The organism is Lentibacillus populi (assembly GCA_014642895.1).
GTDB classification, from domain to species: Bacteria; Bacillota; Bacilli; order Bacillales; family Amphibacillaceae; genus Lentibacillus_C; species Lentibacillus_C populi.
In genome coordinates this window covers 1-46,394 of sequence record BMJD01000034.1, presented here as the reverse complement: position 1 = coordinate 46,394, position 46,394 = coordinate 1, and the positions used below count along the sequence as shown (strand labels likewise).

52 protein-coding genes and 1 riboswitch are annotated in these 46,394 nt (G+C 39.6%); of the genes, 27 read left to right on the top strand and 25 right to left on the bottom strand.

Annotated elements, in window-relative coordinates; translation table 11 throughout:
• Positions 1 to 268: 268 nt before the first annotated feature.
• From IEX12_RS17030 to IEX12_RS16985, 10 genes are all read left to right on the top strand, one after another.
• Entirely contained in the window at positions 269 to 592 is a 324-nt protein-coding gene (locus IEX12_RS17030; RefSeq protein WP_102415368.1) for a hypothetical protein, read from the top strand.
• Between the two features lie 293 nt (positions 593 to 885).
• Entirely contained in the window at positions 886 to 1,128 is a 243-nt protein-coding gene (locus IEX12_RS17025) for a phage holin (RefSeq protein WP_088049957.1), read from the top strand.
• A 211-nt stretch (positions 1,129 to 1,339) separates the two neighbouring features.
• Positions 1,340 to 3,124 (top strand): M3 family oligoendopeptidase, encoded by a 1,785-nt coding sequence (locus IEX12_RS17020; RefSeq protein WP_088049958.1) that lies wholly within the window; start codon positions 1,340 to 1,342, stop codon positions 3,122 to 3,124.
• 75 nt (positions 3,125 to 3,199) lie between these two features.
• Positions 3,200 to 3,304, top strand: a riboswitch (TPP riboswitch).
• Positions 3,305 to 3,428: 124 nt separating this feature from the next.
• The gene (gene thiT, locus IEX12_RS17015; protein ID WP_088050974.1) at positions 3,429 to 4,001 is read left to right on the top strand and encodes an energy-coupled thiamine transporter ThiT; all 573 of its coding nucleotides are present in this window, start codon (positions 3,429 to 3,431) and stop codon (positions 3,999 to 4,001) included.
• A gap of 354 nt (positions 4,002 to 4,355) precedes the next feature.
• Positions 4,356 to 4,505: a hypothetical protein gene (locus IEX12_RS17010; protein WP_188725560.1), complete on the top strand. Its 150-nt coding sequence runs from the start codon at positions 4,356 to 4,358 to the stop codon at positions 4,503 to 4,505.
• A 152-nt stretch (positions 4,506 to 4,657) separates the two neighbouring features.
• Positions 4,658 to 6,079, top strand: coding sequence for a hypothetical protein (locus IEX12_RS17005; protein ID WP_088049959.1), 1,422 nt, complete (start codon positions 4,658 to 4,660; stop codon positions 6,077 to 6,079).
• A 326-nt stretch (positions 6,080 to 6,405) separates the two neighbouring features.
• Positions 6,406 to 8,151, top strand: coding sequence for a carbon starvation CstA family protein (locus tag IEX12_RS17000; RefSeq protein WP_088049960.1), 1,746 nt, complete (start codon positions 6,406 to 6,408; stop codon positions 8,149 to 8,151).
• 81 nt (positions 8,152 to 8,232) lie between these two features.
• Entirely contained in the window at positions 8,233 to 8,490 is a 258-nt protein-coding gene (locus IEX12_RS16995; RefSeq protein WP_088049961.1) for a cory-CC-star protein, read from the top strand.
• Positions 8,491 to 8,625: 135 nt separating this feature from the next.
• Positions 8,626 to 9,552, top strand: a complete 927-nt coding sequence (locus IEX12_RS16990) for an ArsA family ATPase (protein WP_088049962.1) — start codon at positions 8,626 to 8,628, stop codon at positions 9,550 to 9,552.
• 212 nt (positions 9,553 to 9,764) lie between these two features.
• Complete coding sequence (locus IEX12_RS16985; RefSeq protein WP_088049963.1) at positions 9,765 to 10,754, top strand: zinc-binding dehydrogenase; 990 nt, start codon at positions 9,765 to 9,767, stop codon at positions 10,752 to 10,754.
• 204 nt (positions 10,755 to 10,958) lie between these two features.
• On the opposite strand, the gene IEX12_RS16980 is transcribed toward IEX12_RS16985, so the two are convergent.
• The gene (locus tag IEX12_RS16980; RefSeq protein ID WP_088049964.1) at positions 10,959 to 11,474 is read right to left on the bottom strand and encodes a hypothetical protein; all 516 of its coding nucleotides are present in this window, start codon (positions 11,472 to 11,474) and stop codon (positions 10,959 to 10,961) included.
• 506 nt (positions 11,475 to 11,980) lie between these two features.
• On the opposite strand from IEX12_RS16980, the gene IEX12_RS16975 reads away from it, so the two are divergent.
• Both IEX12_RS16975 and IEX12_RS23520 read left to right on the top strand, forming a co-directional pair.
• Positions 11,981 to 12,541, top strand: a complete 561-nt coding sequence (locus IEX12_RS16975) for a CBO0543 family protein (RefSeq protein WP_155555396.1) — start codon at positions 11,981 to 11,983, stop codon at positions 12,539 to 12,541.
• Between the two features lie 108 nt (positions 12,542 to 12,649).
• A complete protein-coding gene (locus IEX12_RS23520) occupies positions 12,650 to 12,778 on the top strand; it encodes a hypothetical protein (protein WP_269058798.1) in 129 nt (42 codons plus the stop codon).
• A gap of 249 nt (positions 12,779 to 13,027) precedes the next feature.
• On the opposite strand, the gene sda is transcribed toward IEX12_RS23520, so the two are convergent.
• Both sda and IEX12_RS16965 read right to left on the bottom strand, forming a co-directional pair.
• Positions 13,028 to 13,183 (bottom strand): sporulation histidine kinase inhibitor Sda, encoded by a 156-nt coding sequence (gene sda, locus IEX12_RS16970; protein ID WP_088049965.1) that lies wholly within the window; start codon positions 13,181 to 13,183, stop codon positions 13,028 to 13,030.
• A 204-nt stretch (positions 13,184 to 13,387) separates the two neighbouring features.
• Positions 13,388 to 13,561 (bottom strand): hypothetical protein, encoded by a 174-nt coding sequence (locus IEX12_RS16965; protein WP_155555395.1) that lies wholly within the window; start codon positions 13,559 to 13,561, stop codon positions 13,388 to 13,390.
• A 253-nt stretch (positions 13,562 to 13,814) separates the two neighbouring features.
• On the opposite strand from IEX12_RS16965, the gene IEX12_RS16960 reads away from it, so the two are divergent.
• A complete protein-coding gene (locus IEX12_RS16960) occupies positions 13,815 to 14,819 on the top strand; it encodes a DUF3231 family protein (protein WP_102415359.1) in 1,005 nt (334 codons plus the stop codon).
• Positions 14,820 to 14,893: 74 nt separating this feature from the next.
• Here the strand turns inward: IEX12_RS16960 and IEX12_RS16955 are convergent, their stop codons facing one another.
• The 8 genes from IEX12_RS16955 to IEX12_RS16920 all read right to left on the bottom strand — a co-directional run bounded on the left by IEX12_RS16955 (position 14,894) and on the right by IEX12_RS16920 (position 20,645).
• Positions 14,894 to 16,123 (bottom strand): dicarboxylate/amino acid:cation symporter, encoded by a 1,230-nt coding sequence (locus IEX12_RS16955; protein WP_188725559.1) that lies wholly within the window; start codon positions 16,121 to 16,123, stop codon positions 14,894 to 14,896.
• 96 nt (positions 16,124 to 16,219) lie between these two features.
• Positions 16,220 to 17,077, bottom strand: coding sequence for a DUF421 domain-containing protein (locus IEX12_RS16950; protein ID WP_102415357.1), 858 nt, complete (start codon positions 17,075 to 17,077; stop codon positions 16,220 to 16,222).
• A 266-nt stretch (positions 17,078 to 17,343) separates the two neighbouring features.
• On the bottom strand, positions 17,344 to 17,547 hold the full coding sequence (locus IEX12_RS16945) for a DUF1657 domain-containing protein (protein ID WP_102415356.1): 204 nt from the start codon (positions 17,545 to 17,547) through the stop codon (positions 17,344 to 17,346).
• A 421-nt stretch (positions 17,548 to 17,968) separates the two neighbouring features.
• Positions 17,969 to 18,319, bottom strand: coding sequence for a stage V sporulation protein AE (spoVAE, locus tag IEX12_RS16940; RefSeq protein WP_088049971.1), 351 nt, complete (start codon positions 18,317 to 18,319; stop codon positions 17,969 to 17,971).
• A complete protein-coding gene (spoVAD, locus tag IEX12_RS16935; RefSeq protein WP_102415355.1) occupies positions 18,316 to 19,332 on the bottom strand; it encodes a stage V sporulation protein AD in 1,017 nt (338 codons plus the stop codon). The genes spoVAE and spoVAD overlap by 4 nt, the downstream gene beginning before the upstream one ends.
• A complete protein-coding gene (gene spoVAC, locus IEX12_RS16930) occupies positions 19,332 to 19,811 on the bottom strand; it encodes a stage V sporulation protein AC (protein ID WP_102415354.1) in 480 nt (159 codons plus the stop codon). The genes spoVAD and spoVAC overlap by 1 nt, the downstream gene beginning before the upstream one ends.
• A 53-nt stretch (positions 19,812 to 19,864) precedes the next feature.
• A complete protein-coding gene (locus IEX12_RS16925; RefSeq protein ID WP_102415353.1) occupies positions 19,865 to 20,335 on the bottom strand; it encodes a hypothetical protein in 471 nt (156 codons plus the stop codon).
• 106 nt (positions 20,336 to 20,441) lie between these two features.
• Positions 20,442 to 20,645 carry a DUF1657 domain-containing protein gene (locus tag IEX12_RS16920; protein WP_088049975.1) on the bottom strand — a complete coding sequence of 68 codons (204 nt, stop codon included), beginning with the start codon at positions 20,643 to 20,645 and terminating at the stop codon, positions 20,442 to 20,444.
• Positions 20,646 to 20,811: 166 nt separating this feature from the next.
• On the opposite strand from IEX12_RS16920, the gene IEX12_RS16915 reads away from it, so the two are divergent.
• A complete protein-coding gene (locus IEX12_RS16915) occupies positions 20,812 to 21,255 on the top strand; it encodes a hypothetical protein (RefSeq protein ID WP_102415352.1) in 444 nt (147 codons plus the stop codon).
• A gap of 126 nt (positions 21,256 to 21,381) precedes the next feature.
• Here the strand turns inward: IEX12_RS16915 and IEX12_RS16910 are convergent, their stop codons facing one another.
• Positions 21,382 to 22,101, bottom strand: a complete 720-nt coding sequence (locus tag IEX12_RS16910; protein ID WP_188725558.1) for a hypothetical protein — start codon at positions 22,099 to 22,101, stop codon at positions 21,382 to 21,384.
• A 295-nt stretch (positions 22,102 to 22,396) separates the two neighbouring features.
• On the opposite strand from IEX12_RS16910, the gene IEX12_RS16905 reads away from it, so the two are divergent.
• The 3 genes from IEX12_RS16905 to IEX12_RS16895 are packed head-to-tail and all read left to right on the top strand — an operon-like array spanning position 22,397 to position 25,136.
• Positions 22,397 to 23,659 carry a molybdopterin molybdotransferase MoeA gene (locus IEX12_RS16905; protein WP_088049979.1) on the top strand — a complete coding sequence of 421 codons (1,263 nt, stop codon included), beginning with the start codon at positions 22,397 to 22,399 and terminating at the stop codon, positions 23,657 to 23,659.
• A 14-nt stretch (positions 23,660 to 23,673) separates the two neighbouring features.
• On the top strand, positions 23,674 to 24,696 hold the full coding sequence (moaA, locus tag IEX12_RS16900; RefSeq protein WP_102415350.1) for a GTP 3',8-cyclase MoaA: 1,023 nt from the start codon (positions 23,674 to 23,676) through the stop codon (positions 24,694 to 24,696).
• 29 nt (positions 24,697 to 24,725) lie between these two features.
• Positions 24,726 to 25,136 (top strand): YwpF family protein, encoded by a 411-nt coding sequence (locus tag IEX12_RS16895; protein ID WP_088049981.1) that lies wholly within the window; start codon positions 24,726 to 24,728, stop codon positions 25,134 to 25,136.
• A gap of 47 nt (positions 25,137 to 25,183) precedes the next feature.
• Here IEX12_RS16895 and IEX12_RS16890 read toward each other — a convergent pair whose 3' ends face one another.
• Positions 25,184 to 25,810 (bottom strand): metal-dependent hydrolase, encoded by a 627-nt coding sequence (locus IEX12_RS16890; RefSeq protein WP_102415349.1) that lies wholly within the window; start codon positions 25,808 to 25,810, stop codon positions 25,184 to 25,186.
• Positions 25,811 to 26,073: 263 nt separating this feature from the next.
• Here IEX12_RS16890 and IEX12_RS16885 point away from each other — a divergent pair, with 263 nt between their 5' ends.
• Both IEX12_RS16885 and clpP read left to right on the top strand, forming a co-directional pair.
• Complete coding sequence (locus IEX12_RS16885; RefSeq protein WP_088049983.1) at positions 26,074 to 26,889, top strand: RNA polymerase sigma factor; 816 nt, start codon at positions 26,074 to 26,076, stop codon at positions 26,887 to 26,889.
• Positions 26,890 to 26,903: 14 nt separating this feature from the next.
• The gene (gene clpP, locus IEX12_RS16880; RefSeq protein ID WP_088049984.1) at positions 26,904 to 27,479 is read left to right on the top strand and encodes an ATP-dependent Clp endopeptidase proteolytic subunit ClpP; all 576 of its coding nucleotides are present in this window, start codon (positions 26,904 to 26,906) and stop codon (positions 27,477 to 27,479) included.
• Positions 27,480 to 27,530: 51 nt separating this feature from the next.
• On the opposite strand, the gene IEX12_RS16875 is transcribed toward clpP, so the two are convergent.
• The gene (locus IEX12_RS16875) at positions 27,531 to 29,264 is read right to left on the bottom strand and encodes an ABC transporter ATP-binding protein (protein WP_088049985.1); all 1,734 of its coding nucleotides are present in this window, start codon (positions 29,262 to 29,264) and stop codon (positions 27,531 to 27,533) included.
• Positions 29,265 to 29,517: 253 nt separating this feature from the next.
• Between IEX12_RS16875 and IEX12_RS16870 the strand changes: the two genes are divergently transcribed.
• Entirely contained in the window at positions 29,518 to 30,882 is a 1,365-nt protein-coding gene (locus IEX12_RS16870) for a TrkH family potassium uptake protein (protein ID WP_088049986.1), read from the top strand.
• Positions 30,883 to 31,033: 151 nt separating this feature from the next.
• Here IEX12_RS16870 and IEX12_RS16865 read toward each other — a convergent pair whose 3' ends face one another.
• The gene (locus IEX12_RS16865) at positions 31,034 to 32,011 is read right to left on the bottom strand and encodes a proline dehydrogenase family protein (RefSeq protein WP_188725557.1); all 978 of its coding nucleotides are present in this window, start codon (positions 32,009 to 32,011) and stop codon (positions 31,034 to 31,036) included.
• Positions 32,012 to 32,529: 518 nt separating this feature from the next.
• On the opposite strand from IEX12_RS16865, the gene rpoN reads away from it, so the two are divergent.
• On the top strand, positions 32,530 to 33,828 hold the full coding sequence (gene rpoN, locus IEX12_RS16860) for an RNA polymerase factor sigma-54 (protein WP_088049988.1): 1,299 nt from the start codon (positions 32,530 to 32,532) through the stop codon (positions 33,826 to 33,828).
• A gap of 63 nt (positions 33,829 to 33,891) precedes the next feature.
• Here the strand turns inward: rpoN and IEX12_RS16855 are convergent, their stop codons facing one another.
• Both IEX12_RS16855 and lepB read right to left on the bottom strand, forming a co-directional pair.
• Complete coding sequence (locus IEX12_RS16855) at positions 33,892 to 34,044, bottom strand: YjcZ family sporulation protein (protein ID WP_088049989.1); 153 nt, start codon at positions 34,042 to 34,044, stop codon at positions 33,892 to 33,894.
• A 544-nt stretch (positions 34,045 to 34,588) separates the two neighbouring features.
• A complete protein-coding gene (gene lepB / locus IEX12_RS16850; protein ID WP_088049990.1) occupies positions 34,589 to 35,113 on the bottom strand; it encodes a signal peptidase I in 525 nt (174 codons plus the stop codon).
• Between the two features lie 253 nt (positions 35,114 to 35,366).
• On the opposite strand from lepB, the gene IEX12_RS16845 reads away from it, so the two are divergent.
• Entirely contained in the window at positions 35,367 to 35,540 is a 174-nt protein-coding gene (locus tag IEX12_RS16845; protein WP_088049991.1) for an aspartyl-phosphate phosphatase Spo0E family protein, read from the top strand.
• Positions 35,541 to 35,598: 58 nt separating this feature from the next.
• On the opposite strand, the gene IEX12_RS16840 is transcribed toward IEX12_RS16845, so the two are convergent.
• On the bottom strand, positions 35,599 to 36,759 hold the full coding sequence (locus IEX12_RS16840) for an aminotransferase A (RefSeq protein ID WP_088049992.1): 1,161 nt from the start codon (positions 36,757 to 36,759) through the stop codon (positions 35,599 to 35,601).
• A 109-nt stretch (positions 36,760 to 36,868) separates the two neighbouring features.
• Here IEX12_RS16840 and IEX12_RS16835 point away from each other — a divergent pair, with 109 nt between their 5' ends.
• Positions 36,869 to 37,033, top strand: coding sequence for an FbpB family small basic protein (locus IEX12_RS16835; protein ID WP_088049993.1), 165 nt, complete (start codon positions 36,869 to 36,871; stop codon positions 37,031 to 37,033).
• Positions 37,034 to 37,175: 142 nt separating this feature from the next.
• Here IEX12_RS16835 and ric read toward each other — a convergent pair whose 3' ends face one another.
• The 4 genes from ric to IEX12_RS16815 form a co-directional block, all read right to left on the bottom strand.
• Positions 37,176 to 37,874 carry an iron-sulfur cluster repair di-iron protein gene (gene ric, locus IEX12_RS16830; protein ID WP_371871339.1) on the bottom strand — a complete coding sequence of 233 codons (699 nt, stop codon included), beginning with the start codon at positions 37,872 to 37,874 and terminating at the stop codon, positions 37,176 to 37,178.
• A 114-nt stretch (positions 37,875 to 37,988) separates the two neighbouring features.
• Positions 37,989 to 39,203 carry a bacillibactin exporter BcbE gene (gene bcbE / locus IEX12_RS16825; RefSeq protein ID WP_188725556.1) on the bottom strand — a complete coding sequence of 405 codons (1,215 nt, stop codon included), beginning with the start codon at positions 39,201 to 39,203 and terminating at the stop codon, positions 37,989 to 37,991.
• 329 nt (positions 39,204 to 39,532) lie between these two features.
• Positions 39,533 to 40,459 carry a DMT family transporter gene (locus tag IEX12_RS16820; protein ID WP_088049996.1) on the bottom strand — a complete coding sequence of 309 codons (927 nt, stop codon included), beginning with the start codon at positions 40,457 to 40,459 and terminating at the stop codon, positions 39,533 to 39,535.
• Positions 40,460 to 40,617: 158 nt separating this feature from the next.
• A complete protein-coding gene (locus tag IEX12_RS16815; protein ID WP_088049997.1) occupies positions 40,618 to 41,709 on the bottom strand; it encodes an N-acetylmuramoyl-L-alanine amidase family protein in 1,092 nt (363 codons plus the stop codon).
• A 323-nt stretch (positions 41,710 to 42,032) separates the two neighbouring features.
• Here IEX12_RS16815 and IEX12_RS16810 point away from each other — a divergent pair, with 323 nt between their 5' ends.
• From IEX12_RS16810 to IEX12_RS16795, 4 genes are all read left to right on the top strand, one after another.
• Entirely contained in the window at positions 42,033 to 42,221 is a 189-nt protein-coding gene (locus IEX12_RS16810; protein WP_088049998.1) for a hypothetical protein, read from the top strand.
• A gap of 184 nt (positions 42,222 to 42,405) precedes the next feature.
• A complete protein-coding gene (locus IEX12_RS16805) occupies positions 42,406 to 42,753 on the top strand; it encodes a hypothetical protein (protein WP_088049999.1) in 348 nt (115 codons plus the stop codon).
• A gap of 278 nt (positions 42,754 to 43,031) precedes the next feature.
• The gene (locus tag IEX12_RS16800; protein WP_155555530.1) at positions 43,032 to 43,637 is read left to right on the top strand and encodes a DJ-1/PfpI family protein; all 606 of its coding nucleotides are present in this window, start codon (positions 43,032 to 43,034) and stop codon (positions 43,635 to 43,637) included.
• Positions 43,638 to 44,201: 564 nt separating this feature from the next.
• Positions 44,202 to 44,555: a hypothetical protein gene (locus IEX12_RS16795; RefSeq protein ID WP_088050002.1), complete on the top strand. Its 354-nt coding sequence runs from the start codon at positions 44,202 to 44,204 to the stop codon at positions 44,553 to 44,555.
• Positions 44,556 to 44,569: 14 nt separating this feature from the next.
• Here the strand turns inward: IEX12_RS16795 and IEX12_RS16790 are convergent, their stop codons facing one another.
• The 3 genes from IEX12_RS16790 to IEX12_RS16780 form a co-directional block, all read right to left on the bottom strand.
• A complete protein-coding gene (locus tag IEX12_RS16790; RefSeq protein ID WP_088050003.1) occupies positions 44,570 to 44,788 on the bottom strand; it encodes a hypothetical protein in 219 nt (72 codons plus the stop codon).
• Positions 44,789 to 44,888: 100 nt separating this feature from the next.
• Positions 44,889 to 45,368, bottom strand: a complete 480-nt coding sequence (locus tag IEX12_RS16785) for a YkyB family protein (RefSeq protein WP_088050004.1) — start codon at positions 45,366 to 45,368, stop codon at positions 44,889 to 44,891.
• 124 nt (positions 45,369 to 45,492) lie between these two features.
• Entirely contained in the window at positions 45,493 to 46,074 is a 582-nt protein-coding gene (locus IEX12_RS16780) for an SCO family protein (RefSeq protein WP_088050005.1), read from the bottom strand.
• Between the last annotated feature and the right edge of the window lie 320 nt (positions 46,075 to 46,394).

The window sequence follows — 46,394 nt, the reverse complement described above, 5'->3', positions numbered from 1 at the left end:
TGGACGGTGCCACCTTTGATTGGACTTTGACTTTTTGGCAAAAATTACGGGAATAGTACTTACTGAACATTTTGACTATATTTATGCAATGCTAGTGTGTTAACAGGTAAAAAATATAAGCGGGTTGTCTATGGAAGTTTTGGTGAATCCATACCGATCACGTTTCCCCTGCTTAAATGCAGCGGGATCGGGTATATGCAGCAAGTACTGAAAAGAGCTGTCAATCAGGGAAAACCAATTCACTAGACTTAAATAAGGAGAAAATAATATGAATCGTGCAGTTATGATGGTAATTGTTTTACTTGCCTATGTAATTTATGCGGCTTTTAAACATAAGGAAGTGTGGCGGAAACTTACGCTTAAACAAATAATCGGTGTATTGCTGACATGTTTGATTATGATGGGAATTGGTGGCACGTTTTTATACTATAGTTCCCGCCTTTTGATGGATACGATTCCAAACGAAATTGTCAGCATTTTGATGCAGTTTATTAGTGCAATAATTGTCATTATTTTTGGTGTCGTTGTCTTTAACATTATTGTTTCTAAAATTACCAATGGGGTCTTGCCGGTCAAACGCCCCCCGAGCTAAAGGGAAACTTCATTCATCAGGCCTTTTCCTCTCTGAATGTATTGGTGGAATGAATTAGACTATACGGTTACCGCCGCTTTTCTTTCTTCAATTGTTTTCCATTCTTTAAGAGGGGGTGCTTAATTTCCCGCTAATGCAAGATAAGCAGCAACCCTGTTCACGTCGTTTATACGTGGCAGGGTTGCTTTTCTATTGGCCGTCCATTTTTGTTCTAATTAATAAGCCGTTACATAATGTTAACTAACTGAAAATAATAGTGTAGGAAGCTTATTCCACTTGGGGAGGTGGTTTAGTTGGATAAAGGAACTATTATCCGTACTGCTGCATTGGTTTTGGCATTAACAAATCAGATTCTTGTTCTATTTGGAAAATCCCCCTTGCCAATTGATTCTGAAATCGTTAAGGAATTCGCTGCATTGTTGTTTACCATCGTGACATCGATTATCGCATGGTTTAAAAATAATTACGTTACAACGAGAGGAAAACAGCAAAAGAAAGTGTTGTTCGACAATGGGCTGGTAAAGAAAGGGAAATAGGCACCTGGGTAACCTGGAGAAGAGAACCTTCCTGCTGGTAGAGGTGGGAAGGTGTTTTGCAATAAAAGGGTTGACTATTTGCTCAACAATTTGGAAAAGTGGTTAAAATTGACAATCCAGTTTTTTCCGTTTTTGAACAAATAGGATGAAAATATTCACATTTATCGATATAATGAAAGGAGTAGAAATTGTTATAAAAAGGAGAGGTTTGATGCAAACAACATATGAACCTACATGGGATTTGGATGTTATTTTTTCCGGTGGAAGTGAGTCAGCGGCGTTTCATACATATGTAGCAACGATAGAGGAAGAGATGGCAAATTTAGCTGCCGAGATAACGGATTTTGATCCAGCGAAAGAAACTGTGGACGCTGTTAAACTGGAAAGAATTGTTGAATTACTTGAACGAACGATGAAAAAACTGCGGGAAGCATCTGCCTTTGTCAGTTGCTTAAGTGCGCAGGATGTCAAAGATGAAAAAGCGGCTGTTTTAGTTGGTAAACGCAGCGAATTATCAGCGAAAATGAGTGCGATAAAAACAAATTTGGAACAAAAATTTATCAGTATTGATGATCAAACCTGGCAAGAGCTGCTTAAACGTCCTGGACTGCGGGAAGTTTCCTTTATCCTGAATGAAAACAGGGAAAAGGCGAAAGAATTGTTACCAGCAGAACAAGAAGTACTGATGAATGACCTGCAAATCGACGGTTATCATGGCTGGGGACAAATGTACGAAACCGTTGTTGGGAATATGCATGTTAATCTGGAAGAGAATGGGAGAATTACGTCCTATTCAGTTGGACAAGCAGCGAATAAATTAAGTAATCCGGATCGTTCTGTTCGCAAACATGTATTTGAAAAGTTGGGAGAAGCATGGACTGGGAATGCTGCGCTGTTTGGCCAAACGTTAAATCATTTAGCGGGTTTCCGGCTGCAAACATATAAACATCGTGATTGGAACTGTGTATTAAAGGAGCCACTGGCAATAAATCGGATGAAGAAAGCAACATTGGATGCAATGTGGAATGCCATAACGAACAAAAAACAGCCATTTGTTCAGTATTTACAAAAGAAAGCTGGATTATTAGGGCAAGAGAAACTAAGTATGTACGATATCGGGGCGCCACTGACGAATTCGGTAACAACGTCGAGTTATACTGAAGGAGCGAACTTTATCGTTGAGAACTTTCGTAAATTCAGTCCGAAGATGGCAGGCTTTGCCCGAATGGCTTTTGACAAACGCTGGATCGAAGCAGAAGATCGTGCTGGCAAACGCCCGGGTGGATTTTGCACGAGCTTTCCAGATAGTGGACAAACTCGTATTTTTATGACCTATTCGGGAACAACCTCGAATATTGCAACCTTGGCACATGAATTAGGCCACGCCTATCATCAACACGTGATGAATGATGTGAATGGACTAAATCAGCGGTATGCAATGAATGTTGCGGAAACGGCGTCAACGTTTGCAGAAATGATTATTGCCGATGCATCGGTAAAAAACGCTCGAAATAAAGAGGAAAAATTATCTGTGCTGGAAGATAAAATTCAGCGTAGTGTTGCCTTTTTTATGAATATTCATGCACGGTTTATTTTTGAACAACGGTTTTATGAGGAGCGGAAACAAGGGATGGTACCAGTTCCGAGATTGAATGAACTGATGGTTGAGGCGCAAAAGGAAGCCTATTGCGGGGCGCTTGAAGAATATGATCCGAATTTTTGGGCGTCAAAACTGCATTTTCATATTACAGGTACACCGTTTTACAATTTTCCGTATACGTTTGGCTATCTGTTTAGTCTGGGCATTTATGCATATGCCCTTGAAAAAGGCGGCAGTTTTGAAGATGAATATATTGAACTGTTACGTGATACAGGTAGGATGACCGTGGAAGAATTGGCGGAGATTCATTTGGGAGTTGATTTAACGAAGCCGGACTTCTGGGAAAGTGCCATCCAATTGTGTGTGAATGATGTTGAGGAATTTTTAGCACTGTAGGAATTGCTGGATCAGGGCATTGTCACCAGATGATAAATAGGCTATAATACACGTAACGAAAAAAGCATAGAAAGAAAAGTCTGCAGGGGGAGCCATATGGCTGAGAGTGAACAGTAATTTAGTTCTTACCCTTTGAACCTGTTAGTTAATACTAGCGTAGGGATGGTGGCTTTTTTGATGGAATAAAAAGCAATGTGAGCGGATTCCCCATCAGGAAGCTTCCCCTTTGTCATTGCTTTTTTTGTGTGCAAAAAATATTCGCTTTCGGCTGTTTTTTACTGCTGGAAAAGGGGAGGAGTTTCGTATGCGGACTAAACGAACATTATTTTTGATTGAGGTGGCCATTTTTACGGCACTTGCTTTAATGCTTGATCTCGTTCCATTTTTGTCGTTTAAAATTTGGGCGCAGGGCGGGTCGATTTCACTTGCCATGATTCCAATCTTTATTGTTGCGTTTCGCTGGGGGTTGAAAGGCGGATTGTTGTCAGGATTCCTTTGGGGTGTTTTGCAGGTTGCGGTAGGATCCGCTTATATTTTGGTTCCGTGGCAAGGCGTACTTGATTATGGCGTTGCCTTTACTGTAATCGGTTTTGCCGGTGTTTTTGCTAAGCGTATTCAACGGGCTGTAAAAGAAGGGAATACGAAGCGTTCGTTAGCTTATATTATGGCAGGTGTGTTTCTTGGTTCAATATTACGTTTTGCCGCACACTTTGCTGCAGGGGTTGTATTCTTCGGATCGGCAATCGATGGAATGAACGTATGGATATATTCTTTACTCTATAACAGCTCATATATTTTACCATCATTCGTTATTTGTACCATTGGCATATTTTTCTTGTTCAACAAACAGCCAAAGACATTGTTAAGTGCTGCATAGGTAATTTTGCATCTTTTAAAACCGTACCTGATGGTGCGGTTTTTTTGGTATAGGGATTGAGCCAAACGGGGAAAGAGGATAAAAAGAAATGGACATAATGGAGTATTGCTCGACGGTGAGTGTAGCAGCCAGATTTCCAGAGCATACGGGAAATTTCTGTGTTTAGGAGTAGTAACCCGATTCCATAAGTCTACCTCCCGACCGAAGACACGAGCTCCGATCGAACACGCGCAAAAACTCCGATTGATCAAGCGAGCAAAAGTCCCGATCGAACGGCAAGCGCTCCGATCGAGCTGAAGCTGTTTTGCATCCACTTAATACTTGCAATATAATAAAAACAGGGAGGTAATCGTCTTGCGCGAATTAATAGGAGAATGCCAATTATGTGGAAAACCTGTTTATTGTGAGAACGGTTTTTTTGACGGGGAACAAATGAATGGTAAACTGACATGTAACAGCTGTGCCGAGAAAATCGAATCGACTGAAGAGAACGGGCAAACGTAATGTATCTGCCCGTTTTTTAATGATCGGCTGTGTTCCAAGAATATATGCTGGTTCAAATCATTAGCAAATCTGTCATTATCACTATCTTTCTTTCACCTGTATTTACAATATGCATAGGCTATAACACATGCAGGAAAGAAAGGAAGGTTCAAGTGGAGCTGACATTATCGCATTGGTTGTACGGGATCTTTACACTTATTATTATTTTGACGATGATTTTTAAACGTGGTGTTGTACTGCCAACCTTACTGGGGACGTTTGTGATTGCCTGGGTTTACAACGGGAGTATTGTTGATGGATTTACGTCTATCTTTAACGCCAACTTGGTTGCAGCGAAAGAGCTTTTCAGCATTTTCCTGATTATTACATTTATGATGGCTTTATTGCATTCGTTACGTGATCTTGGTGCGGATCGGATGATGATTCAGCCGATTCAGAGGATAATGGTCAATGGACATGTTTCGTATTTCGTCCTTGTTGTTGTAACGTATGTTATTTCCTTATTTTTCTGGCCAACACCAGCTGTACCGTTAATTTGTGCATTACTTGTTCCGGCAGCAGTACGTGCAGGATTGCCAGCTGTTACTGCAGCAGTTGCGATTGCACTTTCTGGCCAGGGCATGGCACTTTCATCTGATTATATAGTACAGGTGGCTCCAAGCTTGTCAGCCAAATCTGCCGGAATTGATGTCGGGATTGTTTCGGATCAAGCCTTATTATTATCACTGATAGCAGGGGGAATAGCAATTACTGTTGCATATTTGCTTTATCGAAAAACAATCCGGCCAAAAGACAGCATATTAATTGAAGAGGATCTTCAAGCACTGCAGACAGAAACAGAATCGAGCCATAAACCTCGGGCTAATCACTTGCCAACCTGGAGTAGGATATTTGCCATTCTAGTTCCGTCGGCATTGTTATGTGTTGTTATTTATATGATTTATACAAAGCTTTCATCTGGACGAATGAGTGGTCTGGAAGGTGGTGACGGTGCTGCGTTTATCGGAGGTGTTGCCGTTATTTTGCTGCTATTATCCACTGTTGCGTTTGGCAGACAGCACGCTTTGGATTATATTAGCAACCACATAACTAATGGATTTGTCTTCGCCTTTAAGGCTATGGGGCCAGTCATCCCGATTGCTGGGTTTTTCTTTTTAGGCAGTGCTGATTTTTCCGGAAGTATTTTGGGAATCGAGGAAAATCCGCCTGCTTTTTTATTTGATATTGTTCAATCGACACAGGAGTTCTTACCGCAAAGTGCACTGCTTGCTGCATTCAGTGTACTGGTTATTGGTATCATTACTGGATTGGATGGTTCTGGATTTTCCGGGCTGCCGTTAACAGGAGCACTGGCAGCATCTCTGGATAATAGTGGAATTGATACGGGAACACTTGCAGCAATTGGTCAATTGGGGGCAATCTGGACTGGAGGGGGCACAATTGTCGCCTGGTCTTCTCTGATTGCGATTGCCGGCTTTTGCGGCGTTTCCGTGATGGATCTAGTTCGCAAAAACTTTATTCCAGTTATCCTCGGACTCGTCATTTCTACACTACTCGCAGTGTATATACTGTGACTTGCCTGAAAATACCGGTTTAGTATTCCCCGATATCATTGATGTTCGCCGTTTCCGGTTAGCCGGAAACTCGAACATCAACAATGCCATAAGCAGGAGTGTGACCGAAATGATTGGAATGATCCATGAATAAATTGGCCCGCCCTAAATCTACACAAGAAAAGTATTCCTCTTTTAACAGGAACTAAGAATCGAAATATTTACACTTCCATAATTATCAGTTAAAATAGATACTAAAATATGTTCCTATTACATAGCTTCTAATAGGATAAGCTCCTTTTTCAAATGCAGGGGTTAAATTTCTAAAATATGGGGAGGTAGGTTAAGTGAATGGTATTTTGGTTGCGATTATCGGAATTATTGTTTTTGCTTTAGGCTATCGGTACTATTCAAAATTTGTCGCGGAAAAGATTTTTCGTTTGGATCCGAATTATCAGACGCCTGCACATAAATATGAAGATGGCGTCGACTTTGTCCCTACGAATAAGTTTGTGCTTTGGGGGCATCACTTTACATCTGTTGCAGGTGCAGCTCCGATTGTTGGACCAGCTATAGCAGTATATTGGGGATGGCTGCCAGCTTTTTTATGGGTTATTTTAGGCACCGTTTTTGCTGCTGGCGTCCACGATTTTGGTACATTGGTACTGTCTGTCCGCAATAAAGGGCAATCAATTGGTACGCTCGCCAACAAACTAATTGGGCAGCGGGCAAAGATCTTATTTTTGTTTATTATTCTTATTCTCGTTTTAATGGTAAACGCCGTGTTTGCCTGGGTCATTGCCAATTTGTTTATTTCATTCCCGGCTAGTGTGCTGCCTGTATTTATCCAAATTCCTTTAGCTGTGTGGATTGGTTATGCTGTTTATAAGCGGAAACAGAAAATGCTTGTACCGTCGTTAATAGCGCTAGCCATTATGTATATTGCAGCGGTCGTCGCAAGTAAGGTAGATTTTCTGCAAATCGATTTGGTACAGTACATGGGCGGAGAAGATGGAAGCGGTTTATTTGGTTTGGGTTCTATCTCGACCGCGTTTTTCATTTGGATCATTATTTTAATGGTTTACGTATACATTGCATCCACATTACCGGTATGGAAGTTATTGCAGCCGCGCGACTTCATTAATTCCCATCAGCTCGTCGTTGGGCTGGCAATCTTGTATTTAGGACTTATTTTCACAAATCCGGATATTACGGCTCCGGTGACACATACAGGTACAGACGTTTCCTGGTTCCCATTATTATTCATTACGATTGCCTGTGGAGCCATATCCGGTTTTCATGGGCTTGTGTCTTCCGGAACATCCTCTAAACAGCTAAATAGAGAGACAGATGCGCGTATGGTTGGTTATTTAGGGGCAGTCGGTGAAGGAGCTTTGGCATTAGTTGCGATTATTGCAGTTGTAACATTCTTTGCCAATACAGATGAATTCCTGGCCACCTACAGTAGTTTCACAGCTGCAAACGGGGCTGGACTGAATGTTTTTGTTGAAGGTGCGAGTAAGCTTGCGGCAGGGTTGATGATCCCGCCTGAGGTTGCGACAACAATTGTATCCATCATTGTTGTAAGCTTTGCAGCAACAACACTGGATACATCCGTACGGCTTATGCGGTATATCGTGGCTGAACTAGGATCCGAATACAAAATGCCGGTTTTAACAAAAACGCATGTTGCAACAACGATTTCGGTTGTATCGAGTGCAGCGCTAGTACTTATACCGGAGGGACCAAAAGGGTTTGGCTCAGGCGGATATCTCCTTTGGCCGTTATTCGGAACGTCCAACCAGTTGTTGGCAGGAATTAGCTTATTAATGATTGCAATTTGGTTAAAACGTTTGGGCCGAAATTATGCAATCGCGTTGATTCCAATGATTTTTTTAATGTTTATGACGCTATATGCCATGTTTCAGCAGGTTGTCTTTCAATGGTCATGGTTCGGGACTGAATCAAACACATTATTGTTTGTGTTTGGTGCAATCATTTTTGTATTCGCCGTCTGGATTACCTTGACAGCGTTTGCGGCATTGTCAGGTAAAAGGGATGATATTCCGGGTGATAATATCAATGTGAAATAGTGAGGTTTATTCCAATGATGATGAAAGGGATCATGAACGATATGATCCCTTTTCGGTATCGAGAAAGAGGAGGGTGAAAATATGATCGATAAATTAAAAAAACTGGCTGCCTATTATGAAGAAGTTTTAAGTATGCCGCACCGCCAGGAAATAGCCCGGGAATTAAGAGATCAGGATGATTTATTTTTATTGCTGCTTTATTCAGAGATGATTGGTATCCCTAATCCAGTCTATTATTATACACTGGAGTTATATCCGTATATGATCGAAAAATTCCATGATTGGCATTTGCGGATGGGTATAGAAAAATCACCGCTGACCGGAATCCGCTGCTGCTAGAAAAAGGGACAAAAACCCGCTGCTTAAACGTGTAAGCATCATGGTTGTGAACGATTTAAGGCTATCCAGCGTCTGTTTTCAATCGTTTTATTATGTTAGTACATTGGGAAAGGCCCGTAAAAAGGAGTTTTTATCATGCAGGAATTCACGAAAAAAATTATCTTCGTCGGTGGTAAAGGAGGGGTTGGGAAATCAACATCCGCTGCTGCAATTGCTTGGAAAGCAGCCAAGGATGGGTATAAAACGTTGTTGGTCTCGACAGATCCAGCACACAATTTGGGGGATATTTTTAATCATAAAATCGGTGGGACAATAACAAGGATAACAGACCGGCTCCAAGCATTAGAAATTGATCCCGTGATCGAAACAAACAATTATATAAAAGGAGTAAAGGAAAATATTAAAGGTGTAGTTCATTCCGGAATGATTGCGGAGGTTCATCGGCAGCTGGATACCGCAAAAGCATCACCGGGTGCCGATGAAGCAGCGTTATTTGATAAGTTAATTACAATCATTTTGGAAGAGAGCAAGCATTTTGATAAACTTATTTTTGATACGGCGCCAACGGGTCACACCATTCGCCTGTTATCATTGCCTGAGCTGATGGGTATTTGGATTGAAGGTATGCTGGAAAAACGGAAAAAGACAAATGACAATTATACCCAGCTGCTGAATGATGGCGAACCGGTTGAGGATCCGATTTACGATGTATTAAAAACGAGACAGCAGCGTTTTTCGCAGGCGAGGGATCTTTTATTGGATGGAAACGTGACAGGATTTGTGTTTGTTTTAAATCCCGAACGGCTTCCCATTTTGGAAACAAAAAAAGCCATTGAATTGCTTGATAAATATCATTTACATGTGCGAACATTAATTGTAAACAAGGTGTTGCCCAATGACGTTGATGGGGACTTTTTCTCGAGGCGGAAAGAGCATGAAAAGCAATACCTAAAAATGATTGCAGCAACATTTCCCGATAAGCAACGCTTTTATGTGCCGTTGTTATCCCATGATATTACGAATCAGGAGCAGCTGGAGACGTTTCTCAGGAGGTTTGGTTAGCGGTAAGTATACTTTACAGTTATTCCTTACTACTTTCTAGCATGATTGGTGCTTATACATTGGTTAAACAATTCCAGAGCGGAAACTTGAAAGTACAAACATCGGAGCACACAATGCTGATCGGGGTTGAATTGGTTTTTCGGTGCTGCAAAAGGTGAACGGTAAAATGAAAGTTAAACAAGTAGTATACATAGTTGGAAAGGATGATTCTGATGAAAGCTTTTGTACATGAATATGGTAATCTGGTAGTAAAAGATATCGCTGACCCACAGGCAGGTGATGGGGAGGTAGTTGTTGCCCTTCAAGCTGCTGGTCTTAATCATCGTGACCTGTTCATCGCGAGTCGCCGGGAGGAGGGTGTCCCAGCTCTTGTGATCGGTTCAGATGGCGCCGGTGTCATTGAATCTGTCGGTAGTAATGTCCCACAGTTGTCGGTTGGCGATGAAGTGATCGTTAACCCTAGTTTACGCTGGAATAAAAATAGTGTTGCGCCACCAAAGGAATTTGATATTTTAGGAATGCCTGATAATGGTACGTTTGCTGAAAAAATTGTCCTGTCAGCTGAACAACTGGAGAAAAAGCCTGCACACGTAACGTGGGATGAAGCAGGAGTATTAACATTGTCTGCGTTGACAGGTTATCGGGCGATGTTTACGAAAGGTGAATTAAAAGCGGGGGAAACGGTATTTATCCCTGGCGCCGGCAGTGGTGTTGCGACATACCTTATTCAATTCGCGAAAAATATAGGTGCACGTGTGATTGTAACCTCCCGCAGTGAAGCAAAACGTCAAGCGGCAGAAAAATTAGGTGCTGATCACGTTCTTGATACGGCAAGTGACTGGCTAGAGGCATTAAAAGATGAAACGGTCGATCTCGTTATTGACAGTGTTGGACGGGCAACATTTAACAGATCACTTGAGGTCTTGAAAAAAGGCGGCAGAATTGTTGTCTTCGGGTCATCAACAGAGGATACGGTTGACCTTAATTTACGCGACTTTTTCTATGGGCAGTACCAGTTATTCGGTTCGACCATGGGGAGTAGGGAAGAGCTTTATGAAATGCTGCAGTTTATGGAAACCCATGAGATCCATCCGGTGGTTGACAGGGCATTTGGATTGGAAGATGCCAAGGAAGCGATGGATTATCTTGACAAAGGAAAGCAATTTGGGAAAGTAGCGATTCGGATTAGTAATAAAGGCTAGGACAAGAAAGTTTATCCATGAGTGCAGGATCACTTACATGGTGGTTCTGTACTTGTTGGTTTGAAATCATAGTGCTGACTCGGATAGAATGTAATTGAATCAAGTTAAAAAACTTACCGGAAATAAATACTAAACCAATGTCTGAATGACTGACCAGTTTCAGAAATTTCTTTATTTATGCATGATGTTACATCATTATGCTTGTTAGTCTGATCTTCTAAATCGTTTAAATCCCAGTTCAAGCAGATGACCAACAAACGCGCAAGTCAGACCGTAAACAATCCCGCTAAAAACTGGTGTCTCAAAAATTGGTGAAATAGTTGAAAGAAAGCCCTCATGCCAGTTTATCCCCATATTCATACCGGTTACCAGGCCAATAAAAAAACCAGTCAAGTAAACCCGCTTCAATTCTTTATTATATTGATGCCGGTGATTGATCGCCTTAGCACGATTGTACGCTTGCCATAATGAGAAGCTGAAAACGGACGGGTAAAATAGTCCCCACTCAAAGTTCAGCAATTGGTCAACTTTTTCAAAATCTCCTTTAAATGTATACATGATTCCAAGATTTAAATGTGATTGCAAGTTTAATATAACTTCCCATACCATCAAAATTATTCCTAAAAGGAAATCCCCATTATATAATTGACCAAACCCCGGTAAAGCAAGTGACCACAGCATGGCTGCTATTGGTGATTTATAAGTGTTTTTGTTTTTCATCTTAATCCTTCTTTTTCTGTTAATGGGTATTGAGTATTATTAGAGGATGTTCAAAAAGTCACCAAATGATAAGCAGCGAACTCTAGAATTGGCAGCACGGGATCTTCTGCTTAAACCGCCCACGACAATCGCCAACAGTAGAAGTCAGCACTTCCTGTTGTTGACTTGATGAAAACGTTATCCATAACCACCATTTGAACGTTAGAAAATTATTGTTCAGGCCAATATTCAACCGTCAATCTGCTAAGTACTTCCTGAGCGTCTGTTATGTTCTCATAAGGAATCCTTCCTCCTTTCGCCATGTTTAGAAGCCTCTTTTCATACGAAAGCAATCTGTGTTCCATTATTGTTGCCAAATTCGTTACAATTCATAACAGTTAACCGCAACAGTACTGTAAATTAAGAAACTTTCATTAAGTTCAAAGAAATAGTACAAGAGATCTGAATATTATAGGTCATACAGGAGAAAATACCAAAATATATAAAGAGCGTGAGGATGAAATATAATGAAAAACGATGAAAAAATCGATAATGCAGGAATTTTTTTTGACCAGTTTCATAAGCTGCATCAAGAATTCGGTCGTTTTTGGTTTGAGGAGATATTATTCCACTGGGAGTGGTCGGTATCGTTACTCTTATCAATAGGCGCTTGGATATTCTGGGTTTTTTACAGAAAAAAAGACAGCACACACCGGCTTTTGTATGCAGGAATTTTGGCAGTCAGTATTTCCGTCTGCCTTGATTATATTGGTACTGCACTTGGTCTTTGGTACTATGTTGGAAAACTCATTCCTACTTTTCCCGCTTGGATGCCTTTTCATTTTTGCTTGCTTCCTGTAGCTATCATGTTTCTGATTCAGACAAAGCCACATATTGCCCCCTGGAAGAAAGGCATTTTATTTGGCTTGCTCACTTCCTTTATTGGCGAGCCGATTTTTGAATGGGCAGGAATTTATGTATTAACAGGCTGGCACTATATTTATTCATTTCCGATTTATACGCTGCTCTATTTATTTTGCGACTATATGGCAAAAAGTAAATCCTTCGAGCCCATTTCCAAAACGTAAACAAGTTGGTATTCATTTAGGAAAGTTATCGGTATTTTTCCAACTAATAAACTGGTAAAATAGTGTAATGTAGAGAACTGATTATACACAACAGGGAGGAATTGCAGCTTGAACAGGTTTGACATGCTGGTCGAGGAATTTAAAGAAAATTTAGGCCGGGAATTATCCGATAAAGAATTAAAGTGGGTGCTATGGGTTGTCAATCAGGAAAAAAAGGGCAAGGGCTGGAATTCCTGATGGTTCCGTTTTAAGATGGTTTCCAAAATTGCATTTATATCGTACATATTATTTTAAACGGGCAGTAGTGATGGGATTTTCCCAAGGATTTTTCATCTGACTGCCCACCCCCTTAATCCCTTTTTCCAGAAACGCTCCTATAACGCCTTCAAAAATTTTATTCGCTGCTATGCAGATAATTTAGATATTCCTAAAAGTAATATTACCTTGGTTTATCCCAACCTTTCTGTTCTATATTTTCATTGCTTTTTAGGCTTGTGAATTTTTTTGATATTGGATCATTAATCCGCGATCATTTATTTCTTCTTTTATTAAATCGCAAAAATCCTGATCCAGCTTTAATTCAATTGCCTTCATAAAAGCCTCAATTAATAAATCGTTGGACACATTTTTCAGGCTCTTCATTTTGTTTGCATCCTCCTAACTCTTCCACAGGTGCGTTTGGCGAATTGGCAAGAAAAGTGTTGCCATCAAGATGTTTCTAAAAATTGAAAGATTAGGAGATGGACATACGTTAATAGTAATACAGGAAACGATGAAATGCAGTATAAATTGTCTACGGGTAGGATAAAAGCAGGTACGAGAAGAATAACAATAGAAGACATCCCCTTAACTAGAAGGATGTCTTTTTTCTAAGATACGATAATAGGTATAAATAATTTTATCCATGTCCCGTAGTAATTTCTCATTTTGAGACGATTCCAGGGCGTCCAATAAGTCGCTTAATTCAGTTTCATCCAGCTCCACGAGCAGCTTGCCATTTTCAATTCGGTTAAACTCCATTTTGTATACCCCCATTTTTCTTTTCTTATTCTTTACCACATTTAACCAACTGTTAAACATCCGCGGTTAAAAGGGAGGTAAGAAACAGATTATTAAGCGAACAATTCTTGTCCCCTTCATTGTCAAGTCTGTCGGGATGTTATGGTACCATTTATTGCAGGATATGGATGAAATAAGATAGTGGAAATGGAAATTAATCTGTAACATACAATAAAACCATTGTTAATGGGAACCATAAATATGAGGTGATGATGTGGATAAAAATGATTTAAAATTAACATCTGCTGAGATAGGTACATTGTGGGGCGAATATATTAATGGAACAGCAGTGGATATAATGAGTAAATACATGCTGTCCATTATAGAAGATAAAAAAATAAGCTGTCTGTTTGAAGAGGCGATCGAAACGTTTGCTAAGCAAAAAAAACAAATTACAACCTTCATCGATAACGAGGGTTTTCCAATTCCGATCGGGTTTACCGAGTCAGATCTTAATCAAGGGGCGAAAAGGTTATTTTCAGACATATTCTGTTTACATTACTTACACATTATGACGCTGCATGGGCTATTGGGACATACAACAGCGCTTAGTGCTTCCGTCAGAAAAGATTTACGCCATTTTTATGATTCCTGTGATGATGATGGTAAGAAAATGTATCACAAAACGATTGAATTGCTGGTAGAAAAGGGTCATTTTCAAAGGGACCCATACCTTTATCCAGATAAGAACCCCGAATTTATCTCAAGTCAGCAATTTACGGATGGATATTTTGGGGACCAACGTCCATTAGCTGCAACCGAAATTATCAGTATCTCCTTTAATCTGAAAAAGAAGATGCTGGAGAAAACATTATCTATTGCCTTTAGCCAAGTTACACAATCAAAAGAAATCAGGAAATTTTTAAACTCAGCACAGAAAACCTCGGACGAACAAATCCAATCATTCAGTAAGATATTGCAGAATGATAATTTACCTGTCCCAACGTCCTGGGAAACAGAGGTTACAATTTCGCAGGAATCTCCCTTTTCCGATAAGTTAATGTTGTATCATATTGGCTTTTTATTACAAACCTCCCAAGCTTATCATGGAGCAGGGCTTGCAGCAGCAATGCGAACTGACCTTGTCGTTAATTATGAAAAGATCATATTGAAAAATCTGATGGTTACCAAAGAATGGTTTAATATGATGACAAAAAACAGATGGCTTGAGCAGCCGCCACTTGTGCCAAATAGAAAAGAAATTGCAAAGGATAGATAAGAAAAGCGGAACGATTGAATAGCGCACCCTTTTTTACGAAGGTAAGGTGCGCTCTGGACTCTGCTATATTAATCTTACTCGGCTTCAGTCTTTTCCATCCAGCCGTTCCCCTCCAGCTGTCTGGTAACAAGCATACTTGATACGGAATCCCCTGTAACATTAATCATCGTTGCTGGTGGGTCAACTACAACCCCGATTGCCGAAATGATTGGCAATGCTTCTATTGGCAGGCCGTATAAGGTAACAATCATCAATTCACCCATAAAACCACCACCCGGAATGCCGCTCATGACAATCCCGGAGAGCAGGCAGATCCCAATTGCCGTTAAAAACGTGTCAATTCCGGTGAAATCCATATCAAACACGCCAAAAACAAATGCAATTTTCAACATGGCAGAGAGACATGAACCGTCCATATGAATGGTGGCACCGAGCGGCAATACGGTTTCCCGGATATCTTTCGGAACACCCATTCTTTTTGTTGCTTCAAGGTTAACAGGTAAAGAAGCAATACTGCTGCCTGTTCCCAGCGCGGTAACAGCAGGGTTTAGTATGTTCTTCCAAAAGCGTCCAATCCCTTTTTTGCCACCTGATAAAAAGGCATATAAGGTAAATCCAATTGCAAAATACAAAATAGCTACTGGGTAATAAATCAAGACAGCTTTTGCATAATCGCCAATCAAATCGGTACCAAACTGCCCAATCAGGGAGGCAAAGTAAGCGCCTAAACCAATTGGAGCATAGTACATAATTAATTGGACAAGCTTCATAAAGATTTCTGATCCACTTGATAAAAATTTGGCAAACGGGCGCCCTTGCTCGCCAGATAAGCCGGTCGCAACCCCAACCAGTACAGCGAAAATAATGAGGACAAGCATGTTATCTTTTGAAAATAGATCAACAAAGTCCGGTACGGTAAATGTATTAACAAGCTGTTCAGCTAATGATGATTGTTCAACGTCATCCGGTGTTTCCAAGGGAATATTCGCCCCTGAACCTGGTGGAAACAGTACAGTTGCAACTAACATTACAACTGATGCGATAATTCCGGTAACAATAAAAATGGTAATCATGGATCCCATTATTTTCCCAAATCGCTTCATACTATTCATGTTGGCAATCGCCGAAGCAATTGAAAAGAAAACAAGGGGCATCACCACCATAAACAAAAGATTAAGAAATATGTCTCCTAGTGGTTTAATTACGTTTGCTTTATCACCATAAATAAGTCCGATGACTGATCCGACAATGATGGAGACAAGAAGGATTAACGGGAAACGATATGCTTTCAGTTTTTCTCTCATACTGGTCATGCTCCTTTATGTAACAAGATGTATAACATATTTTATCATACATGTTGAACAGAAGGATGAGCAAGAAAAGCCCTACTTCAAACGTTATCATTTGAGGTAGGGCGTAATGCGTGTAATCGCAGACTTCAGTTTTTTACTGTTTTTCTGATACAACTGTTTCGCTTGCTCATTTTCCGTTGCCAAGGCAAAAAGCTCCAGGTCAGCCTGACATTTTTTTAGTGTAGCAAGCAACAGCGGTTTTTCTGTCGGGCTGGGAACTGCAATTTTATCATCGTATAGGTCAACGGTTAATTGGCCATCGCTATCAACTTCACCAACAAAAACGTTTTCGATACTGACGTTCAGTTTATCCAGCTCTGTTTCTAACCAGTTAACATTCAATGACAGGTTTGCCAGCGGTTCATGTAACACCTTACCGTCCATAATAACCGTTTCCGGCTGTTTATCCGGTGGGACCTCTATTCCAAGATACTTTGCTGTTAACGGGCGGTATTCTTTTTTAGGCAGTACGCTTAATGTACCAGATGGCTCCAGAACGGCAAATTCAACATCCGCTGCTCTGAAGATATTTTTATCACGCAGAGCTTCCTGTAATTCGTCGATCGTATATCGTTCTTTTTTTAAATTATCCTCCATTATTTTCCCATTCTGTATAAAAACAGTGCTTTTTCCCTCGATAAAATCACGTAATGTTTTATTTTTCATCGATAGATATTCAGCCCCCCATGGAATGATAAACCATAAAAACGCAGCTATCACACCATAGAAAAGATTGGAGTCCACGTCGGTTGCATGGACAGCAATAATATCCCCGATAACAATACCTGTTATATATTCAAATACATTCATTTCCGATAACTGTTTTTTGCCAAGCCCCTTTGTGATAAGAAAGAGGGCAACGATAGTGGCAAGTGTTCTGATAATAATCTCTACCCATTCTGGCATAGTACATATTCCTTTCTTATAGAGGATGTTCAAAAAGTCGGATGTTTCTAGTTAGCAGCAGGGGATCTTTTCCAAAACCCGTACCCAACGTAGAAGACAACTACATCTGGATAAGCCGTGCTCGAAACACTGTCGCCTAGAATTTCGATGCACAGGAAGTGATAGTGCCGGCTTCCAACAGGAGCGTCTGAGACGTAGCCGGCCCGGAACCTTTTTGAACACGAAACGTATAACCTGCTATCATCACCGTACAGCAAACTTCCAGATTAGAATTTGTATTGTGATTCTTCTGTTCCCAGCCAGATAACTTGTTTCTGCAGGTCTTCTTTTACTTCTGACAAAATTTTTTGTGTATTTTCAAATACTTCTTTTGTTTGTTGATCCTGTGTTTTATTCGCTAATAAGCTTAATGTAGCTTCTGCACTCTTGATAGAAGAAAAACAGCCTTTTACCTGTGATCCAACAGTCATTACATTCATCCTTTCCGGAGAGGTGTTACGATATTTCTTGCTTTTTGGCAGCTTTGCCGCTATGATCCGGACTTATCACATTCCGCTGGTGACATCCGAGCCTAATTTCGCGGTTTGTCGGCCAAATGGTGCTTATCTGCGGGCAAGACCTTTGTGCTCGTCTAGGAAATTATAAAATTTTGCGGCTGTGGATAACTTAATAACCGGATAAGCCACGTCCGGCTCCAGCGCCCAGCGGCTAGTGTGCAACACCCGCCTCCGTACGATAAGTCAACATCGACTCCCTCCGGTCGTCGTGTTTCCTTTATCTCCTACGGTAGGAATGTTCGGTTAAAACCGCCGCTTTGCGCGGCAACACCGAACCACCCTGCTTGGCAGGGCGCAGCACATACGCCGCTAAACGGGCGCTTGCGCCTTTGTTCTATCCTTTTGGTTTAAAAATTAGTGCACCAATCATGCCGAAAACGATTGCAGCGGATATCCCGGAACTGGTCACTTCAAACATGCCAGTTACGACGCCAATCAGACCATGTGCTTCGGCCTCAGCCATTGCTCCATGAACAAGGGAATTACCAAAGCTCGTAATTGGTACTGTAGCCCCTGCACCGGCAAAATCGATTAACGGTTCATATAAACCAACACCATCCAATACGGCGCCAACAACGACAAGAATACTTAATGTATGACCGGGTGACAGTTTAAAAACATCTAGCATGATTTGACCGATCACACAAATTGCTCCACCAATAACAAATGCCCAGAAAAATATCATGATAGATCACTCCCTGATTCGATCGAAACTGCATGGGCAATACACGGGATTGGATTTTTTTGCTGTACACTCAATGTAGAATGCAGCGCTCCAGTTGCAACAACAAGAATACGATTAAGTTCTCCTTTTCTCATACGATTCAAAAAGTGGCCATAGGTGACGACCGAGGAACATGCAGCACCACTTGCACCTGATTGAACGGGCTGGTCTTCCCGGTAAATCGTGAGCCCGCAATCGACGTATTTTGTTTCTTCCAATTGCAAGCCTTGTTTTTTCAACATGTCAAACGATACTTCCCTGCCGACATGACCCAAATCACCCGTGATAATTAAGTCGTAATAGGATGGATCGACATCCCGTTCCTTAAAATGTGCGGTAATCGTATCAACTGCTGCCGGAGCCATTGCACCGCCCATGTTAAATGGATCGGTCATCCCCAAATCGACTACTTTACCAATGGTTGCTGCCGTAATCTGTGGACCGGTTCCGTTTTTTGCAACTAATGCAACACCTGCACCAGTTACTGTCCATTGTGCAGTTGGTGGTTTTTGTCCACCATATTCTGTAGGGTAGCGAAACTGTTTTTCCGTGGCTGCATTATGGCTGGCACAACCACTTAAAATATAATTTGCACCATTTCCATTAATCAGGAATGCAGCTAACGCTAAACTTTCCATCGATGTTGCACATGCATTAAATAATCCAAAATAGGGAATCCCCATTGTTTTGGCGGCAAAGCTAGTCGGTGTAATTTGGTTAATCAAATCCCCGCTTAAAAAAAATTCGACCTGCCCTTTATCAATTGGGCTATTTTTTATAGCAAATTGGCATGCTTCTTCCAGCATCATTTGTTGTGCCTGCTCAAATGAGGATTGTTTCAGCCACATATCATCATGAAGCAAATCAAAATCTTTCGGGATGTTTCCATTTGCTTCAAATGGGCCGCCAACAGTGCCAGTGGACAGAATGACAGGCTTGTTTTCAAAAATCCAGGTTCTATGCCCCGTTAACATTACAATCCACCCCATTGAACTAAAATGGTTTTAATCAATGCAATGATAAAAGCGGAGAATACACCAAAAAGGATGACTGATCCAGCTAGTTTGAACATATTGCCACCAACACCTAAAACAAATCCTTCTGTACGATGCTCAATTGCGGCAGAGATAACAGCATTTCCAAAACCGGTAACCGGCACAGCAGATCCTGCTCCGGCGAATTGACCAATACGGTCGTAAATACCAAATCCGGTTAACAGCATCGTAAGAAAAATAAGCGTTGCAGTAGTGGGATTTCCGGCAGTTTGCTCGGTGAAATCAAAGTAATAAATATAAAACGTTGAGATGAGCTGGCCGATAAAACAGATAAATCCACCTACTAAAAATGCTTTGATACAATTTTTTAGTAATGGTCTTTTTACTTCGCGCTGCTGCTGAAATGCTTGGTATCTTTGTGCTTGTGGAGGTAAATTTTTCTTTTTCTTATCTGCCATTCCAATCACTCTTTTCCTTGAAAATTAGAAGATGGTTCCCCATTCGACCAGTGTCAGGTCTGTTCCTTGGATAGTTTGATAATGTGTTTCACTTCTTTTTCCAGCTGTTTGTTGGAAATATTGTTTCCGTTAATGTCATTTTCAAGACGGTCGAGTTCGATTAACATTTTTTTATCGGTGGATAATTCTGTCTTGAATTTTGGAAACTTTTTCTTCAGCGTTTTGGTGAATTCTTTACGCAAATCGGTTAATTGAAACCGTTTGTTGTGATGCACTTCAATCCCCACAACCAGGTATTTGGATGTATTCACCGCTTTAATTGTCTTAATTTCTTCGTATTTAGTCAGAACCTTTTTAGCTTGATTTGCTGCATCCTGATCAATAAAATTATCGGAGGAAATCTTGGTGAATTTGGTGAATTCATCATTTTGATCATCGTTTGCAGAATTGGTATCTGTATCCTGCGTACAACTAGTTAAAAAGAGAATAAGACCAAACCACACGATTAATTTTTTAACCTTCATTGTGATCACCCCTTATGTAGGAAGGAGGCTGGCTAGAACCAGCCCCTGAAAAATGTTGGAAACAGTTTTGCGAAGTGCATCCAAACACATATACTTCCATTTTTTCCTACTGTTTATACTGTGGTTCTTCCTGCTCAATTTGTTGTACTCGTGGTTCAACCTGTTGTAAAAGTGATTGTGTTTGTTGAGCAGCACTCTGGTACAACTGTTTTGCCTGTTTATTTTCAGTTTGTAATGCAAATTGTTCAAAGCTCGCTTGAGCACTTTTTAATCCAGCAATTGTTTGTTTTACCTGTGAAGATACAGTCACATGAATTCCTCCCTTTTTTTTCAACCATCACTAGTTATAATTGTTTTTTTCGTTTAAAATATGCGTTCTATTTTTTACCTGAATATGCTAATCTTATTTCCTAAAAATGAAACTTTTTTACGGCTTGTTTCGTCATAATAAATAATAAAGATCAGGGGGATATGTGGTGAATAGGAAAGTACTGTTTTTTATCGTATTTATTATTTGCTTAAGCGGATTTAGCCTTTGGGCGTTTTCCCGAGGCAATGCACAATTAGTGACGGATAAAAGTAGTTCGAAACGGGCTGGGGATTTTATCCTGCACGTACGGGTTGAGCGTGCTGATAAAGGTATAAAGGTTTATCGTTCCATTCAGTACGTGGGTAAAGAACCAATTGAAATACAACACAACACACCATTGATAGCTGTCTCACTAGCTTATAAAAATCATGATTATACAGGAAGCCCGGTTACAAAAGTGTTAAAGGAAGGAGGCAGTTATCACCCGCAGGATGCAGCTATTATAAAACAAACAAAAAAGGGGAGCTATAACTTATATTGCAAAGCTAAATTTACAGTTGAGGGAGAAAAAGTGGTGATAGACCATACGGAAAAGCTTGTATTTGAATAAAAAGCAGCATGTTGTCCATGCTGCTTTTTGGTTTATTTTCAATAGCCTTATTCTGTTCATTGTTATATTATTCAGTCGTATTGAACACACTTAGGGTCGTTTCCTTTAAGTGGTAAAAATCTTTCTTTACTTAGTTGACAGTTGCAAGTCTACAGTAGTTATCGGCTTTCCGGCTTCCTGCCATTGTTGAAGAAGCTTGTTGACAGGCTCTGTTACGTCTGGTAATGATACTGTGATTGTTTGATCGTCAGTCCATTCAGCTGTAATAATTGGCCAATGAAAGGCTAATACCTGTAAATCATTTGTTTCATTTGTTAAGGAAATCTGTTCCCATTCCACTAAATCAACCACAACCAAGTTTGTTAACGGGATTGGCAGCGATGCTTCCCGGTTAAACTGCAGAAGGATTTTTGAATTATCCGGTGAAAGCTTTGACTGGACAGTTCTTGCCAAATCTGCCACAAGTAATGCTGGATTATCCTTGCTTTGATCAAGCAATATGTAAGAGCATAAATCATTGCTGCAGGAAAATTCGAGCAAATATAAATTGGTATTACCGGCTTGAATTGGTAATATAGTCATGTTTTTAATCGCTTCTGCCCGATTAGCTGAAGCTTCCAAATAGGAATTTAAAATTGGCACCATTTTCAAATTAACCATTACTTTTTCCTCTGGCAAGGCAAATTCAATGAACTCATTCGCGTCATCATCATTATTTTGTTCGACTAGCTCAGGATTTTCGTTCGGATCATCGTTTGCTTCTTTTTTTACAACAACCGACTCATGTTTGGAACAAGCAGTGACGAACGCTAAAACCACTAATAGAAGTACTATTTTTTTAACCATCCAAAACGCTCCTATATAAAATTGTGAATCTTGAATATATACAATTATACATAACTTTTGGGTAACCAGGTAATTTTATCACGCATTAACAGGCGGAAATAACCCCACTGAACTAAGTTTCACTTTATTTTATTCTCGTAAAGAAAACCACTTCAAATCATGAACTTGAGGTAAAGTGTGATGTTTATCATATTTTCATTTCGGAAAAGAGCGTTATAATAAAGATAAATGTCCATTAGGGAATATTTTTGTTACACTTAACATAGATAAATCTGGTAGAAAGGATTGGTATATAATGGTGGAAAGGCGAAAACCAATTCCAGTGATTGATGCCGTAACAAATGTTATGAAACACAGCAAACTTGGTGAATCGGAAATCATTTCTATAGATGATTGTGATAACAGGAGACTTGCAGAAGCCATTGTTGCCAAGCATCCTGTCCCTCCATTTGATAAATCGCCATACGACGGGTTTGCATTGCGTTCCATTGATACAAAGCAGGGCGCAATCGATCATCCGGTTGAATTTGAGGTGGTGGAGCATATTGGAGCAGGACAGATTCCCATGAAAACATTAAAGAAAGGGCAAGCAACCCGAATCATGACCGGGGCAAAAATACCTGATGGGGCTGACTGTGTTGCTATGTTTGAGGTTTGTAAGGTATATGAAAAGAACGGAAAAAACTATATGTCGATCAAACGCAAAATGAAGGAAGGGCAAAATATTGTTTCCAAAGCTTCAGAAGTCGCAGAAGAGGAAGTATTAATAGAAGCAGGAACATTGATAAACCCAGGGGTAAAGGCGTTATTGGCAACGTTTGGCTACAATAACGTTTGTGTCGCGAAAAAACCTGTTGTCGGTATAATTGCAACAGGTACGGAATTATTGGATGTTGAAGACGAACTGCAGCCAGGAAAGATTCGTAACTCAAATGCTTACATGATTATGTCACAGATCAAACGTGCCGGTGGCGAGTGTATTTATTTTGGAAAATTAGCTGATGAATTTGCTTCCAGTTATGATACAATTTTACACGTACTTGGTAAAGTGGATATATTAATTACAACAGGTGGAGTATCTGTTGGCGATTTTGATTTAATGCCGGCGATCTATGAGAAATTGGGCGCAGAGGTGCTTTTTAATAAAATAGCAATGCGCCCAGGAAGTGTAACCACAGTTGCAGTGAGGGGAAACCAACTATTATTTGGCTTATCAGGGAACCCGTCGGCGTGCTATGTTGGATTTGAATTGTTCACCCGTCCGATCATCCAGCACTATTTGTTCAACAAGCAGCCATTTTTAAAACGAATCAAGGCAACACTGCAAGAGGATTTTCCGAAACCTAATCCATTTACCAGGTTTGTTCGCAGTTATTTAACCTATGAAGGTGGTAATATCGGGGTAAAACTGGCCGGAATCGATAAATCAAATGTGGTGACATCACTCGCACATACGAATGCGTTAATGGTTTTGCCGGGCGGAACAAGAGGATATCAGAGAGGAGCAGTTGTAGAGGTGCTGCTTGTCGAGGATATGGACGGCCAGGCTACTTTTTAAAGGAGTGAAGATAAATGCCAGAGAAAACGTCACCGACTACTGATGCACTTGGCAGATCACTGAAGGATTTACGGATTTCCGTTATTGATAAGTGCAATTTTCGCTGTACCTATTGTATGCCTAAGGAGATTTTTGGCAATGATTACGCCTTTTTACCTGAAACGGAATTATTAAGTTTTGATGAAATTATCCGGATTACCAATGCTTTTGCCAAGCTCGGGGTCGAAAAAATTCGGATTACCGGTGGGGAACCATTACTGCGAAAAAACCTCAGTCAATTGATTGCGGCGTTAACCGAAATACCAGGAATTAAGGATATTGCATTAACAACAAATGGTATATTATTACCGAAACGAGCGGTAAAATTAAAAGAGGCCGGTCTAAAGCGAGTAAACATTAGCCTGGATGCAATTGAAGATGACGTATTTACTGAAATAAATGGAAGGGGTGTGCCAATTCGTCCCGTATTAAAGGGAATTGAAGCGGCACAAAAGGCTGGGTTGCAGGTAAAAATCAATATGGTTGTCAAAAAGGGGATGAATGAAAGTCAAATCTTACCGATGGCTCGTTTTTTTAAAGGGAAAGACATTATCCTCCGTTATATTGAATTTATGGATGTGGGCAATCACAATGGTTGGGATTTGAAAAACGTTATTTCCAAAAAACAGATTATCAAACAAATTAACGAGGAAATGCCACTTGAAGCTGCTGAAGAAAATTATTATGGTGAAGTTGCCTCCAGGTTCCGTTATAAAGATGGTGGGGGAGAAATAGGGGTTATTTCATCGGTTACCGATTCGTTCTGTGGTACATGTACGCGAATCCGGCTTTCCGCGGATGGAAAATTATATACTTGTTTATTTGCATCAAGTGGTTATGACATTCGGGGAAAATTACGGGAAGGACTTACAGAAGAACAACTTGAACGGAATTTGGCTTCTCTGTGGCATCGCAGAACAGATCGTTATTCCGATGAACGAGCAGAAAAGAAAAATGAGAATCGGAAAAAAATTGAAATGTCCTACATTGGCGGGTAAAATGTACACAAAGGGAAGGTGGTGGATGGATGAAAACATTCAAATTAAAAAAATTGGAGATTCTTGAAAGCGTTGAAGAAGACATCATCCAGCACGAGATCCCTTTACTAGACGGCTTGGTTATTAACCGGGAAGATGATCTGAATCGTTGGGTTATCGAAGCTTATTTGGATCATACGTATCAAACATTTTTCGAGGGTTTGCAGGAAAATAAAGACCAAATTATGATTCAGGTTAAAATTACAAAAGAAAGCAATGCACCTGCAACGTTTATTACATCCATAATTGGCATAAACTTGATTGGCGAACATATCAATGTGTTATTTATGGGAACAATTGTCGACCGGCAAAAAGGAATTATTAAAGACATGCTGCAAGAACTGGTTGAGGAAGGGTATCAGGGGGAGTCGCTAATTAATAAATTTAAAGAATTGATTTAGGACAGACCTCGCCGCTTTAAGTAGAAGCGCCGGGGGCCTGTCCCAAACTATATTTCTTTTGACGAGACCGGCAAAAACAGCTTAATTCCTCGTTTATTAAATGGTAATAATTTACTGTCGGCAAGCAAATGGCTGATATATCCGGCAAGACAGGTATAAAAAATACCGTCCATCCCAAATGATGCTTCCAATTTAGAGGCAATAACCCCGAAAAAAATAATCCCTGCTAGCGAGTGCGTGTAACTGCGATGCGAAACAACGGACGCGATTAAGATATAAATACCAAGGAGCATCAACCACGTTTCTTGCAGGGAATATCCGCCTGCTAAAACACCAATCCCGGTAATGATTAACATGTGCTTTTGTTTAATAGCGGACGATATGACGATCATTCCTAACCCGATTCCGATACCGACATATCTTTCTTGATCGACTCCCTCATAAAAACTGTAAAATACCATTAGAATCCCGATCAGCTGCGCAACAGTCTGAATCATTTTATGCGATAAAGTAATCTTGCCGCGAAGCTTCCCATCAATATCAAGATCAGGGATTAATGCTGAGACAGTCCCTATTCCAACTAAAAAAAGTGTCTCAGTAGGGGTAGTGTGATACGTGTTGGCGATAATAAATCCTGTTGCTGCTCCAATTGCTGCGTGTGCGGTACCATTCACTTTCATTTCTCCTCTAAAAATTTTTATGTATTTCCAAACACTATGCTATAGTTTACAACAAAATGTCTGTTCTGTTTAGAGGTAGTGCAAAATATTTGTAACAGAACGAGGAGTTTATAGTAATGATCAAAACCCAGGGTGCCAGGTAATTAAATGAGATTTGTATTATAATGTAGGCATATAAACAAATTTTACATACCCGTATCTTTTATGATTCTTTTTTCGTTTATATAAATGAAAGGTGATTTTAGAGGAGGGAAAACATGCGGCCGCTTGTTAAGAGCACTCCCATTGAAATGAATGAAGAATTTACTGATTTGATTCAACCTTACATGCATGTACTGCGAAATTATTGCGCTTCACTGACAAAATCCAGATGGGACGGCGATGATTTAATGCAGGAGACCCTAGCGAAGGCGTATAAAGATTTGTTAAAAAAACCAAAATCGATTTCCAAGGCATATTTGTTTCGTATTGCTTCCAATACATGGATTGATGGGTATCGTAAACGAAAATTAAATGTAGAAATAAATCCGGATTTAACTGAAGTTGGGCAAGAAGAGAATGTCTTGCCGGATGCCACGTTTAAGGCAATGGAGGTTGCGCTGAGTGAATTGACACCGAAACAACGAGTAGCATTGTTGCTCGCTGACGTGTTTGGTTACACTGCAAAGGAAATAGCATTTATGATCGATGCTAGTGAGGGTGCTGTTAAAGCATCACTCCATCGTGCACGGAAAAGGTTAGAATCAATCACCTATGATAGTCCTGTTTTTTACCCGGAAGAAGATAAAACGTCAACGTATGTGACAGCACTGCGCAATGGAGATCCAATCACCATTGTCCGTCTTTATCAAAATGAAGTGATGGAGCCGCAAATGGCAGATCCGAGTTCGCGACTGAGTTCTGAGATAAGCCCTGTTGTTCAGCCTGTTGCAGGTAGTAGTTTAACCTATGTGCTGATCACAATTTTAATGAAAGATGGGCAAACGATGTGGGTTCCATTTTATCAGATAGAACTAGCTGCATTATTATCACGGCTGGAAGGGCTTAAACGCGGTATCTCCTTTGCGGCATAGGAGGGAGTTTAATTATGTCTAATGTTATTCCATACGTAGTGGAGCAAACGAATCGTGGAGAACGGTCGTATGATATCTATTCACGCTTGTTAAAGGATCGAGTTATTATGCTTGGTTCAGAAATTAATGATGAGATAGCCAACAGCATTGTCGCACAGTTGTTATTCCTTGCAGCGGAGGATTCTGATAAGGAGATCTCGTTATACATCAATAGTCCAGGAGGATCAACCTCAGCCGGTTTTGCTATTTACGACACGATGCAATTTATTAAGCCGGATGTCCAAACCATTTGTACGGGGATGGCTGCTTCTTTTGGTGCGATGCTGCTTTTAGCGGGGGCGAGGGGGAAACGACTTGCTTTACCAAATAGTGAGGTAATGATTCATCAACCGCTTGGAGGTGCAAAGGGGCAAGCAAGTGATCTTGAAATCAATGCAAGGCGTATTATCCGATTGAGGAAGCATCTGAACGAAATCATCTCCGAACGTACCGAGCAACCATTAGAGAGGGTTGAGAAAGATACAGACCGCGATTATTTCATGTCAGCACAAGAGGCTAAAGATTACGGGGTTATCGATAAAATTATATAAAGCATCATAAATACAGGGAAGTCCCCAATTACCTCGGGAACTTCCCTGTATTTATTGTAACTGCTGTTCGGCAAATTCGCGGTACAATGGATGTGATTGTGTCAATTCCTGATGAGTGCCGCTTCCAGTTACCTTCCCATTTTCAATAAATATAATTTTATCTGCATCCACGATGGTCGATAATCGGTGAGCGATGACAAATGTGGTTCTTCCTTCCATTAGCCGGGCTAATGCTTGCTGGACAACACTTTCGGATTGGCTGTCCAGACTTGCGGTTGCTTCATCCATCATAAGGATTTTGGGATCGCGCAAGAAGGCACGTGCAATGGCAATGCGTTGTCTTTGTCCACCTGACAGTTTGACACCGCGTTCACCAATTTCTGTATCTAATCCATTTGAAAATGACTTGATAAATTGATCTGCATAAGCCATTGTAGCTACTTCCCACAAGCGTTCGTCCGGTATCGTTTCCCAATCCTTTAAACCATAACATAAATTGGCGCGAATCGTACCTGCCATCATGGCGCTTTCCTGAGAAACATAACCAATTTGACTGCGCCAGGATTCCATGGATAAGTCCTGGATAAAGGTATTGCCGATTCGGATTTCTCCTGTAGTCGGCTTATAAAATCGTTCTAGTAAACCGAATAATGTTGTTTTTCCACCGCCACTAGGTCCCGCAAAAGCGATCTTTTCTCCAGGCTGGGCTGTAAAAGTCACATTTTCCAAGACAGGTTCATCTTTACTATACGCAAACGACACATTCGAAACATAAATCGATTTGTTTGCGACATCGATGTCCAACCCATCTCTCCCTTCTTCTAATGGTAATTCTAAAATATCAATAATACGTTCGGTTGCTCCTTTTGCCTTTTGTAATTGGGTGAAAAACATAGCAAATGTAGTTATTGGCATAATGATTTGGAAAAGATAGAGTAAAAAGGCTACGAGTGAACCTGTTGACATGGTTCCACTTGCAACCCGCATTCCTCCATATCCAATAATCATGACGATAACGACCATGATGACTAGATACATAATCGGAGCAATTAGCGCAAAGATACGAGCCTCCTTTAATCCAAATCCTAGTAGTTTTTCAATTCCGGATAGACCTTTCGTTTTCTCGGTTTGTTCCGCGGTAGATGCTTTCATTAAACGAATTTCGCCTAGTGTTTGTTGAATATGACCTGTAAATAAAGCCGTCTCATCCTGAAGGCCACGGGATATCTTCGCCATTTTGTGTCCCAATGGGATCATAATTAAAATGGTTACTGGAACAGAAAGCAGCATCATCAATGTCATTTTCCAGTCCATAATTAGTAAAATTGTAATTGCACCTATAATTGAAATAATTCCTGTAACAAATTGTGGGAAATGGTCCGAGATCAGGTCTTTTACGATACTCGTATCATTTACAACACGACTTACCGTTTCTCCACTGGACGTTTTATCGAAATAACTGACAGGTAATCGAATAAGCTTCACCCACATATTTTCACGCAGCTTAGCAACAATCTTTTGTCCAACAGCGGTCAAAAGGTAAATTGATAACCCATTGACAACCGCTTGAATAATAAAAGCTGAAACAATAGCGATGATAAGTGGAGCACTTAGCGAGGATACCGAAAAGCCATCTACCAAATTTTTTGTGAGCAATGGAACAGCTAACCCCGCAAATGTCGTAAGAACACTTGCAATTAAACCAATAGTCAGTGCCAGTTTTGGAATCTTGGTTGATAATAAGAGTGAGATAAAGGTTTTCAGGCTGTTTTGTTTATTTTTCATATTTCGTTACTCCTATCCATAATACGATGTTGGAACTGTTCCCTTAAATAGGTACGTTTGAAATCATTGGAAGGTTTCATTTCAGCTAAAATAGAATTGGTAAAGTAGTTGCGCTTGGACACCTTTTTTGGAACAGGTAAAAATATAAAATTACCGAAAAAGCAAGCATTAATGAAATACGCCTGCTATAATGAGATTAAGTTTTTAAGAAACAACTGATATAATAATTGAAGTAATAAGGAGTAACTACATCATGCTTTCGAAACATCCATTAATCCAGTTAGTAAATAAATTATCACCGGTACAGCTTATCCTGGTGTTTTATTTTCTTGCCGTTGTCATTTCAACCATTCTGCTGGCATTACCAGTAGCGCATAAAGATGGGGTTGATGTCCCGCTGATAGATGTTCTGTTTACCGCTGTCAGTGCAATGAGTGTTACAGGTCTTAGTACGATAAGCATAGTAGACACGTTTAGCACAACTGGAATTATTCTGCTTGCCCTGATTCTGCAATTAGGTGGGGTAGGCGTAATGGCGATCGGCACATTCATCTGGCTATTGTTAGGGAAAAAAATTGGCTTGAAAGAACGTCGGCTAATTATGACGGACCAAAATCAGACAACTTTTGAAGGAATGGTTCGATTAATCAAGCAAATTCTGTTAGTTATCTTAACAATCGAATTTATTGGATTTATTATCTTGGGGACGTATTTTCTCCAATATTTCCCAACAGCAGGCGAAGCATATTTGAATGGTTTTTTTGGTTCGATTAGTGCGACAACAAACGGAGGATTTGATATTACCGGTGAGTCGCTGATTCGATTTCAGGATGATTATTTTGTCCAGTTTATCAATATGCTGCTCATCATATTTGGTGCAATTGGCTATCCGGTTTTGGTAGAGGTGAAGCAGTACTTGTTTTCAAAAACAGGAAATCATCAGCGCTTTCGATTTTCCCTGTTTACGAAAGTCACAACAATCACCTTTTTTGCTTTAATTGTAATCGGTACTATTTTTATTACCTTGTTTGATTTCAGACATTTTTTTGCCGATAAATCATGGCATGAAATTCTTTTCTTTTCTTTGTTTCAATCTGTAACAACGAGAAGTGGCGGGTTAGCAACGATGGATGTTAGCCAGTTGACGGAACAAAATCATCTCTTTATGTCTTTTTTAATGTTTATCGGTGCATCACCAAGCAGTGCTGGTGGGGGGATACGTACGACCACTTTCGCGCTGGTGATTATCTTTCTGATCACATTTGCCCGCGGCGGTAACAGTATTCGTTTATTCAGACGGGAAGTCCACGAAGAAGATCTGTTAAAGGCGGTAACCGTCACATTAATGGCTATCATCTTTGTCTATAGTTCTTTGCTTGTGTTGTCGATCATGGAGCCGTTTTCGTTATCAGCGCTTTTATTTGAGGTAACTTCTGCATTCGGAACGGTCGGTCTGTCACTCGGAATTACAAGCGAACTAACCGTTTTAAGCAAAATAATTCTCATGATCCTTATGTTTATCGGCAGGGTCGGTATAATAACATTTTTACTTATGTTCAAGAAAAATAAGAAGTCAGGAAAATATCATTATCCAAAAGAGCGGATTATTATTGGATAGCGGTTTGACTTAGGAGGAGGGTTATCTATCTGGTTAAATTTACAGAACCTATACATCATCAGGTGTTAGTCCATTTGCGGGAAGCAATATTAATTGTACACGAAAACGGTGTTTATTAAGAAAGAAAGATGCGGGGCGCATCTTTCTATCATCACCTATTTATTTTTTTACTAAGCCTTCCAAGTAAAAACGCTCCAATCCCAACACCAATAACAGTGTTGGTTTTTTTGTTGAATGCCTGTCTGACTACCAGATTGATATTTTGCGGGCGTTCGGCAAGGCGGCGCATGAAATAGCCGTACCAGTCACTGCCAAACGGTACATAGGTGCAAAAATTATAGCCTTCGTTTGCTAGTTGAAGCTGCAAATCTTTCCTAAACCCATACAGCATTTGAAATTCAAATTTGTCTTTTGCAATATTGTTATCTTTCACAAACTGCTTAACATGATTAATAATATGATGATCATGAGTTGCAATCGACGTGAATTTTCCGTTTAACAAGTGATATTCAATCAATTGGATAAAGTTATGATCAATATCTTGCTTGTCCTGATAGGCCAAATTCTCGGACTCTTTATATGCACCTTTTACAATACGCAAACGATAATTTTTATATTTTTTAATATTCGCTTCTGACTCAAAGAAATAGGATTGAATGACTGTGCCAATGTTGTTGTGCTCCTTCGACAATTCATCGATAAGATCAAAGGATGGCTGTAAATGGTCATAATCCTCCATGTCAAAATTGATAAATATCTCATATTGATCCGCCTTAGTCACAATCTCTTTTAAATTGTCAAAACAGAAATTGTAATCAATATCAAGTCCGAGCTGTGTCGGTTTTAAGGAAATATGAGCATCAACGTTATTTTCATGGATTGCTTCAATTACATCAATGATCTGTTCCTTTGCTTCTGTCGCTTCCTTTTTCTCTGAAACAAATTCCCCCAGATTGTCGATTGTTGCAGAGATGCCTTGCGCATTTAGCTCTTTCACACTTTGGATCATCTCTTCCATATTGGTTCCAGCAACAACAGATTGTGCTCCGAGACGGGTACCATATTTTTTGGCGAGACTATTTAGAAGCTGGTTTTGTGATAGACCAATGAAGAAATTTTTTAACAACATGCTTGATCCCTCTTTATCTTTTTTCTTTTATTATAGCAGAAACCTATTAAAATTAGATATATTTTAAACGCCCCATGGGGGAATTAAAACGTGTTGCCTCCTGTTTTAATGATTTACTTGAAAGCGCAATCCTTTAGCTATTCAAATTTTCCAGGTAGATATTCATAAGTCGTTGGAGACGATAATAAAAAAACGGCCTTCTCATCCGGCGAATTTTTGAACACGCACTATAACTAAATTTGCGCCTTGTGAATATCCTTTGAGTTTCTAAATAAAAAAAGCCCTAAAAAACCTTGCAACGATGCAACTTCTGGGTTGTGGTTCGGCGATCAGGGACTACCTATTTTTTTAATTAATATTCGGAACACCTGCTATGAATGTAATTGGAAAATTACCTTGCCAAACTCGATTTTTTGTTAAAAAACTTTACATACCCATCGATTATTTCCCTAAAAAGTATTATAATATATTGAAAGCGGATTCACTATGTTGATGAAGCTATCAGGGGGGAGAATAAAATGGAACTTGTACTTCAACAGAAACAAACACTGAATCTAGTAATGACAACTGAATTGCGACAGGCTATACAGTTATTACAGTATTCCACATATGAGTTATATCAGTTTCTGCAGGATCAGCAATTGGAAAATCCCTTAATCGAATTAGAGGAAAAAGTCCCTGATGTCCCTTATCATAAACCCAATCGAAACAATAAAACCGCAGATACATTTGATTATATTGCAAATCAGGAAAAAGGGATGCGGGAAAACTTAATTGAACAAATGCAGTGGCTTGATATTACGGAAGATGAACGAAGAGTAGTCCATTATCTTATCCTGAATTTAGATGAAAATGGTTATTTGCCATTAAACACAGAAGAAATCGCCGAAAATAGTTCTATTGATAAAAAAGAAATAGACAATGGGATTAAGCTGTTACAGCAGTTGGAACCGGTTGGGGTTGGTGCAAGGAATTTACAGGAATGCTTGCTGCTGCAGGCAACCCATTATTATCCTGAAGAACCTTTACTGGAATGTGTGATTAGGGAGCATTTGGATCTATTGGCGAATAAAAAATGGAATACGATTGCCAAACAGTTGGACGTATCTTTATCTGAGGTGAAAATAGTTAACGATTGTCTTCAGAATCTTGATCCAAAGCCTTGTAGTTGTATATCCAACTTTCAGGCTGACTATTTAAACCCGGACATTATTGTCGAGCCTGCAGGAAACGGGTTTTCCGTTTATTTAAATGATGGGTATTTACCGCAAATTCGATTGAATAGTCAGTATGCAGACTTTTTAACAAGCAAAAACGAGGTATCCAGCTACATTCAGGAAAACTATAAAAGCTACCAATGGCTGGTTAACAGTTTGGAACAGCGCCGATCAACTATTTTAAAGATTGTCAATGTCATCGTACGTAAGCAGTACCGTTTTCTGATGAATGGATTTCAAGCCCTGCAGCCGCTAACCTTGAAGGAGGTAGCCGATGAAATTAATATGCATGAATCAACTGTTTCAAGAGCAACCATGAATAAGGTAATTCAAACCCCAAAAGGCGCATACGATATTCGATCATTATTTGCTTCCAAACTGGCAACAAGTGATGGGAATTCGGCATCACAGACAAAGGTTAAATTATTATTAAAGGATATCGTTGAAAATGAGAGCAAACAAAAGCCATTCTCCGATCAAAAGATAGCCGATTATTTCAAAACAAAAAAAGGAATTACTATTTCAAGAAGAACAGTTGCGAAATATCGTGAAGAACTGAAGATTCCTTCGTCAAGCAAACGGAAGGAGATTGATATATGAGGGCATATTTCATCATAACAAAACGCTTGTGCTAAGTGCATTAGCACAAGCTGGAATTGTTTGTTAGCAATAGAAGGCTGTTCCGACTATGATTAGAAGAATGAAAAGTACTACAATTAACGCGAAGTTATTACCGCCGCCATATCCGTAGCCACCGTACCCGTAGCCACCGCCACAGCCACAACCGCCGCCGAAGCCGCCATAACCAAATGACATCGTATTTCACCTCCTGGACGTTTACAGTTATACTATATGTAAATGTACACAAAATGTATGGACGTTTTCATTAGTTCATAAAAAAAGGGGACAATACAATTATGCTGCTTTATCCCGCCTTAACGGGCAGTAAGATTCCCACTTGCGGACTGTAAAAGAATATAGGAAGGTGAGTAGGGGACAACTACCTGTAAAAGTCCGAGTTGTTCAACTAGCATTTAGTTGAAACCGTCACTTAATGAAGTTTCACTTTATTTCTTCTTGAATTATTGGTATGCTAATAATGAAAAGCTGTTATGTTATGTTTTGCCGCTTGTTTTAAATTACATAGAGGGGGTACGTGCTCATGTGGGAAACAGCCTTTGGAATTATATGCTTAGTACTCGTACTGCTGAATATCGGGTACTGTATTTTTGATAATGAGTAAGAAGAAACAAAAGATTCTGGGCGCTGGAGCTATACGTGGATTAAGGGTCAGCCACGCTTTGTGACTGACCCTGTTTTCTGCTTCCCGCCTTAAGCTAAAAAAGGCTAAAACTTTTTCTTATTTTGTTCTTGACCATTCCTCAAATGGATAGATGATAAACTCAGACTTCCCGATAATGGTATCTTTATTAATAAAACCCAAACCATTTCGGCTGTCTTTGCTTATTGCACGGTTATCTCCCATCACGAAATAACAATCTTCAGGTACCTGAACAGGTCCAAAGTTGCCTGTATGGTTTATGGCTTCCTGGCTGACAAAAGTGTCTTCGTATTTCTCTCCATTGATATATAACTGATGTTCCTGCATTTTAACTGTCTCACCTGGTAATGCGATAACCCTTTTTACATAATTTTTGATTGGACGTTGAATAATGACGATATCTCCACGTGCAGGTTCACCGAAAAGGTAAATAAATTTATTAAAAACTACCCGCTCACCATTTTCTAAAGTAGGCTCCATGCTTTCTCCTTCGACAATGGAAGTAGCAAATACAAAAGTCCGTAAAAAAAATGCAAGTAGGATGGCAATAAAAATGGCTTTGCCCCATTCAACCCATTCATTTTTCTTTTTTGTCTCAACCAATGGAAACATCCTTTCTTTGTTGCACACCTAATAATATGGTAACATAACGTTGCTGGAGGGACGAGAAATAACTTTGTGAAAATGTTCAAAAGATCCATATGACAGGTGGTGTTGTTGCTTTTAGACTACCTCCTTTTGCAACATTGTTTTCGAATGAACCGTTACAAAATTATTTAGACTTGTCAATATTTGTATAACTATGCTAAAGTTAAATGGCTGATCAACTTTATTAAGGAGGTACGTTTGAGCAAAAATGAATGATATCGAGAATCTGCTGGAACGCATCGAATTTTTACGAAAAAAAATGACTGAAGTTGCTATGACAAAAGGGTTCACTAGTATGGAATCGATAACAACCAGTCAGGAATTGGATAAACTTTTAAATTTGTACGAACAAATAAAACAAAAAGAGAAGGTTAAGTATTGAAACGATGGATGAATATCCAACCTGGACAACCTTTTACCCAAAAGGTGCCCACGTTGAACTATAAATTCCCCGTTTTCAAAAAAGTCTCAAGATTGGCTAATCCTTTTTTTATTGTAGGTAAATCGTACGCATATGACAGCCGCATGTATCCTTCACCTAAGTAGGAAAACGAATCCCCGGGTACTAACGCAACTTTTCCTTGACGAACTAAACGGATTCCCAACTCAAATGAATTTACCGCAGCATTCGGGAATTTCGGGAAGAAGTAGAATGCCCCGTCAGGTCTATTTACATGTAACCCCATATGGATTAATTTTTCATAAACATAATCACGTCTCCTGCGATATTCATCACGCATGGCAGCAGAGTCGTTTGCACCAGTGGTTAATGCTTCAAGTGCGGCATACTGGCTAATGGATGATGCGCAGGAGACATTATATTGATGAACCTTCAGCATATGTTCCCGGAGCCAAAAAGGCGCAAGGACATAACCAATCCGAAATCCTGTCATGGCATGTGATTTGGATAATCCATTGATAACAATTGTTTTATCACGGACTTCGGGGAAGCTTGCGATCGAAACATGCCGGTAATCATAAACTAATTCACTGTATATTTCATCGGCGACAATAAAAATGTTATGCTGTTTTAAAACAGTTACCAGCTCCTGCAGTTCATCTTTGGTAAAAGAGGCCCCTGTAGGATTTGACGGATATGGCAGTACAACACATTTTGTCTTATCTGTAATATGGTTGCTCAAGTTATCCTTGGTTAGCTTGAAATTATCTTTTGTTGTATCGGCATAAATCACATTTGCACCTGCCAACGTAATTAAAGGCTCATAGCCTGGATAAATCGGACCAGGAAGAATAACTTCATCACCAGGGTTCAGAAGCGTACGAAAGGTTATGTCAATCGCCTGGGAAGCACCAGTTGTTACGATGATTTCTGTTTCGGGGTTGTAACTGATCCCGTAATTTGCCTCATTAAAGGCGGCAATTGCTTTTCTTAGTTCTAAAATACCTGCATTATGTGTATATGTTGTCCTGTTTTGATCGATAGCATGTGTTGCTGCTTTCTTTATATGTTCTGGAGTATAAAAATCGGGTTGCCCAATCGTTAAGGATATAACATCTGTTTCATCTGCCACCATGTTAAAAAATTTTCTGATCCCGGATATTTCAATGTTTTTTACTTGCTGATTAATTAACTGCTGCAAATTATTACCACCTTTTCAAAAAATGTTAACAAAAAGTTCATACAATTTCGATTTGTAATGCAGAAAATAGGGTATAATAGAGTTAACAATAAATAAGGAGTGTAGCAAAATGAGACCGAAATCACAAACTTTTGAACAACTTGTAAAGCAAAATAGACAAGAACTATTGCAAGATCAAAAAAGTATCAACCAAATTGAAATGCGCTTAGAAAAAAAACAAGCAAAATTGGTACTAGCAAAACAAAAAGCTTTATCCAATAATAACATAGGTTAAAACGTAACTTAAGATACAAGATAAAAAGATAAATAAAAAGTGACACAAAATGTTTCTGTACTATGATATGCAGGAACAAAGATAAAAACTCCCCCCTGTAAGGAAAAGGGGGGAATTTTGTTATCATGAGAGCGAAAAGTCTTTACGCCAAGTTTTTAAATAACACGTTATTCTCTAAATGAACATGCTCGTATGTGTCTGATTCCATATCGGCAAGCCTTGCATAGGTAATGCGGTAGGAATTGCAGGCGTCTATTGGGGGTTCAAATCCATTTGTAATTTCATTCATACGCTTTAAAAAGTTGCCAGCTGCTACATGTTCGTCACCCAACCCGCCATTCGCCTTCCGAATATGATTCAGAAGTTCCTCGCTTGGGTTTTTTTCGTATTCCTTAATAAGCGGGAATACTTCATTTTCTTCCTTGATCATATGTTCTTCCATTTCCACTTTAAATTCATTATACAGACGATGTAATTCCTGTAAATGTTTATGTTTTTCACCGTGAACACGCAGGATTTTCGTTACAAATTTCCCTAAAGCCGGAAGCTCTTCGTTCAGGTATGCATGGTGTGTAGAAACGATATGATCAATCAGTTCTGATGGGTGAACAGCACTCCAGTCGACTACGTCATGATCACTGTTTTGCCATGTATCGTATGCATCATTTAATTCGGTTAAAACAGCTGTTTCATTCAAATTCCTTTTTGTGAATGTTTCACTTAGCGGTTTGTCGCCACCACAGCAAAAATCGATACGACGTCGTTTGAATAGATCACTTGCTTTTGGAAAGAGCTTTACAATCTCAGCTGGTGTATGTTCAGCAGTAAATGTACCCATTATCATTTCCTCCTTAGTGGATTTGCTTACATGATAATGCTTTTCAATGATTCATGTCGTGATCAAAATCACACGTATCAAGGAAATGTTTGTTTACATCGTAACGTACCTAAAAACTTATTTGCTTGACTTGGCCTTTTGCAGGTTCGCTGGTCTAATGGATAAAAGCGCAAGAACCGAGGCAACCACACAAACACCTGCAGTTGATAGAAAAAGAATTTGATGTGATGTTTTTATAATGACAGCAAATAGCGGGGGACCTAGTGCAACACCGATAAATCGCATGCTGCTGTAGATGGAACTGATTGTTCCCCTTTGTTCTTTTTCTATGCCGCCCGTAATAAAAGTATCAAGACATGGAAGGGTTATCCCAATCCCAATTCCACTAAAAATTAAACTACCGATAAGCAGATCAATATGCTCTGAAAAACTGATAACAAACACGGAACACGATAATAATAAGCAACCCGAAAAAGAAAGCCATTTCATCACTTGTTTGTTCTTGCCAATCTTTTTTCCAGTCAAAAAGGAGGCTGAAGACAATGCAAGCAGGGGAACAGCAAGAATAAGCCCCTTCATTACTCCTGTTATATTGTACGTGTCCTCAAGCAGTGTGGATAAATAAAATAAAACGCCAAATAAGACGTACATGAGAATTCCACCGATTACAAAGATTGCATAAAGCCATCTTCCTTTTTCGGCCAGCAGCTTTTTGGTCGTGTTCAGAAATTCACGGAAGGCAACCGGATTTTCCTGTTGTTTTGGTGCTTTTAGTAAAAAGAAAACGAGAATAAGCGAGATAAAGCTGAAAACGGGAATAGCCAAGAGCGGTACATACCAGACAATCATTGCCAGTATTGCACCGATAACGGGACTTAGTACCTTTCCAGCCGTATTTGAAGTTTCCACCAGCCCTAAGCTGCTGCTAACTTTCCGGTCATCTTTAAACATATCACCAATTAATGGCAGTACAACTGGAAATGCGCCAGACGCGCCAATTCCCTGGATAAACCTGCCGATTAAAATCCAATAATACGAATTTTCCAGCAGCATGGCAGTCAGACCACTGATAAGTCCGCCAATCGCAGTAATAATCAGACTTGGGATCATTACTTTTTTTCTGCCAAACCGGTCTGACAAATAACCAGTAATTGGGATAAGAATAATTGCGATAATGGAATAAACAGTAATAATTAAACTGGACTCGAACGAGGTAATCTTCAATTCTTTCTCCATCATCGGCAATACCGGGATTAGCATGGAATTCCCCAATGTCATCACCAAAGGAACTGAAGCAATTGAAAGCAAATCCAGTTTCTTTTTCTCTTCCATACGTATGCCCCCAATACCTGACTTTCCGATTAGTATCCTCTAATCGAGGAGGGAAAATACATGTGGACGAGAAACTTTTAGAGGATGTTCAAAAATTCATCAAATGATAAGCGGCTAACTCTAGAGTTGACATTAGGGGATCTTCTGCTAAAACCGCCCACGACAATCGCTAACAGCAGAAGTTAGCACTTCCTGTACAAGCCCAGTGCCGGGAGCTACGCCGCCTCGACCTTCTTGCGACGCACAGGAAGTGCTAGTGCCGGCGTTGTAACAGGACGCCTGAGACCTTAGCCGGCCTGCTCATTCGGCGACTTTTTGAACACTCACTTTTAATAATGCTGCTTTGCTGAGTAGTGTTCCTCTATTTCAGCAGCAATTTTTGGGGACTTGGCATATACTTGCATTATTATTACTGCTCCAATAATACAAACCATCCCGACCATTTGGAAAAAGGAAAATGCTTCATGAAAAATGAAGATACCGATCAGTGTTGCGACAACCGGTTCAACCGTTGTTAAAATGGATGCTTTCGATGCCTCTGTCTGGTTTAATCCATATGTATAAATAATATAAGCTAACGCCGTCGGGAGAAATCCCAGACCAAATGCATAGAAAAGCACCGCTGGCTCCAGCAGCAAATGCCCCATTTCGCTGTATGGAAAAAACGGCAATAAGACAATGGCTGCGACCACAAATGTGTAAGTCGTAATGATCAAACTGGAGTATTTTTTTAGTGCAAACTTACTGAAAATGCTATACAGGGCATAGCCGACCCCGGAGCCGATTCCGAATAATAAACTACCTAATTGAAGGGATGCTAATTGAAGCGGAATCAGGCCAACAACAAAACAGGTACCGATCAGGGTAATGAATAATGCCATCAGCTTTACTTTTGTTAATGGTTCTTTAAATAATAGGAATGATAAAATGGTTACAAACGCCGGTGCTGTATAGAGCAGGGCAGTGGCAACAGGAATTGTCGATAGCTCAATTGCTGTGAACATACAATAATTGAAAAAAATGATACTTAAAATACCGGTACCCAAAAAATATTTTATATCAGAAATCGATTTTAGTTTTAATTTCTTTGGGGTTGTCATCATCATGTAAAGCAGCATCAGAATGGCGGTTGACCAGGCGCGTAATGTGACGACCTCCATTGGTGTAAAACCAAATGTATATAAGTGCTTTACATACCAGCCAATTGTCCCCCAAAGTGCCGCCCCGAGAATAATGTAGATAAACGCTTTATTCAAATTATTATGCCCCCTTCAATCAATAGTCAACGTCTACCTCTAGAGTATAGCAAATAATCTGTATTTAATCATAAATTAAAATCGTTTATCAACGCTAGGGGGTATATAAATCTGTAAAAAAGGCTGATATTGAAATCGGCTATTAGCCGATTTCAATATCAGTCTGTAAAATAATTCTCCAATCCGGATGTAATGGCATCTGCTGCTTTTTTCTGATAGGCTGCCGTTTGGATAGTCTTTCGTTCGTCAGGGTTACTAATAAACCCAAGTTCGATTAGTACGGCAGGATCACTGTTTTCCCGCAATACTTGAAAATTGGCTTGATTTACTCCACGATCATGAAGGCCGACGTTTTTGGTCAATGATGATTGAATGGAGCGGGCAAGTTTCTGGTCGTTATCACCTGCATAATAATAGGAACTGATCCCCTTGACAGCCGGTTTGGTAAATGCGTTGTAATGCAGGCTGATAAAGGCATCGGTATCATGGTTAGTGCTAATCTGTACCCGTTCATCCAAGGAGATAAAAGTATCATCTGTTCTAGTTAAGGTAACAGACGCTCCTTCATCATGCAATTTATCTGCTACTTCTTTTGCGGTGGCCAGTGTCAGTGTTTTTTCATATACGTCTTGGGCAATTGCTCCCGAATCTTTTCCGCCGTGGCCGGGATCGATCACAACATGATGACCAGCCAGTGCTTTATTATCACGTTGATCCTTCTGCTTGTCTTTATTTTCTATTTGCACGGGGGATAAAAGCCGTCCTTCCGCTCCATTGGCAACATCCCACGCTTCAGCTGCAGCCGGTGAATCAGACTGGTCTTGATCCACTTTGGTTTCTTTAACTGGCTTATTATTTTCGACGCTCACTTGACTTGAAGGTGAGTCTGAATCTTCGGGTTTCATTTTCGTTCCACCGGGGACTTTTTCGTGATCCGCTTTTTTCTCCGCCGACTTCTCTGTATCCGTAGTCTCCTTCTCCTCTTTGATTTCGGTGAGTTTATATAATGCTACCCACGCTTCCTTGCCATTATAAAAGGTCCTTCCCCAGCCAAACGATTGCTGGAACACCGTAATATCGTCTCCACCTTCCAATTCGGCAATGATCTCCGCCTCCTGCCCAGGTTCGGCCCGCAGTTCTGCTGTTGACGTTTCGACTTTGTACAATTGACCACTTTCCGCATTTACTGTTGGAATAAAGATAAATAGGCAAATAAAAAAACCAATGCCAATAATAAGTTTGTTTTTCATATCGTTCGTCCTCCTGAATTGGTAGATTGCTATATTGCAAGGCTTGCCAAGAAAATCTAGTAATATACATGATTGTCCAAAAAAATTAGATTAAAAGTTTGCGAAGGTGCTAGACCAGATGCTTTGGCGGAAATTTTTCTTATGAATGGCATGAGTAACTCCCGGAATATAGTTGCCCCAGGTAAATCCGATAATATAAGGCGAGTTTTCTGAAAAAAATTAATTTAAATTGAAACAATGACTATATCCATGCATAATGAAGATATAAGTTGGCATAGGCTTTAATGGAGGTGAGCTTATGCTGCGAAGGGGGACGAATAAATATGCCAAAGGTAGCAGAGTATAAGCCTATGGATATAAGATTCGATAATGAAGAAGATTATAAGGAATTTGTTCGTTGGGCGAATGACAAAAGTACAGTGGATGAAGATGGAATGATTGAAATGAGAAAAAAAATAAAAAAAGCCCGTCAAATGAAAAAAAGGATGCCGAAATCATGGCCGAAAAAATAATAAGTACCGAATTTATTTGGTCAACATCTCTTGGCGAAGAACATATGAGAGATGTTGACCTTTTTAAATGTTCAGAGCCCAAAGTAGAACAGTTTTTAAAAAAGAAGCGATCAGATTAGAAAAGCACCATGCTTGCAAAACACATTTATATTACTATAAGGATAATCTTCTAGGGTATTATACATTGTTTACGGATTACGTTAATTTGACGAGGTCAAAAAGAAATAGTGAGGGTTGGGGGGATGTTTCAACATTATTAGGTAATCAACATTTTCCCGCCATAAGGCTACATTACATAGGAATTGATGATAAATATAGAAATAAAGGATTAATTGAGTTACTTTTATTATTTGCCCTTGATGATTGTATCTATATATCCAATTATGTCGGTTTCAATTTTGTGGTATTAGAGGCTTTGAAAAGATCGGTCGGGTTTTTCGAAAAGCAAAATTTTTCAAAGGTAAAAAAGAATAATGACTTGCAAATAATGGCCATTAAAGTAGAGGATATTGTGTTTCAATTGGGTTCATGAGAAACGTGAACCCTAATTGTCCGCATAGCTGAAAGTAGGCTGGATAAAATGTCTAGGGTTTATCTCATTGAAGTGACCTGTTGGTGTTCCGGCCATACATATCGATTGGATTAGTTGGAACACCGTGTACGATAAAAGTCGTAAGTAGTGTGTGAGCTTGGAAAAGGGAGCGATAACTTCAAACCCTTATCTGTAGAGAAAAGAGGTTAAGTAATCGGGGACATGAATAGGTTGTATAATACGCTTAAGTAAAGTGTTTTGATACGGGGAGAAATAATATGAAAAAAAGAAAAGTGGGAATTTTACTTTATGATTTTGTAGATATTTTAGACTTTGCTGGTCCGGCAGAAGTGTTATCCTTAACCAGCAATAGCAAAGTTGAAGAAGCGTTTACCCTTTACAAAAAGCATTTGTTACATACGAGACCATTTGAGGTATTTACAATTACAGACACAGGAATGCAAATAAAAACTCATTCAGGGATAAAAGTAGAACCTGATTTTAGTATCGGTAATAGCCCTGAATTAGATATACTAATAATTCCAGGTGGCCCCTTAAGGGCAGTACAATCTGTGGTTAAAAATCAAAAGATACAAGACTGGATTATTAAACATAGTAGTATTGAATACATATGCTCTATCTGTACAGGAGCATTTATATTGGGGAAAACCGGTTTGTTAGATGGGAAGAAGGCAACAACTCATCATTTAGCATTGAAAATATTACAAAAAAAACACCCTGATATTAGAGTTGTTTCAGACAGCAAAGTCGTGCATGATAGTAGGGTTTCTTCGGGGATTAATATGACTCTCTATCTTGTTGAGCAAATAATGGGGAAATCTATTGCTAAACGGACAGCTAAAAATATTGAATTTGTACATTAATAATTTCACTAATGGGAGATTTTCTCGAATGTATAACGACTTTTTATTCATTTCACCAAGCCCAAAATTTTTAAAGAAGTGAACATTGACGAGATTAGAGAGATACTGTTACAAGATCCGCCATCCTGCCATATTAAAATAACTGTAAATACTATATGAACGAATTGGAAAATAGTGGTAAGTGTTGTTTAGCTTCAATTGATTATAGACTCATCCTTAATAGAGCGGTTTGGTACAGATTTTGTTTTCATGATTTGAACATGTTTATATGACTAGAAGTGGGGAGCTGGATGGGGAAGGGAGATGCGAAACAAAGCATTTTAAGTGATTTACATTCAAAATTGGTTTTAATCGATATGAAAAGTCATATCGTTCAATCTATATGTAGATTGATTAATGATTAATTGTAAGAATGATGCTGTCCACTCTTTGCCGGAAAGGTAGCGTTGATAGAGTTAGACAACACACAATCCATCCTTGCTAACAGAAGTGGGAAGTCCTTGTATATAACAGCAACTATTCGTTAAAGCTGGTTACTAATAAAAACGGGGAGGGACAAGTGTCATGATATTTACCGGCTTCAGCTGGATTCGTCTGACGCAGCTGCTATCTCTAGGCTTAACGAAAGAGCAACTCTATTTTATTGTCATTTTTATCGGAATTTTTACCTGTTATTATATAATACAGCCAATTATTCATTGGTTTGTTGCGTTACAGTCGACTAAGGTTATAAGTTATCTGATTACAAGCATGCTTGTTTTAATATGTATGCTGGGCTTTAGTGTCCATCAGTCGGATGATGTAATAAGTAGTCTGATTCGGACAGCCTTGCAAAGTTTGGCAGCTTTTGGTTGTATGTTATTTATTGTCCGGATTTTTGAAGTAATCGTAAAAAGGGGCAAGAAAAAAAGCGTATGATTTCGGTTCATACGCTATTTTTCGTCCGCTGCTCCAATTTCCTGCTGCATTGTTGATAACCAGTCAAATGCCAGTTTGTCCTGTACGATTGGTGAGAGCTGATTATCAGGGGAATGCTGTAAAACGAATACCTTTTCATCATCTGCCAGTTTTTCATATTTGTCCTTTAAAATATGGGTTTGGTCAGCGTATTTACCAAGCTCATACAAAAAATCTTTTAATTCTATCCGCATGTTATCCTCTCCTCATATAATACCAATTCCTTATTCAGAACCGTTTAAAACATGAAAAACGCATGTATTTAATTTACATGCGCTCTTTTCCTGATTTCCATTAGTAATTACGGTGTGCTTTTTTTGGAGGCCACTCCATTTTCCCGAGAGATGACGGAGTATAGTAGGAAGAGGTATACTGTTTTCTCCGGGTCTGCTTTGACTCATTTTTTGGCTTCCAATCAATATAACGATAGATTATTTTTTTTGCTTGTGAAAGTGACATTTTTGTTCGAGGATTTCGAAAGTCCTGATCAAGTGTACCAAGGTGCTCAAGCTCTTTGAAGTCTTCTTTCGTCGGGGGTATATGAAAATAGTAATTATCCACTTTAACAAGTAGTGTTGAATGCTGATTGCTGAGTTTTGGATGATCGGAAAAGTGAAGGCCAACTTTTATTGCATGTTTCTTCTGTAAAAGCTGTTTAATGGTTTCCTTCTTAATAAAATATAGGTGTTTTGGATCAGGTGCAGTTTTAGCATGGCGATTAATGGTATATAGTGCTTTTGCCAGTTCACTTAATGAAATCGATTTATCATCCATCGTTTTCCCTCCTTTCGGTCTTTCGGGTAGCTTGTCTATATCGTACAGGAAAGCCTGTCCATTTTCAAGATCCGATCGTACAAAAAAATAAAACGAAGCAGTAAATTTCTGCTCCGTTTGCAGCCTATTGCATATCCTTTATGTCCTGGACTATTTTCTCCATGTCACCAGGTTTTCTGCCGTCATATCGTTTGATGGCGTTTCCTTCAGGAGAAACGAGAAAAAAACTTGTTGCATGTAAAACCTGGTCTGAGTCGGGATCCTTTTCTAGTGGTGATTTAAACGATTTTATAGAAAACTCTTTAATCGTATCGAAATCGTATCCTGTGAATAAATGCCAATTATCAAGGTTTGCTGCACCTCTTGACATGGCATATTCTTTCAATGCATCTGGCGTATCTCTTTTTGGATCGACACTAAAGGAAACTAATTGAACATCATCAAGACCAGCATCACTTAATTGCTTTTGTAATTTTGCCATATTGGAGGTCATAGGCGGGCATACCGTCTCACAATTTGTGAAAACAAGGTCTGCAACCCAGAATTTCCCTTCCAAATCACTTTTACTAATTTCCTTCCCATCCTGATTAGTAAAGGTGAAATCCTTAATTTCGTATGAAAAATCACCTTCATATTTATCACCGCAAGCGCTTAAAAACAGGACCAATAAGGCTACGGGGAAAAGCAACTTGAATCCTTTTATCATATGTAATCCTCCATATCAGTAAAATCGTACTTAGTGTAGCATGATTTCAACTTAAATACTATGGATAAAGTGTTACGAAAATGAGGAGGGTAAGGGAAGCATCGAGTGGAAACTCAGGTAGCGTCAACTCGGGGATCAAGAACATCGTCCGAAGTGCCAAGAACAAAGGTGGAAGCGCCCGTTTAGCGGCGTATGTGCTGGACTGAGCCGTAGGAGATAAAGAAAACACGACGACCGGAGGGAGTCGATGTTGACTTATCGTACGGAGGCGGGTGTTGCACACTAGCCGCTGGGCGCTGGAGCCGGACGTGGCTTATCCG

Coding starts and splice junctions, on each gene's coding strand:
- IEX12_RS17030 (WP_102415368.1), top strand. CDS start 269: ATGAATCGTGCAGTTATGATGGTAATTGTTTTACTTGCCTATGTAATT.
- IEX12_RS17020 (WP_088049958.1), top strand. CDS start 1,340: ATGCAAACAACATATGAACCTACATGGGATTTGGATGTTATTTTTTCC.
- thiT (WP_088050974.1), top strand. CDS start 3,429: ATGCGGACTAAACGAACATTATTTTTGATTGAGGTGGCCATTTTTACG.
- IEX12_RS16995 (WP_088049961.1), top strand. CDS start 8,233: ATGATCGATAAATTAAAAAAACTGGCTGCCTATTATGAAGAAGTTTTA.
- IEX12_RS16990 (WP_088049962.1), top strand. CDS start 8,626: ATGCAGGAATTCACGAAAAAAATTATCTTCGTCGGTGGTAAAGGAGGG.
- IEX12_RS16985 (WP_088049963.1), top strand. CDS start 9,765: ATGAAAGCTTTTGTACATGAATATGGTAATCTGGTAGTAAAAGATATC.
- IEX12_RS16980 (WP_088049964.1), bottom strand. CDS start 11,474: ATGAAAAACAAAAACACTTATAAATCACCAATAGCAGCCATGCTGTGG.
- IEX12_RS16975 (WP_155555396.1), top strand. CDS start 11,981: ATGAAAAACGATGAAAAAATCGATAATGCAGGAATTTTTTTTGACCAG.
- sda (WP_088049965.1), bottom strand. CDS start 13,183: ATGAAGAGCCTGAAAAATGTGTCCAACGATTTATTAATTGAGGCTTTT.
- IEX12_RS16965 (WP_155555395.1), bottom strand. CDS start 13,561: ATGGAGTTTAACCGAATTGAAAATGGCAAGCTGCTCGTGGAGCTGGAT.
- IEX12_RS16955 (WP_188725559.1), bottom strand. CDS start 16,123: ATGAGAGAAAAACTGAAAGCATATCGTTTCCCGTTAATCCTTCTTGTC.
- IEX12_RS16950 (WP_102415357.1), bottom strand. CDS start 17,077: ATGCCAGAATGGGTAGAGATTATTATCAGAACACTTGCCACTATCGTT.
- IEX12_RS16945 (WP_102415356.1), bottom strand. CDS start 17,547: ATGACTGTTGGATCACAGGTAAAAGGCTGTTTTTCTTCTATCAAGAGT.
- spoVAE (WP_088049971.1), bottom strand. CDS start 18,319: ATGATATTTTTCTGGGCATTTGTTATTGGTGGAGCAATTTGTGTGATC.
- spoVAD (WP_102415355.1), bottom strand. CDS start 19,332: ATGTTAACGGGGCATAGAACCTGGATTTTTGAAAACAAGCCTGTCATT.
- spoVAC (WP_102415354.1), bottom strand. CDS start 19,811: ATGGCAGATAAGAAAAAGAAAAATTTACCTCCACAAGCACAAAGATAC.
- IEX12_RS16925 (WP_102415353.1), bottom strand. CDS start 20,335: ATGAAGGTTAAAAAATTAATCGTGTGGTTTGGTCTTATTCTCTTTTTA.
- IEX12_RS16910 (WP_188725558.1), bottom strand. CDS start 22,101: ATGGTTAAAAAAATAGTACTTCTATTAGTGGTTTTAGCGTTCGTCACT.
- IEX12_RS16905 (WP_088049979.1), top strand. CDS start 22,397: ATGGTGGAAAGGCGAAAACCAATTCCAGTGATTGATGCCGTAACAAAT.
- moaA (WP_102415350.1), top strand. CDS start 23,674: ATGCCAGAGAAAACGTCACCGACTACTGATGCACTTGGCAGATCACTG.
- IEX12_RS16895 (WP_088049981.1), top strand. CDS start 24,726: ATGAAAACATTCAAATTAAAAAAATTGGAGATTCTTGAAAGCGTTGAA.
- IEX12_RS16885 (WP_088049983.1), top strand. CDS start 26,074: ATGCGGCCGCTTGTTAAGAGCACTCCCATTGAAATGAATGAAGAATTT.
- clpP (WP_088049984.1), top strand. CDS start 26,904: ATGTCTAATGTTATTCCATACGTAGTGGAGCAAACGAATCGTGGAGAA.
- IEX12_RS16875 (WP_088049985.1), bottom strand. CDS start 29,264: ATGAAAAATAAACAAAACAGCCTGAAAACCTTTATCTCACTCTTATTA.
- IEX12_RS16870 (WP_088049986.1), top strand. CDS start 29,518: ATGCTTTCGAAACATCCATTAATCCAGTTAGTAAATAAATTATCACCG.
- IEX12_RS16865 (WP_188725557.1), bottom strand. CDS start 32,011: ATGTTGTTAAAAAATTTCTTCATTGGTCTATCACAAAACCAGCTTCTA.
- rpoN (WP_088049988.1), top strand. CDS start 32,530: ATGGAACTTGTACTTCAACAGAAACAAACACTGAATCTAGTAATGACA.
- IEX12_RS16855 (WP_088049989.1), bottom strand. CDS start 34,044: ATGTCATTTGGTTATGGCGGCTTCGGCGGCGGTTGTGGCTGTGGCGGT.
- IEX12_RS16845 (WP_088049991.1), top strand. CDS start 35,367: ATGAATGATATCGAGAATCTGCTGGAACGCATCGAATTTTTACGAAAA.
- IEX12_RS16835 (WP_088049993.1), top strand. CDS start 36,869: ATGAGACCGAAATCACAAACTTTTGAACAACTTGTAAAGCAAAATAGA.
- bcbE (WP_188725556.1), bottom strand. CDS start 39,203: ATGGAAGAGAAAAAGAAACTGGATTTGCTTTCAATTGCTTCAGTTCCT.
- IEX12_RS16815 (WP_088049997.1), bottom strand. CDS start 41,709: ATGAAAAACAAACTTATTATTGGCATTGGTTTTTTTATTTGCCTATTT.
- IEX12_RS16810 (WP_088049998.1), top strand. CDS start 42,033: ATGCCAAAGGTAGCAGAGTATAAGCCTATGGATATAAGATTCGATAAT.
- IEX12_RS16800 (WP_155555530.1), top strand. CDS start 43,032: ATGAAAAAAAGAAAAGTGGGAATTTTACTTTATGATTTTGTAGATATT.
- IEX12_RS16795 (WP_088050002.1), top strand. CDS start 44,202: ATGATATTTACCGGCTTCAGCTGGATTCGTCTGACGCAGCTGCTATCT.
- IEX12_RS16790 (WP_088050003.1), bottom strand. CDS start 44,788: ATGCGGATAGAATTAAAAGATTTTTTGTATGAGCTTGGTAAATACGCT.
- IEX12_RS16785 (WP_088050004.1), bottom strand. CDS start 45,368: ATGGATGATAAATCGATTTCATTAAGTGAACTGGCAAAAGCACTATAT.
- IEX12_RS16780 (WP_088050005.1), bottom strand. CDS start 46,074: ATGATAAAAGGATTCAAGTTGCTTTTCCCCGTAGCCTTATTGGTCCTG.